Source organism: Spirosoma soli (assembly GCF_042684525.1).
GTDB classification, from domain to species: Bacteria; Bacteroidota; Bacteroidia; order Cytophagales; family Spirosomataceae; genus Spirosoma; species Spirosoma soli.
In genome coordinates, this window is sequence record NZ_JBHULN010000003.1 from 1 (window position 1) to 57,671 (window position 57,671).

The following is a 57,671-nucleotide window of genomic DNA, read 5'->3' on the forward strand; positions in this document are numbered from 1 at the left end:
AAAACAAGATGTTAGTGCTCAACGCCATTCGTAATAAGCTCATCCATCGAATTTATGCCGTAGTTCGCCGGGGCGAAAAATATGATAAATTTTATACCCCTTCGTTTGTTTAAGCCATAGAAATCGGCCCGGCAGGTGGTCTTCGCCCGTCGCGTTCTACGTTTTACCAATAAGCCATTATCCCTGAGCAGCTTAGCGAACTTATCCCGCCCTAGTTTGATCCCATACTGCTGACGAAAGTCGGTCAACTGGTGGTGCAGGATTTCTGCCCCAACCGAAGGCAAGTCCAGGCGCAACCGGCGGACTTCAGCTAACACCAGAGCACTTGTAAGATCCGCTTTCTGACATCGTTTCTGCTTTTCATACCAAGCCTGACGGCTTACCCCAAACAGCCCGCAGAGTGTTTCCATGCTCACCAGAGGGTGATGCAGGCTGAGTTGATTTACTGTTTGGGTCGGACCGCCGATGCGGCCAGGCTTTTTTCGAATAGGAATCTTAAGCTCTTTTTCGGCAATGTTGATCATAATCTCCAGGGCTTCCCGTTTGAGTTGTTCGTGCTGGAGTAATCTCTGGGTATCGGCTAACTGCTTTTTAAGCAGGGCCACTTCATCGGTCTTACTTTTCATCAGTCGAGCGCGTTTAGGACTGGGATAGTAGCGTCGGAGTCGATAGCGTTGGTAGGCTCGATTCCAGACCCGGAGTGAATTTCGGGAAATATTCAGCTCGGCCAAAATCTGTTTTTCACTAACTAGTTCGAGTCGATAGAGCTCGACTACGTGCCAGCGGAAAGCGCTGACTTTGTACTTTTTCTTGAGGTCAATAAACCCACTTACCTTCATAACTATGCACTGTTAGTGTCAAGCTATTTCGGTGTAATACAAGCTATTCCAGTGTAATACATTATGTTAAGTGAGCTATAAAACAAACTGGCATCCAAGACCAAGCCAAGCGTAGGAAACGAAATCTTTTTGGAAAGGAAACACATCAATTTGCCCAGTCAGTGCAAATCTGTCTTTGAGAGAGTAGGCTAATCCTAAACTTGTGCAAGCACTATACTGTCCGTAGTCAATAATCCAGTTACCATTCCTTCTTTGCCTTTGAAATACTAGAGGATTGTCGATGAACAGATGGTAGTACCCAAAACTGCCGTATCGTACCCGCACAAACGGAGAAAAGCGAGAAGCCAATAAAATATAGTGGATCTCAGGGGTAACTCCTATGTAAAATGCTCTTAATTTAAACACATCTGGAGCTTTAGGAGAGCTTCGAGTATGATAGCTCTGCAACCTAATACCTGCGGCAAACCGCTTACTAATGTAATAATGTAATGAGGTACCAGTCTCGATATGAACAGTAGAGGCCTCCGGAGTTGCTCTAAATGTCAACTTACTAAAAAGAATTTGGGGATTGATGGTCAGACTTCCCTTTTGAGGCTGAGCACTAACAGGCGAAGTGATTGCCATGATGCCTATTACAAACAAACTAAATAAAATACGCACTGTTGAAGGGGGTTAATGGTAGAGTATGTACGTTGTTAAGTTCAGCGAGCCTTTGTTAGGTCTTGCTCAATATGACCTTGGTAAATATTGTTAGTAAATGAACATCATAAGTCAATAATGACATAGCAACTTGTTTACTCCTCACTGTCATAAATCTGTTGTATAATCTGGGTGGCTGTTGCAAAAGTCGAAACGGCTATGGACTGGCTGATTAAAAAGCAATTTCTAGCTCCTAATTGAATCGGAATAGGTTCAAAATTTGGGCCTTTTTTGATCGATTAAGGCTTTTGCAAAAGCCACCTGGTTTATGTTAACCATGGCCGTGATTAACCATGTAGTTCAAATGATTTTTCAAGCAATATGTTGCCGGATTGTTCAATTTGAAAGACCCACTTTCCGTCGACCATCTCCCAGGCATGTTCGATTCGATAATAATCAAAATTTAGTCCATTAGCAGCACTATACTTTTCCTCTATCGTCTCTTTATAAGCCTTTCCCGTAGTGGGATTTACCAGAACAGGGTGCACGATACGACATAAAAAAGCATCATGGTTACCCGCTAATCTATAGGCAATACCAAAAACTAAGCCTCTTTTTAACTTCATTTTATCGACTTTTTCAATAAAAGCCAAAGCGTCTGCTCCGAAATAATAGCCGGTTGGACTAAGACGAGAATTGCTGATGGATTCCATAGTAGGTCTGCAAATCCCATAATTGACCAACCGAGCACTACTAGCCATAGTCTGAAAAAGCCGCTTTTTTCTGTTGTATAGTCTGACGGTATGTAAATCTAGCACCAATATATGACTAATCTTTGGTGTGTTGTACAATATGTTAAACACAACAAAGAATGGTTGTTAGAGGGGTTGACCCATCACTTTTCGTCAATACAAGTATACAAGCATTTCCTTTCACAACTATATCAGCTAATCTCGGGTCAATCCAGCATATAATCAACCCATTTCCGCCATGATGTCGCCTGGTTTTCTATTCATCGCCCTTTTTGTTGGGCTTGCCGGTAGCTTATACGGCCAATCAACACAACCGAAAGAAGCCTTCCCTACCTATCAGCAGATCAAACACCCAACCGGCGAAATCATTGATTACGACCATGCGACACCACAAGGCAATGCTGTATCGAGAGTAGTCAAGTTCAATTTATTTGACTATCCAGCCGGAGAAGTCGTTTATATGATCAACGGCAAGTCTACTACCGATGTTCAGGCGGTTAAGAAGCTTATGAACAATAAAGACGTACAGATTGAGAGTTTGTCAATTAAAGAGCCAACAAAGGATTCCAAACAGATCATCGAGATAAATTACGTAGCAAAATAAGAGTGCATAACGTGCCATGAAACTCCATTAACTTAGTCTATTACCGGGTAGTTTTTGAGAGAAAAAGACTTAGTATGACGTATTAGCGCTGATTTAATCAACGAACCGACTAACAGCGCCATTCCTGTTTCTTCAATTGAACGTTCATACTTTATCTCTCTATGATTTGGGGACCTTTATCGGCTAAGCACTGGCTTCATGTACTCGTTACAGCGGGCGCTACAATTGGCGTATGCGCTTGTTTGAGCGGCAAAAAACCAGCGGCACAAACAACTGTTTCGACGGCGGCAACACCTGCCGTTTCGGCAAAACCGCAGCGTGTGCTGGTTTTCTCAAAAACCAAAGGGTGGAAACATACCTCAATACCGTTCGGGATCGCGGCCATTCAGAAGCTGGGCCAGGAGAATAATTTTCGGGTTGACACCACCAAAAACGCGGCTTACTTCAACGACGACAGCCTACGTAACTACCAGGCGGTTGTGTTTCTAAGCACGACGGGCAACGTATTGAATCCCGTTCAGCAAGCGGCTTTCGAGCGCTACATTCAGGCAGGTGGTGGCTACATGGGCATTCACGCGGCTGCCGACACCGAATACGACTGGCCGTGGTACAATAAACTGGTGGGCGCTTATTTTGCCAGTCACCCCAACAACTCCAACGTTCGCAAGGCAACCGTCGACGTTACCGATAAAAACCACCCGTCGACTGCCCACCTCCCCGACCACTGGGAGCGGACCGACGAATGGTACAACTACCGTTCGTTCTATACCGATCTGAAGGTTCTGGCTAACCTTGACGAAAACACCTACGAAGGCGGCACCAATGGTAGCAATCACCCCATTGCCTGGTACCACGAGTTCGACGGTGGCCGCGCCTTTTACACCGGCGGTGGTCACGAAGATGCCAGCTTTAGCGAACCTTTATTCGTGAAGCACCTGCTGGGTGGCCTCAACTACGTAATGGGCAACGGCAAGCCACTGGATTATTCAAAAGCCTACGCCGTGGTAATGCCCGAGGAAAACCGGTTTACCAAATCGGTGCTGGTCAATGACCTGAACGAACCGATGGAATTGGCCATAGCGGATGACGGCCGAGTCTTCTTCACGGAGCGGAGCGGCAATTTATCGGTCTACGACACCCGGACTAACCAGCACAAGGTGATGTGTAAGTTTCCAGTCACCACGAAGCAGGGCTTTGGCGTACAGGGCGTTACGGTTGATCCGAACTTCGCGACGAACCATTTCCTGTATGTGTACTACTCACCAAACACGGAAAAAGACCCGGTTTATAATCTGTCGAGGTTCGTGGTGCAAGACGACAACACCCTTGATCTGGCTTCGGAAAAAGTAGTGCTTAAGATTCCGCACGAGTTTGAAGCCAGCGCCCACCACGGTGGTTCGTTCGCCTGGGACAAAGAAGGGAATATGTACCTCTCCACCGGCGACAACACCAACCCGTTCCCCTCTAACGGCTATTCGCCTATCGATGAGCGACCCGACCACCTAACCCTCGACGCGCAACGTTCAGCGGCTAACACTAATGACTTACGCGGCAAAGTGTTACGTATCCGTCCGCAGGCCGATGGCACCTATACGATTCCAGATGGGAACCTCTTCCCGAAAGGCACCGACCCGTCGGACCGCGCCCAAACTAAACCGGAGATCTATACGATGGGACTACGAAATCCCTATCGCATTGCGGTTAACCCCAAAACGTCGGTACTGTACTGGGGCGAAATTGGGCCCGACGCGGGTAAAGACAGTACGATTGGGCCGAGAGGCTACGATGAGTTCAACCAGGCGAAAAAGCCAGGTAACCACGGCTGGCCTCTGTTCATAGGAAATAGCCAGCCTTATCCCGACCTGGATTACGCGACCAACGTTGCCGGACCGAAGTTTGATGCTAAAGCCCCGGTAAACAGCTCCCCCAACAACACCGGACTAAAGAACCTGCCACCAGCGAATCCGGCCATGATCTGGTACCCCTATGCAGCTTCTAAAGAGTTTCCGGAACTCGGCCAGGGAGGACGTAGCGCGATGGCCGGATCGTTTTACACCTACGACAAGAACTCGTCGGCCAGGAACAAATTTCCTGAGTACTACGACGGTGCCCTGTTCATCTTCGACTGGATGCGTAACTGGGTGGTGGCCGCTCGCTTTGATCAGAATGAGAATTATGTCCGTACCGAACCCTTCATGGCTACCAACGGCGATTTTCGTCGCCCGATCGACCTGGCCTTTACTAAAGATGGCGTGATGTACATGCTCGAATACGGCTCAGTGTATGGCGCCGATAACGACGATGCGCGGCTGGTCAAGATCGAATACAACACCGGGAACCGGGCGCCCGTGGCGCGTGCTAACGTTGTTGATTCGGTAGCGGCTGCCCAGGCAAACGCCCGCTCCTTCCTGACGTCCGACAACCGCGGTGGTCCTGTTATTCATGAAGCAGTCGGACAGGCACCCCTGCGCGTGAAGTTCAGCGGCCGGGGCACCGACCTCGACCAGGACGACTTCGTTACGTATCAGTGGCTGTTCGATGGTAAAACCGTAGGAGCTACCCAGCCCAACGCTACGTACACGTACACCCAGCCTGGGGTCTACAATGCTATTCTGAAAGTGACCGATCAGACGGGGTTAGTGGACATGGATACCATTGTTGTTAAAGTGGGTAATGCCAAGCCCGAAGTGGCCATTACGACGCCGGGCAACAAATCGTTTTTCTGGGAGAACAAGCCGTTTACCTACGCTGTGAAAGTATCTGACAAGGAAGACACCAAGATTGATCCTAAACGCATCAAGGTCTTCTACGCCTACAGTGCTCAGCCCGGTGCTCCCCCCACCGCGGCTCCTCAGCAGGGGCACCAGGATCTGGCGTCCATTGGCAACGGCTCCTTAGGCAAGACATTGATCGCTAATAGTGATTGTAAGGCGTGCCATACCATTGACAAGCCATCGGTGGGGCCAACTTTCCTGGCGGTGGCGACCCGCTACAAAGGTCAGCCGGGCATCACGGAGCGGTTAGCTAAAAAGATCATTGAAGGAGGTGGCGGTAACTGGAGTAAAGATCACCTGATGAGCGCTCATCCCCAGATTCCGGCGCAGGATGCTCAGGAAATGGTAAAATATATCTTCTCGCTCACCGAAGAACAAAAGCAGAAAACGGTGCCGCTGGAGGGTACACTCACGCTGAATGAGCATAAAGCCGAAGAACCACGGGGCCAATACACCCTTGTGGCCTCGTACACCGACAACGGTGGACAGGTCGTCGGGCCAATCACCAGCACTGACATCGTTACGTTACGTAATGCGAAGGTCAGAACCATCCATGCCGATTCGTACGTTGGTTTCCCTCGGTTTGGCAACCGTCTGGGGGCAGGTAGCCATAAATCATACGTGTTGCTGAAAGGTATCGACATGACCGGTATCAAGTCGTTGACGTACGACTATTCCTCAACCAACAAAGACGGTGAAATTGAAGTACGGCTCGACTCCTATGCGGGACCGGTGGTTAACCGCGCTCCCTACAAAGCAACCGGCGACTGGAAGACGATTAACCAGGTGACGGGCACATTCGACAAGCCCATTACGGGTAAGCACGATGTGTACATTGTCGTTGTCAAGCGCGACAAGCCCAACACCGACATCATCCAGCTAAGCAGCATCCAGTTTAACGAGTAGGTGGCGTTTGGGGTAACGGTAAAAATACAAGCCGAGGGCTTATGACCAGTTGTCATGAGCCCTCGGCTTGTTTAGCGGGTCTGGTAGAAGATCAAGGCTTAGGAAACGATTGAGTGGTTTATACTCTATAAATTCATAAAAGGAAAATCTAAAAGTTACCCAAAGAGGTAAGCTTTTGCTCAATCTGCTCAATACTAAGTGTTCTTTCTAAGACAATTCCTTCTTTGTCAAGAAGCAGATAAATTGGGAAAGCTGTGATGTTGTATTGTGTATTCACTTCTCCCTTGTCGGAAGCTAACTCGGATACTTGGAGCCAGTTCAGGTCATTTGTTTTGATTGCACGTATCCACTGGGGTTTGTCCGTAGCATATTCTGCCGCGATGCCAATAATAACCAGCCTTTCGCCATATGTCTGCTGAAGCTGTTTTAGCCTGGGAAACGATTTTATACAGGGGCTGCACCAGTGGCCCCAGAAGTCTAGTAAGATATATTTACCTCGGTAGGCAGCTAAGGAAACAGTATGGCCCGCCGTATCAGCCAGCGTAAAGGCAGGAGCTGTTTTACCTACAACCGGCTGATTGCGTAGTACTACCAACCGCCTGGCTGTTTCTTTACCCTGATAAGTTGCTTGTACTTCAGACGACAACATTTTTAAAAGCCTTTCATACGTATCAACCAAAGACTCATTGCTTATAGTTTGCCAACAAAGCAGGTGAGCACTTGTTCGTGCCGAAGGATGATCTTGAATGAATGATAAAATATCTTTCCGTTCCTGCTCAACCAACAAAATCTTTATGGAGTCAGAAACAGACTGCTTTTTTTCCTCATAAGGCCACTCAATTGTCTCGCGATATTGGTTAAGCACAGTGTTTTCAGGACCACCTATAAAAATCAACTTATAAGGTTTATCAATCGAGTCCGAAACGGTTAACGTACCTGGCTCGTACCAAAATGAAGTATATCGAGATCGGCTGATGCGTAGGTGAATTTGGCCATCATCACTACGTTTAGGTTTATAACTAGATTGATCATTATTAGCCAGGACTGTATCTAACTTGTAACTACCTTTTTGTAGATAACCAAACACAACAGGCCGATTGCCCAGGCCCTTAATGTGGCCTATTAGCTTGCTAGATTGCGCATACAGTTGTACACTTATCAGACAGCCGGCAACTTTTAAAAAAAGGATTTTATAGAAGAGTAGCTGTAGTTTCATATTGAAAGATAGAAAGGAAAATACAGCATAAGACTATCTACCTATAACGTTTCTAATTTATGCATTTCACAAAGACAATTTTAAGCTTCAGCTCCGTCAGGGTGACATCTACAAATAGAATGTAGCCCTGACGGGGCTGCAACTCATGAAACGTATGTATTCACGCAATAAATCACCTTTCGGGGCCAGTTCATAAAGACTTACCTAAAGAAACCGGCTTTATTTACTGCCCGGCTTCGGGCTTAGCCGGACCAGCAGCACATCATGGCCCGGCACAGTGGCTTTCAGGGGCTGATTAGTAGCACCGGTCTCTTTCTTAGTCCATAAGTTTCTGACCACATAAGGTGTTTGGCCCGCATTAAGCGCCTTACCCGACAGATCATCCGTGACCGACTCGGTGGCCCAGTTGAATTCGACTGGCTTATCTGATTTACTGCGGTTGAGGAAACAAACGGCCCAGTCGCCACTTTTGAGCGGCTTAATCCAGGTTTCGACACTGTCTTTCACGGCGTATTTAAACGCCTGTACACCCAGCGAGTCCTGGTTAATGGCAATGACGTCTTTGTCCATCAGGATGGCTTTGGTTTGTTCCGACATCTTGCGCAGGTCGTTACCGGCAATGAGTGGAGCGGCAATCATGGCCCACATCGTGAAATGGGCGCGATCTTCGCCTTCTTTCATCCCGTTGCCCACTTCAAGCATGTCGGGGTCGTTCCAGTGGCCCGGTCCGGCGTATTTCCGTAGTCCGTCCTGCTTATCCAGAATCTGCATGACGCCCCATGATTTCCAGGAGCCGTGGTCTTTGATGCAGTCGAAGCAGTTGTAGACATCCCCCGTCGTACGCCACAAGTGACCAACATTCGGACCCCACACCCAGGGTTTGTCGTTGCCCCACTCGCAGATACTAAGCACCATCGGCCGACCCGCCTTACGAATGGCCGCCGTAATGGTTTTGTAGGCTCCTTCGGCTTTTAGGCCTTCGGTATTGCACCAGTCGTATTTGAGGTAATCGATGCCCCATTTGGCATAAGTTTGAGCATCCTGAAACTCATAGCCCCGGCTTCCGGGCCGCCCACCGCAGGTCTGCGAACCGGCGTCCGAATAAATGCCCAGTTTAAGCCCTTTCGAGTGAATGTAATCGGCCAAAGCTTTCATGCCCGATGGAAAGCGTTTCGGATCGGGATGAATAAACCCGAGGCTGTCCCGGTCGCCATGCCAGCAGTCGTCAATGTTAATGTAGGTATAGCCTGCGTCTTTCATCCCGGTTGCGACCAGCGCATCGGCGACCTCCCGAATCAGTTTCTCATCGACGTTGCAGCCAAATTTATTCCAGCTATTCCAGCCCATCGGGGGCGTCATCGCCAGGTTATCGAACTTGCGATAGTTTTGCTTGTAATTGTTGCCCTGCCCGTAAGCCGTGCTTGCCAGCAGCAAAAGCATAAATGATAGTTTTTTCATAGTAAAATTTAGGTTGGTTCGTTATGCAACTTCCCTGAGCGGGCGACCGCAACGGCGGACCGTTTGAGTCACCCACTCAGGGAAGTTGTTGTAAAACTGTAGCGCGGTCGGGCTGACTAATACAAGCCCAGATCGTCTACGTAGATTGTTTCGGGCACATTGCCGCTGAACTCCTGGAACGTGATTTCGGTCAGGTTACCCGTGACCCCCAGTTCGCTCAACGGAACCGCAAAGGTTTGCCAGGTACCCGACTTCAGCACCAGTTGCTTCCCATTGTCGTAGTTACCGTTGACAACCATTTTGATGATTTTGCCATCGGTGCCACTACCGCCGTAGAGGGCCAGTTTGATGCCCGTGTAATTGGCCAGCGCAACGGGGGCACTGATGAAGTTCTGGAAGCCCCCGAAGCCTCCCGTGTAGTCGTACTGCATGGACGCCGTACCCCGCTTAACCACCTCTTTCGAGGGTACGGTCGGTTTACCATTCCAGCCGCCCGAGGTGAAACCCGTAGTCAGGTCGTCCTCAAACAAGGCGTACTTAAAGCCAAAGGGGACGCTGTAGGCGGTTGTTCCGCCCGGCGTGGTCACGGTCAGCGTGGTCGATGTAACCCCGGTTGGTACCTTCACTTTAAGTTCGGTAGGCGTTTTAGCCGTAATCTCCGCATTGGCCGTTCCAAAATTCACCGCCGATACATTATCGAAGATGGTGCCGGTGATGGTGATAATGTCGCCCGCCTTGCCAGCCAGTTGATCGACATTGGTAATCGTGGGAAACGGCTGCTTGATGGAGAAACCAAACTCCGCCTGACCACTGGCCGTTTCTACCCGCACTTTGTTGCTGCCGCTGAAGGGTGTCGTCACCGGAATAGCCACCATAATGCTGGTGCTGGTGACAAAAGCCGGGTTGAAATACACGCTTACGTCGTTAAAATAAACGGCTTTCGTTTTCTGCAGGTTTTCGCCGATGATGGCATACAACCGGCCCGGCTGGCCCAGCGTGGTCGTTGAATCAAGGGCCACGGGTATCGTCCGGGTGGCCGTAGTCGTGGCCGTCAGGCTGGTCTGCACCGTGTACGTGTAGGCGGAGTCCCGGCTCACCGTCCGAACCCGGTTAATAACCGGGGCAGGATCAACCTCGTCGTTGGACTGACAGGCCGTAAAGACACTCACAAGCCCAATGAACCCGCATAAGGCCAGGGCATAACTCAGTATGGTTTTCATAGTTCAGTGCTTGATTAGTTGAATTTGTAGGGCACGGGGGCCTGCGTCAGCAGCGGGTTGATGGCCGTTTCGGTCGATGGATACGGGAACAGAAACTTGTCGTTGCCGGGTGTGAAGCGCTCCGAATAAATCACCGTTCTGTCAGGACCAAACGTACCCCGCTCCTGCTGGCTGATGATAGCGATGGCTTTGGGGTGGGTCGTCGCGTTGAAGCCATCGAGCCGGCCCAGATCGAACCAGTAATCGCCTTCAATGGCCAATTCCAACCGACGCTCCCGCAGGATGTCGGCCTGCGTGATGGACGTTTTGGGGGCCAGGCCCGCGCGGGTCCGAATCTGGTTAAAGGGCGTCAACGCAGCTGGATCACTCGTGCTGGCAGCGCCGGCCAGTACGGCCTCGGCTTCGATGAGCAGCACTTCGGCGTAGCGCATCAGATAGGTGTTGTTGCCGGCCGACTGAGCCGCGCCGAGCCCGCCGTTGTCGGCCCGTGTGCCCACTACATACTTCTTGATACCGGCCCGCGTGTTCTGCGCGTTCACATCCGCCGGTACCGTGAAGCCGCCCCCGGCTGCGTTCAACTCGGGATAGCGATCTCCGGCGAGCATAATCGTCGCCTGCCGACGCACGTCACCAGGTTCTTTAGCGAACTCATTCTGCAGATCAATCGTGGGCCCGATTACGCTGTAGCCGTCGCCCGTGCCGGTAATCTGCGAGCTTATAGCAAACGAAGCCTGTAACGAGTTACCGTGTCCGTAGGCACTGCCGCCCACCCACTGAAGCGCCACAATCGACTCTTCGTTGTTGTTATTGGCCGTCCGGAATAGGTCCGCGAACGTTTTGCCGGCTACCTGCGTGCCATACAGCTTGAACTCGCCACTGTTGATTACTTTTTCGGCATACTGACGCGCTTTGGCGTAATCCTGCTTGTAGAGGTACACTTTCGCCAATAGAGCCGACGCCGATCCGCTCGATACATGGCCATTGTCGATGGAACTGCCCACCCGGATTTTTTTGGTGCAGTTGGCTTCGGCAAATTCCAGATCCCGGATGATGAATGTATACACGTCCGTGACTGGGTTCGTGTTGATCTTCGGTGAATACACAAAATCGAGGGTATTCTCGATAATGGGCAGGTTACCGAACAGCCTTACCAAGTAGAAATAAGCAATCGCCCGCATGAAGTGAGCCTCGCCCAGCGCATTGTTGACAATGGCCGGATCGACCGACGACGGCACCTTGGCGGGCAGGTTGTTGATGAGGGCATTGGACTGCGCCACCACCGAAAACAGCGACCGCCAGGCGTTGGTCAGTTCGTTATTATCGGCTGTTACCGAGAAGTTGGCAAAGTTAACCACGTCGCCCGAGTACGTGCGAGCGTTTCCGCCCGACAATTCGGTGATGGCCCAGAATGCCTTGTTGTTGAAATTAAACCAGGGCGAGTTGTACAGGGCATTGGTACTGGCCCGAACCTGTTCGGCGTTCTGGTAGTAACTATCCAGGGTCAGGGCATCTTCGGGAGCGCGGTCGAAGAACGAATCCTTGCAGCTCGTCAGGCTCACGCCGACCACTGTCAGCAGTGCCAGGACATAAGTATTACGTGTATTTTTCATGTGTCTTCAGAAAATTAAAATTCAGCATTGACCCCCAGCGTAAACGTGCGGGGCAGCGGATAACGACCGTTTTCGACGTTCATCTGTAGTGAGTTCTGATTGAACGCACCGACTTCGGGGTCGTAGCCGGAGTACTTCGTGAACGTGTACAGATTTTGCACACTGGCGTACACTTTGAGCCGGTTCAGCTTGGCCCGCTGAATAAACGAAGCGGGTACGTTGTAGCTCACATTCACGTTCTGGATACGGGCGTATGAGCCGTCTTCCACAAACCGATCCGAGATGAACAGGTTCGGGTTGTCGATACCGCTGCGGGGCGCCGGAATATTGGTGTCGGTGTTGGTGGGCGTCCAGTAATCCGACGCCGACGCAAACTGGTTGGTGTACAAACTCGACAGTCCGCCCACGGTCCGCTGGGTCAGGTTGAGGATTTTAGCACCGTAGGACCCCTGCAGGAAGATGCTGACGTCGAACGCCTTGTAGGTAAACGTGTTGGTCAGACCAAACGTAAACTTGGGATTCGGGTTGCCGATAATGGTCCGGTCCTGCTCATTCACAACACCATCGTTGTTGACGTCTTCATACTGTACGTCGCCCAGCCAGGTACCAGCACCTGAGTTGGTCACGGCCCGGCCAAACTGAATAGGAGCCGAGGCCAGTTGCTCGGTCGTCTGGAACAGCCCTTTCACCTTGTAGCCGTAAAACTGGCCGATGGGCTGGCCAACCACTGTCCGTGTAACGGGCACGTTCAGGAAGCCGGTGTACACGCTGTTGATGATTTCGGTAAAGTTCTCCGATAGCTCTTTCACCGAGTTACGGTACTGCGAGAAAATCGCTGTCGTGGTCCACTTGAAATCCGATTTCACCATGTTGCGCGAGGTGACCGTTATGTCGACGCCTTTGTTCTGCATCTGGCCCAGGTTGACATAAGGCGACGAAATACCCCCTAAGTAGTTGGCATCACCGATCAGGTAGGCTGGGAGCGGCAATTGGTACAGGAAGTTCTTCGACAGCTTGTTGTACACATCGACAGTTGCATTAATGCGGTTGTTGAGCAGGCTTACATCCACCCCGGCATTGAACTGCGTGTTGCTTTCCCACTTTAGGTTCGGGTTGGCAATCCGGTCGATCAGGAAGCCGGTGCCCAGCCCCGTAGCCGACGCCGACAGCGACGAACCGTAGAGGTAATTAGAAATCTGCTGGTTCCCTACGGCTCCGTAACCCACGCGTAGTTTCACGTCTTCGAGGGCGTTCTTGATACCGGCCATAAACGGCTCTTCGGTCAGGCGCCAGGAGGCCGCAAATGAAGGGAAGTAGCCCACCTGCTGCCCCTGCGCAAACTTCGAGGAGCGGTCGGCCCGGATGGTTGCCGTCAGGCTGTATTTCTCGCCGTAGGAATAAATTCCCCGGGCGTAGGCTGATTCGAGCGTCTGACTGCCTTTATACTCGTTGTTGGTGGCCGTGGCAGCTTCGCCCAGGTTCAGCGTCTGGATATCGTTGCTGTAGAAACCCGACCGGCCCGCTTCAATCCCATTCCAGTTCGATCCCTGCACTTCGTGTCCCAGCAGGGCCGTCACGTTATGCTTCTGATTGAAGGTATGCGTGTAGGTCAGGTAGTTTTTCAGAATGTAGAATGATCCTTTCTGCCAGCGCTGGTTCAACGATGCGGTGGGGTTCACGAACCGACCCCACGAATACGTCGGGCGGAAGTAAATGTTGTCCGAGTAGTTGAGATCAACGCCAATTTCCGAACGCAGGGTTAGGTCTCTGCTGAACTTCAGGTCGTTGTACAGGTTAGCGTTCAGGTTATTACGATTCAGATTGTTGGTGATGCTCAGCGCCTGAGCCACCGGGTTAATCACGCTCGAAACGGCCGTAGGATCATTAGGCGGACCGGCGAAAGAACCATCCGTGTTGCGCACGACCAGATCAGGCGACTGCTGCAGTGACAGGTACACAATCCCACCGACGTTATCGTTGAGCGTTACCCGGTCTCTGGTGTTGCTGCCGGTCAGGGTTAGCCCTACTTTAAACCACTCTTTCACCTGCGCATCGATATTGCTGCGGAAAGTGAACCGCTTGAAACCCGATCCGATCACGGTGCCGTCCTGGTTCAGGTACCCACCCGATACGTAGTAGTTAATACCTTCCTTACCACCCGAGATCGACAGCTGATGATTCTGCATCACCGCCGACTGAAACACCTCGCGTTGCCAGTCAGTGCCGGGCCCCAGCAGGCTGGGGTCGGCAAATTCAGCCCGACGGGGTGTGCCGTAGGCATCCGCCAGATCGTTTTGCAACCGGGCATACTGCTTCAGGTCCATCACCTTAAGAAATTTAGAAGGGGATTGTACTCCCACGTAGCCGTCGTAGCCAATGCGGGCGCTGCCGTTTTTTCCCCGTTTGGTGGTGATGATGATGACCCCGTTGGCCGCCCGGTTGCCGTAGATGGCCGTTGCCGACGCATCTTTCAGTACGTCGATAGAGGCAATATCATTGGGGTTGATGGCCGATAGTGGACTCACCGAGCTTTGCCCGTTACCGTTGAAGTTCTGCACCGGCGACCGGCCACTCGTGCTCTGGTTGTTGGCATCGCCCGACACGGGTACGCCGTCGATCACGTACAGCGGTTCGCTGCTACCCGTCAGCGAGGTTATACCCCGGATGCGAACCGAGGTCGAACTACCCGGCTGACCCGAGTTCTGCGTAACGGTCAGACCAGCCGCCCGCCCCTGCAACAACTGGTCGACGCTGGTTTGCGGAATGTTGGCAATATCTTCGGCTTTCACACTCGACACGGCGCCGTTCACGTCCTGTCGGCGCTGCGTACCGTACCCAATCACAACCACATCGTTCAGGACGTTGGTCGACGCTGCCATGCGGATGTCAATGGTTTGCCGGTTGTTGATAGCGACCTCCTGGGTCACCATGCCGATGAACGATATAACCAATGTTTTGGCATTGTCGGGAACGTTGATCGAAAACCGCCCGTTCGCATCGGTGATGGAGCCAATTTGGGTGCCTTTGACCGACACTGATGCACCCGGCAGGGCCGAGCCTTTTTCATCATAGACCGTTCCGCGCACGGTCGCTTTTACATCAGACGCGGGCTCCTTCCCCAGGCCAGCGGATTTTATGTTGGACAACGCAGCAACCAGTTTGTCTGGTGCCGGTCCGCTAAGGGTTCCATCCTGAGCATAGCTACCTATGGAGCTACCTAGGACGAAAAGCCCGGAAAGCACATGTTTAATCATAGAAAAGAATGAGAAAATAGTTAATTAAATAATTGAACATAAGACTGATACTTCATTGAAGAACAACATAAGAATAGCTATTCTCTAAAAAGCGCAGCTTGAGAAAATCAGACCGGTCAATGGTCCGTAACCAGAAAAAAGTGGATTACTTTGCCAACAAAGGCGGTTATTGGGCTGTATCCCGGCAACGAGTGATCACTGTGGCATATGGATCACATCACGACATCAGCCAATGGTTCTACATGCTTAACAGGATAAGGGTTAACGTTTTCAACTTCAGCGATAACAGGAGGAGAATCTTTAACTAATCGTTGCATCGGGAGCGAGATCATGACCGAGGTACCTTTTCCAGGTTCACTCTGCCACATGACCTGCCCGCCCAGGTACGTTATGCGCGAATGAATATTGGCAATGCCATTACCTTTCGCAGGAATCTTGTCAAAGTCGGCCCCCTGTCCATCATCATCGACACTGATCAGGGCGGTTTCTTCGTTGGTTATGATCTGCACCGAAATTTTCTGGGCGTGGGCGTGTTTAAGCGCATTGTTCAGCAGTTCCTGCACCACCCGATAAATCATTACCGAGGCTTCGTCACCCAGGCATGGCAACTCGCCGTAATGTTCTAAGACGAGGTTTGTCTCGTTGACCAGGTTCAGCTTCTGCACGAGGTCTTCCAGCGCTGGCAACAGGCCAAACATAGACAGGGCGTACGGCCGCAAGTCGTTGGATATCAACCGGGTTTCCGTACAGGCTTCGTCCAGGAATTGGTTCAGAGGCTCCTTAACGGACGGCGGTAACTGCTCCTGGTGGGCTTCAACGAAAAGCTTGATCCGCGATAACTGAATGCCCAGTCCATCGTGCAGGTCGCGGGCAATCCGGCTCCGCTCTCCCTCCTGCCCCTCGATCATGGCTTGTAATGACTTCAGTTCGAGCTGCCGAATCTGCTGTTGCGCAATTACCGCCTGCTGGTGAGCAATCAATTTTTGCTGCCGTCTTAAAAAAACGAGTGCCGCGACTCCCAAAATGCTAATAATTAAAAAAGCGACCAATGCAGAGTTGAGCATGCGCTGGTGACGGCTTTGTTCTTCAACCAATTGCTTACCAATAGCCAACGTTTTAATTTGTCGATCAAGCTCCTGCAACCGGATGCTTTTCGTTTGTTCCGAGTAATAAAGCTGATTGGTAAATGTCAACGTCTTCAATAATGACTGATACGCGTTTTTGTAGTCTCCGAGGTGCGAATAACTGTCGGCAACGTGCTTTGACAATTCGCGTAACATCGGAATATTCTTCTCTGATTCAGAAATTCGATAACCCTTCTGGTAATACGCAACTGCATTCGCCGAATGATTTTTAAATTGCTCGACTAAGCCCAGGTAAAAGAAGTTTAACGCTATCAACCAGTTAACGTTTAACCGACGAGCGATGAGCAAACTCTTACTCGCAAAATACTGAGCTGAGTCGGGCTGTTTAAGCCGCAAATAACTGCTGGCCAGCAAGTTCAGCGCGTATGATTGAGATTGAGATTGATTATGTTGCACACACAGGCGTTCTGTTTCGCGTAGCTCAGTCAGCAGGCTCTTAGGTAGTGGCTCCTTCGTTTGAAGCATGTTGGCTAACGATAATCGACATTCGATGACTTTCTGCTGGTTTTCGGTTCGGGCAAAGAATTGTAAGGCCTTATTCAGATAGTTTTCCGCATAAGACTGCATCAGATAATCCTGTGAGTAGTAATCAGCGATGGTAATATGCGCGTTATAGTAGCCCAGCGAGTCACCCGCCAGGTTATAGTACTTAAGTTCGTTAGCATAGGCATCAATGGTGTACTTGTTATACCCATATTGCTGGTTGTAGAGCCCCCCTAAATGCTGATAGGCGCTTGCCACTTGTCTGCTATTCTTGTCTGCCAGTAGTTGTCTGATTTGTCTCTTTACGCTATCAATAGCTGGCGAATCCGCTTTAGCTACGGTCGGCAGGAGCCAGACAGACAACACCAGAACAAAACCAGCCCACATACACCGCCCCCGTTCCAGCAGCAGGCTACCGTACGGCTTACGTTGATCTATGAGCTCGGGCAACATCATGGTTGTTGATAAGTCAGTCAATTAGTTGTAATTCCATAGCCGTTTTGATAAGCAACGCAGTATTAGGCACCGCAAATTTCATCAGTAAGCTACTTCGGTGAAACTCAATCGCTTTAGCACTAACAAACAACTGAGTGGCCATCTGCTGTGTGGTCAATCCCTGGGCTATGAGCGTCAGCACCTCCGACTCACGAGGGGTCAGTGTAGGTTTGCCAGCTACTCCGGTGATCGACTTACGATTCTTTGGCACATCGTTCAGCAAAATATTCATGATCGTGTCATTGAAATACTGCTTCTCGTGGTGAACCGTCTGGATAGCCTGCAGCAACTCGGTTTTCGTTGTATTCTTTAGCAAATACCCTTTCGCCCCTTTCTTCACTACGCGCTTAATCAAACTGGCATCGTCGTGCATAGTCAGTGCAATAACTTTTGTTTGCGGGTAGTTGCGGGTAATATGTTCGCAAAGGCCAAGTCCATCTTCAATGTGTGGAAAAGAAATGTCAAGCAGCACTACATCAATAGCCGTTTGTATCAACTGCTGAGCAACTGCTGATGCATTATAACATCGCTCGGCCACCTGAATTTCAGCAGATCCTGAGATGAGCGACTCAATGCCTTCAACAAAGACATTATGATCATCTGCTATCAACACCTGTATCATCGGTCTTTTATTTTGAACAGGGTAAGCATAAATGAAAAATTACTAACCCCTTCTTTAGTGGTTAATGAATTAAAGACCTGATAGATTTTTTGTTTTCCCACTAAATTGAATTTTGTTTAGCAAAATTAGGACTAACCTACTTATTTATAGAATAGTGAAAACCCGATTTTACGTAAATTTAGGGTATACCCTATATAACTAGATCAGTACGACGATATGCTACTATCGAATTTAAGTAAAAGACGGACACATTGGACTTGACCATTGCCTTAATAGCACATTAAACGCCTGTTAATCATACATTTATTTATTGGCACTAAATCTACAGTATTAGTATATATTTATGAGGTCTTTGTTATATAAGTAACGATGAGAAGCCAGTAAATGTATAAGTATTTATATGTTAAAGGCGGCTCTTTTGCGTATCAAACAGAGCGCTGCACATCTTGCTGCCAGTCGACGATTGATCAAACAATACATAAAAAGGATTACCGTCGACACTAGTCGGTATCACCTAATAAAAATGATTAATGTCTTTCCGAATGAGTCAAGTTTAAGCTACCTGCTCTTTTTGATATAGCCCCACTAAGGTATTGACAGTGTAGTCGATCTCTTCAACCGTGTTGTACTTGCCGAACGAAAACCGAACGTAGCCCCGGTTCTGGTCCAGCCCTGGTAAGGCAGCCAATACGTGCGACCCAACGTTCGACCCACTCGAACAAGCCGACCCGCCCGAGGCCGAAATTTTAGCAATGTCTAGGTTAAAGAGCAGCATATCGCTTAGCTCCGAAGCGGGTAAGCTGACATTCAGCACCGTGTAGAGACTATTATCTACATCGGCCGAATCACCATTGAACTGCACGTCGGGCATGCGTTCGCGCAGTTGATCGATCATCCGACGCTTCAACGCGACAATATGCTGCTGATGGGCATCCATGTCGCGGTAAGCGATTTCTAATGCCTTCGCTAACCCAACGATACCGTACACGTTTTCGGTACCGCCCCGCATGTTACGCTCCTGCGATCCACCATAAATGAACGGGTGAATTTTGGTCCGCTCGGCGTTTACATATAAAAAGCCTACCCCTTTTGGACCGTGAAACTTATGGCCTGCACCAACAATAAAATCTACCGGTAGTTCCTGTAAATTATGACGAAAGTGGCCCATTGTCTGCACCGTATCCGAATGGAAAATAGCGTCATAGGCACGACATATCTCCCCTACCTGGGTTAAATTCAGTAGGTTTCCAATCTCGTTATTACCGTGCATCAACGATACCAGCGAACGGCCCTGACCAGCGTTTCGGCGATTACGTAGCAACTCTTCCAGGTGGCCTAAATCAACATGACCTTTCGCATCGACATTGACTAGGCTTAGCTCAATCGTCCCCTGCTTAGCCAGGTGTTCTAACGTATGCAGAACGGCATGATGTTCGAGTGGAGACGTGATGGCATGGGTCAGGCCATAGGTTTCAATGCTGCTCCGAATGGCCGTGTTATCAGCCTCTGTACCACCCGACGTGAAGAAGATTTCGGCCGGGGACGTATTCAATAGAGAAGCTACCGTTTTGCGTGCCTTTTCAATTGCTGTTCTCACCGCTCGGCCGTGGCTGTGAATAGATGAAGGGTTACCGAACTGCTCAGTCATGAGTGGTAACATAGCGTCTAATACTTCAGGATCGAGCCGAGTCGTAGCGGCATTATCGAGGTAAACGGGAGCAACAGGTGTCATTATCAATCGATTGTAGTGTCAATATTCAATTTGCAAAGGTACGCTTATCTTGGCTTACCCCAAACAGGTGGGCCGTTAGGTATTCATCGCTAAAACACTAGTCAGAGCTGCGTCGTTCTTTTTGAATCAGTAATAAATGCGTGACAGACGAATACGTATTAAAAGCTGTTTATACTTTTCGGCACTGATAATAAGACCAGTTTCTTAGGGTTAATCTGACTCTAAAACTTATCCATTTACTGTTTATCTCTTTAACCGGATTTTAGATGCCCAACCGATTTATTATTGTAGTATTTTGTTGCTTAATAGCGCTGAAAGCAGTGTCGCAGTCCTACCCACGAGTAGTCCGTAACCAGGCTGTTTTTTGGTCGGAGCTGAATCTAGTATACAAAACCGCTGGCAGATGGAGCTTTCAGCTTGATCATCAGTACCGAAGGCAGGCCGAATACAACAACGGCCGTGACCTGAACGTATTTCGTTATCCCCTCTTGCAAGTGTTTCGCCCCTGGGTAAGTTACCAGCTCTCTAAACCGGTCCGGTTATCGTTGTCGCCGATTGGATTGTGGTGGAACTGGGGACGTGTCAGCTCGTACCAACCCACCACCTTTTTTCAGGAAGTGCGCGTTATTCCGCAGCTACAAATCACAAAACCGCTAGGCGATGGTGAGCTTATTCAACGTTTCCGCACCGAGCTCCGCTGGCCTTCACGGACGGATACCCTGGCCAACACGTACGTCTTTTTGTCGGATGGGGAATCAAGGCAAGTGTTAGCCGACCGGTTTAATGTTCGACTGCGTGCAATGGCTCGCTGGATCAATCCAATATTCAAACGAAGCTCCGGTGGTGAGTCACCCTGGTACTCACACCTCAGTATCGAACCGATGATGGTGGTATCTAACTCCGGCGCCCGCTTCGACCAAAACCGAACGTATCTGGCATTGGGACGTAAACTGCGCGAAAACTTACGCGTTGAGCTAGGCTACCTGAATCAGTTCTCTCTACAGACAAACACTGCTGAGCAATTACGTATCGCCCGGTTTAACCATGCGCTTCACGTTTATGTGTATCTGGAAAACCGCCGTCCCTCGAAGTCCGATTCTGATTCAGGACCGGAGTAATCGTATTTTCTGTTCCTGAGCACTTAGGATTAATAACAGGTATTTTTGTTAATGGGTCTATCAGACGGTTCTGACGTACGTACAGCGTTGAAGATAAATTTAAACAATTATTTCTCTCTTCAACGAAACGTAGTTAGCATCAATCAATGACAAAACAGGAATTCAAACTAAACGATTGGGTAACGCTAATCAATGAGAAAGCCGCTCAGGAGCAACGAGCCGCCAACCCTGATATTGACTGACCAGTACCAGTAATTAATCAGTATGGCGAGCGAGTACATTGCTGGAACAGTAAACGGCGCGAGTTTACAATAACGTTAAGTGCTACTGAGATCAGGAAAGTAAACCCCTAAAAAGCGGGAAGGATTATAGTTTAGTCACAAAAAAGCCGCTCCCAATCGTGGCAGCGGCTTTCTAGTTAGTGGTATATTTTGGTTAGTCCTTTTTATACTGCTGAATAATCTTGTAAAGTGCCTTCTGCTTTTCTAATTCAGGAAAGAACTCAAAAAGCTGAACATGCGCATTGTAGTCGAGCGAGAGAGCCGCTTCCAGTTGGATCAACGATTCACGATAGTAACCAGCGTGGATCAGATAAACGGCCGAGCGATAGTACAAATCAGCCTCGCGCGGCATATCATCAATACCCATCTGAATGATCTCATTGGCCTTCATGAAATCTCCCTGATCGAAGGGTACCAGCGACCAGGTCAGGTATACATCGGGGTTCTCAGCATCAACTTCGGCCGCCTTTTCAAACGCTTCAACGCTCGACAATACGTTCCCAATTTTATATTCGGTTTCGGCAACGGCCAGGTAATATTCTCCATTCTGATCATTCAGCTTAACAGCTTTCTGTAGGAACGGGAGCGCTTCGTACCATTTGCCCGACTCGCTCAAACAAACTCCAATTCCATACCAGGCTTCGTCCCACATGGCATCGAGCTTAATAGCTTCGCGGTATTCCTTGATGGCTTCGGGCAGGCGATCCTGCTTCTCCAGACTAGCGCCGAGGTGACAATACGTATCGGCCGTAGCTTCTTCGTACTTAAGCGTTTCGCGATAGCAGGTTTCTGCTTTCTCGAACAACCCCAGATTCATGTAGGTATTGCCCAGATTGAAGTGTGCCGATGCAAAATCTTGTTTGATGATTACAGCATAGTCATACGCTTCAGCCGCTTCAGCATAACGCGCTAACTTGCTGTATGCGATACCAATGTTATACCAGGCGTTATAGGAATAGGGCTCCTGATCGATTAACTGCTGGTAATACGTCAGGCTGTTTTCGAGTTCACCCGTGACATCCAGACAAAACGCCAGTTCATAAAGCGCATTCTCATTATTGATGTTGAGCGCAATCGATTTTTTGTACTGCGTAATGGCTTCATCGTATTTACCCCAACTCTGGTAACTCTGACCGAGTTGAAACAGGATGTCGTCTTTATCGTCGGCGCGGTCAAGCAACTCTTCCAGCACCTGAATCGATTCCTCATACCGCCCCGCCATATTAAGCACGGAACCTTGCATAAACGGCACGTCAAGATCACCGGGATTAAACAGTGAAGCCCGTTCCAGTAACTCCAGCGACTCATCGAACCGTTGGAAATTAGCCAGAATCTGGGCTTTGTCGAGCATCAACTCCAGGGCGTAGGGGAAGTTTTCCAAACCGGACTCGGCGGCTTTAAACGCCTTGTCTAAATCGCCGTGGTTGAGGTAATGTTCAACCATCTGCTCATAGACATCCAGGTCGAAAAACTGACTTTGTTGCTGGTCCAGCATCTGCTCAAAACGCCGGATTGATTCTTTTATGTCACCTTCTCGTTCTTCGAACTCTTGCTCCATGTAAAAGTAATTTACGGGGTTCGATTTACGACTTGCGATTTATGAAGACGAGATACTCGCACAGCATAATCCTCTATCGTAAATCAGCGGATAGGGGCCGCGCCAACGGTGCGGTTTATCCTTTGGCAGTGAAATATAAACTCAAAAAAGCGAAACTCCAATACCCTAATCCGAATATTTACGTACCGTCAGGGGTGCTTTGGAAGGCATCTGCCACACGCCGAAGGGTTTCGCTTAAAGGTCGGTACTGAAACTCAAGTACCTGCTCAATTTTGTGTCCGTCGTATTCGTACGCCGAACTGGCCGATCGTGCGGTTTCTCGCGTGATGAGTGGGGCCTTGCCCGTTAACCAAGCTCGCACAGCTTCTAATGGCCACAGCAACCGGGTCAACATAGGTGCCACTTCAACCGTGGGCGGACGTTTTCCCAGCGCTGCCGCTATCTGTTCTAACAACGAACGGTAAGGAATGGTGCCCCCATTCAGGATATAGCGCTCAGCGGTTATAGTTGACTGCATCAGCCCGACGAGTGCATTGGTTACGTCGAGTACATCGACATAGTTGACGAGACCAGCCGGATAAAACGGTTTTCCGTCGTTTACGTACTTAATCAATTGCAGACTACTGCGGCTCCAGTCCCCCACACCAAGCACAACCGACGGGTTAACCATCACAGCGTTCAGCCCTTCGGCTACGCCACGCCAAACTTCGAGTTCAGCGCGGTATTTTGTTTTGGCATAAGCTGAATTATTGGGCGACTCTTCCCATTTCTGGTTTTCTCTAATTATGATCGGTTGACCAGTCTTCTCTCCTTTTGCCGACGGTCGACCCAGAGCCGCTACCGAACTAACATAGCCCAGCTTTCTGATGCCGGCCTTTAGACAAACGTTAACGACGTTGGCCGTACCTTCCACATTAATGCGCTCCATTTGATTCCGATCTTTAGGAACAAACGAAACAATGGCAGCCGCATGAATCACGTCATGGTTAGGCTGAATCGCTGATTGAAGCGACGGAATATCCAGCACATCGCCTTCGTACCAGGTAATGCGGTCGGCCACATCAGCAAGTACGCCATAGCCACTGTCAGGGCGTTTGAGCGCTGAAACGAGATACCCCATTTCGAGATAACGCCGAGCAATGTGAGAACCAACGAAGCCAGTCGCACCAGTGATGAAGACCGGATTAGGTAAAGATGAGGTCATTCAGGATACGTTCAAGTGTAAGAAAGCCAGGGGCTTGTCGTTCACGAAGATCGGTTAGGAGTTGAAGGTAATTCGAATTGGCACCGATCGATGATGTCTTTAATGCTTTGCCGAACAATTTAATATCATCCGTGAAGCCATAAACCGATACGTCTATGCTGATTTGACGCGCATTCCATAGCAGAAAGGACTCTATGGCCTTATCAATGACAATGAGGTATTTATTAGAATCAGATTTTTGCTTCAAAAGCACTTTATTCTGTTCTAAAACGGTGTTGAAAGTCAGTAGGTAAGGCGGTACACGTTTATCGTTATCAACACATCCTATTCGTAAACCAGCGTTTTCCCGAGTTGCAGCTTCTTGCATTTCTTTAGCAACGTTTGGTATTCCGAAAATATGAACAACAAGCGAATGGTTGGCGACAAAAAGTTGAATTAATGCCGTATCTGCAAAGCACTCAGGCAGGATTTGCAGACTGGGCATTGGGTACAAATCGGTCGAGATTAAAAAATACGTCGGCGCTGTACTCCTGCACGAAACCGAGTTCTTCTGAAGTCAGGGCCTTGACCTTCGTCTCGTAGTTTTCGTAGTACGTGACGAATACGTTGAGTTGATCGTCGCTTAGGTTTGAAACCAGCGTTTGAAGTAAATACGGGCTATGCGTGGAGACAAAAAACTGATTCTCTTCACTATATATCATCCGATAGGCTATGTCTTGTGTATACGGTGGAAAGGAGTGCACTTCCGGCTCCTCAAAGATGATTACTGAATCTTTGTTAGACTCGATAGCTGTGATATAGAACATGAATCGCCGGAAGGTATCGGCGACGGAGAAGAAAGGAAATTTAGTAACATAAAAGCCTTCCTTCTTTTGTAGTTCAAAATTCTGGTCAAAATTTGACAAGACTAGCTCCAACCGCTGATCGGCAAACAGCTTGGCAAATTCGTCTTTCAAAGCTTCATTGCGGCTTATAACAGAAAACAGGTTGTTGCCATCTGGAGGTATCAAAAATGGAAAAGAACTTTCAGTAAAAGTTGTTAGTCCACCAAAGTCGTATTTCCTGACAAATCCAGGTTTGTATTTTGTTATATAATTTCCCTGTCCAGCAAATTGAGAAACCTTACCTTCTTTGGTTAAACTAAAGTGACGAAAGTTATGCCGAGAATAGCCTAAGGCTGCTTTCTCAGATTCATCTTCGTTTATTTGGATGTCTTCGGAGGATGCAATTCTTTTCGCACTATCAGAATCACCTAAGTAATATTCATAGCTAAAATCAGTATTGAACTCGTTTAAAATGATTGATGGTTTCGCCAAAGCCGCTGACAAGCTTGGCTGATCGCTTTCAACATAAATACCTTTCAGGACATCCTTATCATAAAAAAAATCTGACACTGTTTCATAGCGTGCAAATCCGCCCATGAACTTTCCTGTTCCATATTCTACCCCCAGCAACCCCAACCCCTCCAGAATATTCGACTTTCCTACGTTTGGCTTGCCGATGAAGACGTTCACGCGCTTGCAGTCAAGCCGCAGGTCTTTGATTGACTTGAAGTTTTTGATTTCGACCCAGTTGAGGAAATTATTCGTATTCGGCGTGTTGTTCTCCATAGCAGCCCGGTTTACTCTTGATGTAAACATAACAACGTTCGGGTCTGAATTGCTAATTTCGCACCCAAATAAGGTCTTAGGGTACGATTTCAGCCAGCTTCCTGTTGCCTGCTGAACCGTACACCCAAAACCGAAAGCTGAAAACCGACTTTATGTCTTTAGAAAATCCCCAACGCTATACCGTTACAGCGGCCCTCATCTACGCTAACGGGCCGATTCATATCGGCCACATTGCCGGATGCTACCTGCCCGCCGACATTTACGTGCGCTACCTCCGCTCGACCGGTAAAGATGTCGCTTTCATCAGCGGCACCGATGAGCATGGTGTACCCATCACCATTAAGGCTAAGAAAGAGGGGGTTACCCCACAGGAGGTTGTCGATAAGTATTACGTCCAGATTAAGAAAGCCTTCGAAGATTTTGGCATTTCGTTCGATATCTATTCGCGGACATCTAACCAGATTCACCACGAAACCTCGCAGGAGATCTTCCTCAACCTCTATAACAGCGGCAACTTCGATGAAGAGGTTACCGAGCAGTATTATGATGAAGTAGCCGGACAGTTTCTGGCCGACCGCTACATCGTGGGTACGTGCCCCGTTTGTGGGAACCCTAACGCTTATGGTGATCAATGCGAGCGCTGCGGCACGGCTTTGAGTCCTACCGAGTTGATTGAACCCCACTCTACCCTGTCGGGTTCGAAACCGGTGATGCGCTCGACCAAAAACTGGTTTTTGCCCCTCGACCGCATGCAGCCGCGCATTGAAGAATACGTCAATAGCCACACCGAGTGGAAAACGAACGTGTTCGGCCAATGTCAGTCGTGGCTGAAAGAAGGATTGAAGCCCCGCGCCATGACCCGGGACCTTGATTGGGGCATTAAGGTACCGCTGCCCGATGCGGAAGGTAAAGTACTTTATGTCTGGTTCGACGCACCTATCGGCTATATCTCCATGACTAAGGAGTGGGCGGAGCAGCAGGGCCGCGACTGGGAATTGTACTGGCGCGACGAGCACACCAAGCTGGTACACTTCATTGGTAAGGACAACATTGTCTTCCACTGCATCATCTTCCCCGCAATGCTGATGGCCGAAGGAAGCTATATCCTGGCCGACAATGTGCCCGCCAACGAGTTCATGAACCTCGAAGGCGACAAAATCAGCACCTCCAGAAACTGGGCTGTCTGGCTGCATGAGTACCTGGAAGAGCTACCGGGAAAACAGGACGTATTACGTTACGTCTTGGCTGCTAATGCTCCGGAGACGAAGGATAGCGAGTTTACGTGGAAAGATTTCCAGACGCGCAACAACGCTGAGCTAGTCGGCATTTTCGGCAACTTCGTTAACCGGGCGGTGGTGCTGACCCATAAATTCTGCGACGGTAAGGTTCCCGTCCGGGGCGATCTCTCGGACTATGATTTGCAGGTGCTGGATGAGTTGGCGGAGTTACCCGATCGCATCGGTCAGGCCATCGGGCAATACCGATTCCGGGAAGCCCTGAGCTACGTAATGGATATGGCCCGGCTCGGTAATAAATACCTGGCCGAAACCGAACCTTGGAAAACGGTCAAAACCGACCCACTGCGCGTTAATACAATCATGAACATCGCCCTGCAAATCACGGCGAACTTAGCGATTGTGTGCGAGCCGTTCCTACCCTTCACGGCCCAAAAGCTTTGTGATCAACTAACGATAAAAGATCGGCTCGATTGGCAGAATGCAGGTCGCGCCGATTTATTGGTTGAAGGCCACGAACTGGCACAGGGCGAGCTATTATTCGCTAAAATCGAAGACGACGAAATCAACAAACAGATTCAGAAATTACTGAATGCCAAACGCATGAATGAGTTAGAAACCAAGACCGTACCAGCTTTACGTAACGAAATTACTTACGACGATTTCGCCAAGATGGATATTCGTATCGGCACGATTACCGAAGCCGAACGGGTTCCAAAAAGTGATAAATTATTAAAGTTGAAAGTAGACGATGGCCTGGGCGGTCGGCAAATTCTGAGCGGCATTGCCAAACACTTTGCCCCTGAGGAAGTCATTGGCAAACAGGTGACGTTTCTGGCCAATTTAGCGCCCCGTAAAATGATGGGGCTGGAATCGCAGGGTATGATTCTGATGGCCGAAGACCGCGATGGTAAGCTGTCGCTCATCGCGCCGGGTGATGCCGTCTGGAATGGCGGAACAGTCTCGTAAACATCAGGAGTAAGTGAACTCAAAAAGCCGGAGGCTGTTGTTTTCGGCTTTTTTTGAACCTCCCCGGCTCGGTTGCTTGTTGCTGGCTTTACAGGTACTTTTACCAAAAACAGCGGTTGTTATGGAAACGGTAAAGAAACAACTTACTTCGAAATAAGATCTTGCCTGGTTCTTGAAAAGCAATTGCAGGCGCAGTTCCAAAAAGATTGTGAATCGGGTAAAGTTGACTTAATTATCAAGAGTGGCAAAAAAGTTAAACAGTAGCTATAATTTTTACCACGAAGAGGAGTGGGTAGGTGGCCCCGTTTAGTATCACTCTGCCTTTTGTTCATCCTCCGCCCGTAAAGCTCGTTTACGACTGCCAACAATTTTGCTATCCAGCGTTTTACTGTACAATCGTACGGGTTCGTTCACGTATAGATTATTCCCTGTATTACGGAGCTCGATTACCTCATATTCTACCACATCACCGATCTGGACAACCTGATAGAACGTTTTTTTAAAGCAGCGCCAGACCTTCCCCTTTTCGTCTGAGTACCCCCAGATGTCTTTTCTAGGAATTATTCTGCGCTCACCGGTACGTAGGGTGACCTTTATGTTTTTGCCCAGTATAAAACCACCTGGTTTTATTCGGGCCACCGAATCATCCGTCGCCTGATTAATATCCGTACTGGCATATAGGATTCGATTGGGTTGGGTTGTTAATACGGCGCTTGTCTTAGGGGAGCAGCCACCCAGCGTGACCAAGAAGATATAAAGTAGCTTTTTCATATATTCATCGGTAAAGCTGGTAAACTCATCTGACTTCCTTAAAGTTATACCAATCAACTCTTTTAGTTGGGTAGGCCTACATTTTTATAGCATGGTCAGTCTTTACGTCCTGCCCCGACCAGATTTTCTTCGATGTCCAGTCTGCCGACGATGACGACCAGAACGAATCAGACGCGGGTAAACCCAGCGGCAGAAAGGCTACGGAACACAAATACAGACTCCCTGTTGAGATATACGTTTCGCCAATAGCAGGCTGGTGACCACACAAACCAATCTGTAACCAGCCATTTTTATCAAAAGTCCCCGGTGCGTCCATCGTCTTGTGAATAACCGCCGTTAAAGCCGCCCGTACCTGACCAGGCGGTAGCTCCGGCGGCAGACTGTTTTGCAAGACCATCTGCGAGAGCAACTGAAACGCCCCACATCGGTAGGCCAGCGACCGCCCGAAGGCAGCAAATGAGCCATCCGGATTAATGAGCCGCTCCTGTATCTGAGCATAGCGCTGAGCGCGGGTTAGCAGGGTTTGGTACAAACTTTTATCGGCTTTTCCGGCGTCCATCAGCGTTTTAACTACATCCAGCAACATGGGCTGAATAACGTAGCTGTTGTAATTATCCCAGTGAAAATCGGGCCCATCGCCATAAGCCCCGTCGCCTTTATACCAGTTCAGGTGTTGTTTAATGGCGTAGTCCATACGGAGTTCGTCGCCGGAGCCGGTGAATTTTAACAAGGCCGCTTCGACTATAGCACTGAACAATAACCAGTTGTTGTAGCCTGGCTTAATGACTCGAGTCGATTGCAACGCCTTTACCAAATTAGCCTGCTCGGTGGGTTGTAAGCCATTCCATAGCTTAGGAGCGCGTAACAGCCCGTGGGCCAAAAAAGCCGCGTCGACCAAGGGCTGTCCATTTTTCGTAAAATTCAGATAATCCGGCGCTTTTGGATCAACTCCATTCGCAATGGATTTCCGAGTCATGTCTAGATACCGTTGCCGTAACTTACCTTCCGGCGAGTCATCGGCGTCCAGTTCAAGCCAGGGAGCGAGTCCAGCTACCGTTCGTCCGAGGGCTTCGAGGTGGGACACAGCTTTACGTCCCTCCTCCTGCCCTGGTGCCGACTCGACGGGCATCGTCGCTCTCAGGCGGTTCTGCGATAAGGCCGTGAGCACTGGGTCGACAACTTTCAGCAACGTGTCTAACCAGTAGGTTCGATCGTTAGCGCCAAGGCTGGTAGCCGACAACTTTACGTTAGTATCGCTCAACTGGCTCTGCGTGGCCCCAAAACTGATTGGCCATGCTGCTGCCAATCGGGTAAACGTTCTCCGTTTCATATTCTTCATACAAGCGGCTATGAAGCCGGGCAAGTACGTAGTAAAGCGAATGTTGAGCTGTTTTACTGATTATCTACTGACTCAACCGTAAAGAACAGTATTGCACGCACGGACCAACCCAATAATCGTCTGAATGATGAACCCGAGTGGAAACGTTCGCCCCTAAAATGCTGTTACTCCCTAAACTCGCCATCTTTGCTTTCCTGTGAACGAAGAACAAAAAAGCGGCCGAATCTTCGATCTGGCCATCTTACGCCGACTATATACCTTTGTTAAGCCGTATCAGACACGGTTTTATTTACTTATTCTCATTATTATGTTGGCGGCTTGCCTGGCTCCGCTGGCACCTCTACTGATTCGCTACACCATTGACAATGTTATTGCTACCGGCGATTATCAACGGCTGACAATCATGCTGGCGTTAATGATTGGTGTGCTGGTTGCCCAAGCAGTTATTCAATTCCTGAATACATATTTATCGGGTTGGCTAGGGCAGTATGTCATCCGTGACATCCGGGTGCAGCTCTATCACAAGATCTTACACTTACGCCTGAAATTCTTTGATAATACACCCATTGGCCGATTGGTGACCCGGTCGATTTCCGACGTTGAAACACTGGCCGACGTGTTTAGCGAAGGCATGGCGGCCATTGCTGGCGACATTCTGCAGTTGGTGTTGATCATCGGCGTAATGTTTTACACCGATTGGCGGCTGGCGGCCATCAGTCTGTCGACGATTCCGCTGATGCTGTTCAGCACATACGTCTTCAAAGAAAAAATCAAGAAATCGTTCAACGAAGTGCGGACGGCGGTGGCTAACCTGAACTCGTTTGTGCAGGAGCACATCACCGGGATGAACATTGTTCAGATTTTTGGTAGTGAGAAAATTGAAGCGGAGAAATTCAGGGTTATTAACGATGAACACCGGCAGGCTAACATCCGATCCATCTGGTATTACTCGGTGTATTATCCAGTTGCCGATATTATTTCCGCTGTTGCCGTTGGCTTAGTCGTTTGGTACGGTGCCAAACAGATTATTAACTCTGATATTACCTTCGGGACGGTCACGGCCTTTGTAATGTTCATTAACCTGTTTTTTCGGCCCATCCGGATGCTGGCCGACCGGTTCAATACGCTTCAGATGGGTATTGTCAGCACCGACCGGATCATTAAGCTACTGGACAGCGACGAGTTTACCAGCAACAACGGTACGTATGCCCCCGCTACGCTACGTGGCGAGGTAGCATTCGACCACGTCTGGTTTGCTTACAATAACGAAGATTATGTCTTACGCGATATTTCATTCCGGGTCAACGCTGGCGAAACGATCGCCTTTGTGGGGGCCACCGGCGCCGGAAAATCGTCAATTATCAATCTGTTGAGCCGGTTCTACGACATCAATAAAGGCGAGATTATGGTAGATGGCGTTGACGTTCATGAGTACGAACTGGGCCATTTACGCCGAAACATAGGTGTTGTTCTGCAAGACGTCTTTTTATTTTCTGACACAATCGAAAACAACATTACTCTTGGCGACAAGCGCATTACTCGCGGGAAAATTGTGGAAGCGGCTAAACTTGTTGGCGTCCACGAGTTTATAGAGCGCTTGCCGGGTGGCTACGAGTACAACGTTATGGAACGAGGCTCGACACTATCGGTGGGACAACGTCAGCTGATTTCGTTCGTGCGGGCCATGGTACAAGACCCTAAAATCATTGTGCTCGATGAGGCAACCTCCTCAGTTGATACCGAAACCGAAGAGATGATTCAGAATGCGATCAGTAAACTAATGAAAGGCCGAACCGCGATCGTGATTGCGCACCGACTATCTACAATTCAGAAAGCGGATAAGATTATTGTGGTTGACAAAGGGCGCATTGTTGAACAGGGTAACCACGAAGAACTACTACAGCGCGAAGGTTTCTACGCCAACCTCTACCGCATGCAATACAAAGAAGTAGTGTAGGTCGCTAACTTCTGAGTGCTTGTTCTTCATCATCTAAGCCAGCGCCGGTAATACCCTCTGTGATGATTTTATGGCCACCAACATCTGTGGTATCGTTCGTTGGCCCAGGGCCGCTACCGTCAATAGCGTAAGCGATGGAGTCGGCCAGATTGTCGGGGGTAATTTTGCCGCCAGCCGCTGGTTCTTCAACGTCTTTAGGGTATTGTTCGCCCGCTTGCTGATTGATGATTTGCTCATCGGCGTTTGGGTCGTTATCCATCACAGACGGAACGGCGCCGACAGATTGACGGCTTAGGTTACCGCCGGTCAACTCGCTGGAATCCGGATTGAAATAGCGCATGGTCATCATTGAGTTGGTTCGTCTCAATAACTTACGCAACGGCCCTGCTGTTTTAAAAAGGGCTATTCTTCGCCTAATTTTCGTACCAGAATTTTGTCGATCCGGCTCTTATCCATGTCCACAATCTCGAAATGATACGCTTGCCAAACAAAGGTTTCTCCTGTTTCGGGTATGTTTTTCAGAATGTGTAAAGCAAAGCCGCCCAATGTGTCAAACCCGGTGAGGTCGCGCCGGTTCTGGGCCGAAATATTTATCTCAAAATGCGACAGAAAATCTTCGAATGGAAGCTGAGCATCAATAAGAAAGCTACCATCTTCACGCTCTCGAATTTCATAATCCGGATAAACATCGTCGTTAATGTCGCCAACGAGTACGTCCAGGATGTCATTCAGCGTAACAACGCCTAATACCCCTCCATACTCGTCAACAATCACACCGACGTACTGCCGACGTTCGCGAAATCGCTCTAGCACCTGGTAAGCACGATTATTTTCTGGCACAAACAACGCATCTCGCTTGATGTCGTTTAGCCGAAGCAGCTCCGTGTCGAGGTCTTTGCCCAGAAAATCCTTTGTATAAATTAAGCCTACAACGTCATCTACTCCCCCATTACATAGCGGATAAACCGAGTGTTTGTATTCCAGAATCTTGGCCTTATTCTCACTTGGCTCATCTTCGAGATCAAGGTAAACGATCTCCTGCCGGTTGGTCATAAGCGACGTAATCTTACGATCGCCCAGTTGAAATACATTCTGAACAATCTCTTGCTCAATTTCTTCAATGGCACCGCCCGATGTTCCCTCCTGGATCAGACTTTTAATTTCTTCTTCGGTTACGGCGCTTTCATTTGGCCGAATCCTCAACAATTTAAGTAACAAATCACTCGATATCGTCAGCAGCGCAATAAACGGAGAGGTCAGCCGCGACAACACAATCATGGGCCTGGCCACGGTTTTAGCTATACCTTCCGGATTCGAAAGACCAATACGCTTAGGCACAAGTTCTCCAAAAACAAGAGACATATAGGTAAGTAACAACAAGACCAACACGACTGCAATCGAATGCGCGTAAGGACGTAGTATCTCAACTTGAGCGACGGCATTCTGAAAATCAGTGGTCAATTTGTCGCCCGAGAAAATACCTAACAGAATACCAATTAGGGTAATACCAATCTGAACTGTTGACAGGAACCGGTTTGGCGAATTGAATAAATCCAGTGCGGTCTGCGCCTGACGATCTCCACTCTTAGCAGCGGCTTCTAACTTGGATTTACGGGATGAGACTAAGGCGATTTCTGACATGGAAAACACCCCGTTCAGAATCGTTAATAAAAGAATTATAAGAAGTTCCACAAAGGGAGAAAGTTGGCTCGTTGCAAAAATACTAAACTCAATCTGTATGTAATGGGTTCAAATGTGCGACAGAGCGCTGGTTTTGCTACTTTTACAACTCGAACTCCCATTGCCCCCGATGATTGTTTTTATTAACGACCGCCCTATCCGGCTCGTTGGCCCCAAAGCCGCTGTTCAATTAACCAGCACGTCAGACCCGAAGACGTTTAAAGATTACGACCAGATTGTCGATGCCCGTCTGGAAGCCTTAAAAGAAGATATGTTGCACGGGCATCTGTTTGTGTTAAACGCCACGCCCGCAACCATTGAAAAACTTCTTCTCCTGCTTCAGAAGGCGGATGCCCATCGGCTTTTGTCCGTAACCTTGGGCTGCCTCAATAAGAGTGATTGCGAAACGGCAATAAAAAAACCGTTCAAAATCGTTAAGGCAGCCGGTGGTGTCGTGTTTAAGGGCAACAAACTGTTGCTAATGTTTCGGCGGGGCGTCTGGGATTTGCCAAAAGGTAAGTTAGACGACGGTGAATCGTCCAGACAGGGTGCCGCTCGCGAAGTAGAGGAAGAAACAGGAGTGCGCGTATCAGTAGGCGAACGCATCTGTACAACCTGGCATACCTACGCGCTCAATGGCAACCGCATCCTCAAACGTACCAAATGGTACCGCATGGGTGTAGTCGACGATAGCCGTATGGCTCCACAAGAAGATGAGGATATTGAAAAGCTCGCCTGGCTCGACCGTCGCGAGACACAACTGGCACTTACCAATTCGTTTAGTTCTATACGGTACGTAATCGAAGAAGTTAACAAACTCGTAAGTAAGTAGCCAGCAATGTGCCTGGCGTTTAAATTACTTACAACGCTAGGCACTCACAGCTTATAGGGCAGAAACTCATCAACGTGCTGCCCGTAGCGATGCAGATCGCGAATTATGCTTGAGCTGATGGGTGCTAAGTGGGGGGAGGTAATCAGAAACACCGTTTCGATATCTTCGTTTACGTACCGGTTAACCTGCGAAATACCATTCTCGTATTCGAAGTCGGTCGTGTTACGCAGCCCACGGAGTAAGAACCTGGCCCCCACGTTGCGCGCAACATTAGCCGTTAGGTCGTCATAGCTGACTACCCGTACGTTAGGCTGCGTTTTGAAGGCTTCCTCAATGAGCCGCATTATCTGCTCCAGCGGAAAATAGCGTTCCTTGCGGGCGTTTCGTCCGATACCGATAACGATTTCGTCGAACAGGTTTAAACCACGTAACACAATATCTTCGTGGCCTTTGGTAAACGGATCAAACGAACCGGGGAATAGAGCGATGCGCTTCATAACGGGCAATTGGGCGAATTGGTTGGAGTGTAAAGTAACGCCGAAAACCAATCCGCTCCGTAACCAACTCGTTTATTCGCTCATTAAACCAAGTCCGTATAAGCTTAGATACCGGTGTTCCGGTAACTCATCGAACTCGTCGGCTAGTACCAATCCTTGGGGGAAGTGACCGAATGTTAAATGGGGCAGAAATCGGCTAAGTTCAGTGTAGCGCTCGGCAAAAGGCGTAATCTCTCCGTAGAGCACTACGTTAGCAGCTTCAGGCGTTACCTTTTGCTCGTCCAGTACATACAAAATATAATAGGCCAGATCTTGTACATTCTTGTACCCAAAGCGATTACAATAGCGCAATTGATGTTCCCGTCGGTAGATGACGGTTATAAATTCATCTTCAAAGTAGAGATACACATTATGGGGCGTCAGTATGTGCCGATTCAGATCGGCGGTGGCCGCAATGAGTGCCCCAGTTTGATGAACGTATGTAAGCGGTTGGAGCGGGTAAACCTCCGAGAAATAGTCGGCTAGTGGATGTTCCAGATTGAACACGGACAGAAACCCTTCGGCTTCGTGCGTATATGCCTGCGCAAACTCGTGAGGAGGTAATGCACTTCCGCGCATAAGCGCCAAGTAGCTACCAGCGTATTCTTTTCGGAAAAGCGGTTTCGGAACGAGCGTAAACGACGGTGAGTTAACGCTGACACGAATCTCCTGCCATGGCCCAGCCGACAACACAGAATGCTCACGAAATACCTCCGGCAAGACGCTAATCAATGGTCGATCCGTCAACAGAGACGGGAATGTATAATCTTCCAGGTAGCTACCCCGGCGACGGGAGTCCTGGACTAAAAATCGAAACCGATCACGGCCAACTTCCAGACATAATACGGACTTGGTAGTATCCGTTACGTCAAACGAATCAGAACGGATAGTTACAGTTGGCGCGAGGGTCACAGTGATTTGCACAGATTCAGAGCAACTAATGTTATTAAAATAAGTAGGAAGATAAACATACAAAAAAAACAGGCAATCTATGCTCCTACCCATTAAATACTGACAAAACCAGCAAAAGGTTATGGATGCAGATAACCCCGGAGCTGGAAAACGTCATCGAGCGAATTACAGTGCTGAAACAAGGTATGTACTTCTTCGGGCGGGTAACTCTTGATTTCGTCGAAGCTCATTAACTGAACGTCTTCGATAATCTGCTCATCGAGTCCCATTTCGGGATCGCTTCCCAGCCGAAGTGTTCCGCCCGTTGCCTGCACCTCGAAAAACAATTCCATAGCGTGCAAAGGGGGCTGCATAAATTCGTTTACGAACAGCAGGTCACCGATCTTGACCTCCAGGCCGGTTTCCTCCGAAAATTCACGAACCAATGCGTCGGGAGCAGTCTCGCCAAACTGGGCTCCTCCACCCGGCGGACACCAGAACGTATCGGTGATGCCGATACCCCGATGCCGAACCATGAGCAGGCGGTCTCCTTCCCGATAAAGGCCACACACGCGCAGTCGTAGCCGGTTTCCGTATAATTTTAGCACCTCCTGACGGGATGAATCAACCCCGGGCTTTTCCAATACCTGTGTCACACGCCTTTAATTTGGGACACAAAGGTACGAGATTTACGAATTATGAGAGATACTTAGCGTCTATACATCAATAAGGGCTCCCCGAAATGTAACTCTCCAGCGAATCAATTCGGGTTTTCTGATCACGTATGATAGATGTCACTACGTCGTTGATTGAGATGATACCTATCAGCTCGCCTTCGTCCATAACGGGCAAGTGACGGATGTGTCTATCTGACATGATGATCATGCATTCCTCCAGGCTTTGCTCGGGCTTGATGGTAATCACGTTTGCAGTCATAACATCAGCAACGGGTGTATCATCAGAATGTCGCCCTTTCAGCACGATTTTACGGGCGTAGTCACGCTCGGAGAAAATACCTGTCAGTTGACCATCGTCTACGACTAATACAGCTCCAATGTTTTTATCCGCCATGAGCTTGAGCGCGTCCAGAACGGTTTCATCGGAGGAGACGGTATAGAGGGCATTAATGCTTTTACCTTGTAATATCTGGCGAATTTTCATGAGGTTATAGGATTTAGTGAAGCTTGAAAGTAAGAAAAAAAGGAAGATATACTTACGTTGGCTTACAGAAAAATCAAATTATTCGACTTTAATGATTAGCTTGTTCTTCCTTTTTCTTCGGTTTGTTTTACTTGTCCCTTTGCCTGCTTTTTTGTATCTTAGAAGCATGAACGAAACCCAAACGGCCGCGCATTTATTGGCCAAACGCTTCCCTTATAAACCTACACCCGGTCAGGAGCAATTTTTCGAGCAGATCGGAGCGTTCATCACCCACGAAGATTTTGAACATTACCGCGATTGCTTTCTGCTCCGTGGCTACGCCGGTACCGGTAAAACCACATTAGTTGGAACACTTATAAAAGTATTACCTCGCTTTGGTTATAAATCGGTGTTATTGGCCCCAACCGGCCGGGCGGCTAAGGTGATGTCTAATTATGCCAAGAAACCAGCGCAGACAATCCATCGCAAAATATATCGCCAGGTAGCCGATCCGGGCTCGGGCACATTGGCGTTTCAACGGCAGAAGAACTACCACGAAGACACGCTCTTTATCGTTGATGAAGCCTCGATGATTTCGGATGAGGCTGACTTTGGCGGTAAAGGTTTGCTAACTGATCTGATTGAATACGTTTTCGAGAACGCGGGCAACAAACTTCTGCTTGTAGGCGATACGGCTCAGTTGCCCCCCGTGGGTCGGGAGCTAAGCCCGGCGCTCGATCGCGGTTTTCTGGCCAGCGCATTTGATATGAAGGTCTACGAACAGGAGCTGACCGAAGTTATGCGTCAGGACGAAGAATCGGGTATCCTTTACAATGCAACCGGCCTGCGGATGCTGCTGAACGAATCCAATCCTGGCGACGGTCCTAAAGCGGTTGGCTTCGATGCGCTGCTGAGCGATAAGCCCAGTTCTTCGCCGACCGAGGCTCCCGAAATTAAGCTAAACGTACGCTCGTTTGGTGATATTTATAAAATGCCACTCAACAAGCTCGAAGATGGCATCCAGTACGCCTACAACAAATACGGTCGTGAGAACACGGTCATTCTGTGTCGGTCGAATAAAACCGCCGTGCAGTATAACCAGTTTGTTCGGCGCATGATTGACCAGTGCGAAGAAGAACTCGACGCAGGCGATATGCTGATGATTGCCCGCAACAACTATACAACCCTGGACGAAGACTCACCGGCCGGATTCCTGGCCAATGGCGAATTTGCCGAAGTGCTCAAGATTCGCAATAAGGAAGAGATGCACGGGTTTCGGTTTGCTACGGTTACGCTACGTTTAGTAGATTATGAGGAGCAGCCCGACTTCGATGCGAAAATCATGCTCGATACGCTTCATTCGCCCGTGCCGTCGCTAACGTCGGATCAGTACAAGGCGCTGTATGAGAGCGTAATGAAGGATTACTTTTACATAAAAAGCAAGAAAGAGCGAGCTGAAGCCATCCGGCGCGATCCATACCTGAATGCGCTGCAAGTAAAGTTTGCGTATGCTTTAACGTGCCATAAAGCGCAGGGGGGCCAGTGGAGTGCCGTTTTTGTCGATCAGGGGTTTCTGCGCGAGGGTCAGGTTAATGATGAATTCGTGCGTTGGTTATACACCGCCTTAACGCGAGCCACCGACGAAGCCTTTCTGATGAATTTTAACCCGCAGTTTTTTGGATGAAGTGTTAACCAAGCTTTGTTTTAAAGACTAGCTAAAAGGACTTTAGCGAATGAAATTACAGAAATTCTATATTTCCGCGAGTTCATTCGCTAAAGTCCTTTTAGAGCCTATATAGATAGATTGGTCTCTTATTGTTGCATACCTGACTGAGGCATGTAATACATTTTGCCTTCAGCCGTAACGAAACATAAAGGCCCTATTGTAACTGGCCCGAGACCGGGACTTTGCCACACTTTTTTACTCGTGTTAACATCGTAAGCAGCAACCGCAGAATTGGCAATTGTACCAGCCTGAACGTAAATTTTTGACCCTACGACTAAAGGATACCTAGCCGGAGGGAGTTCCAGATCGATTTCCCAACGCAACCCGCCCGTAGTTGCGTCTAAAACCTGAAGTCTGGCCGAAGGGTAACCCGTTCCATTTGGTTTATCGACAACTATTGCAATTGTATTTCCGTCGGCGCTCATAGATTCTGCCCGTATAGGGCCTACTGATGGAGTATATTTCCACTTTTGGTTTCCTGTGCTTTGATCAACTGCAACAAGTGCATATGTGGTCCCCTTACCACCGTTATACAGAGGTGTGATGTTGTATATCAACCCGTTAAGCAGAGTCGGATAGTTTCCCCTTGCACTTGAACTTGTCCATAACAACTTTTTAGTCGATATCGAATAACCCTGCAGGCCACCGTCCAAGGTATAATCTGCGTTTGGCAGGCTTACAAAATTATTAACTACCAACGGATTACCAGGTGACCCTGCCACACTCAGCGGAAACGACTGGGTCTGCCGTCCTGTGGAGACGTCAACGCTAAACAGTTTATTACTAAAATCTGATGATGTTGTACAGAAATAGAGTGAATTATTATTGATGACTAAGCTATTCTGCGTAACGTTTCTCTCACCTAAAGCCCTGACATCGAGTTGCCAAAGCAGTGTTCCGGTTGTCGCATCAAGTGCTTGGATATAAGGATCTGCCTGATTGAATACGACGTTGTTAACACTCAATGGGTAGGAGTAAAATGAATTCCCACCTGAAACGTATTTCCCGCTCCACTTCTCCTTCCCATCTATTAGACTTATGGCCCTTGCCTGATAGCCGCCCACTACAAAAAGATTACCAGCTACTACACCACCTCCTGAGGTGGGTGCCCCATAGGTAGCCAGATTAGTTGTTTTCCAAGCCAATGAGCCATCATCAGCATTGATTGCATAAGCTTCTGAATCATAAAATAACAGCAGATTTTTTCCAACACCTGTCGTTTGTGTTGCCGATTGAGTCGGCGTGATACTGGCGGTATCGCCGTAAACAATAGTTGTTGCCGTTTGTGCAAAAGCACGGTAATATAACCGACTTCCGGTCAGCGCTGGGGTAACCGTAAACGTGTAGGGAAACGCGGTAATTGTTCTATCCAAAACTTCATATTGAGCAGTAGGGAGCTCACGAATATTTGAGGCACAGATGCCGTATTTCAAAATAGGCTCATCGCCTAATTCTGTGATTGCGGCAGCTATAGCGACTTGCCCGTTTGTGGCTTTTACAGCCGTGCCTGTTTGAACTTTAGGTGGTTTCAGGTTTGGGTTATCCCCAGCAGCCATCACGTAAGCTTCATAAACTACATTTTCGACAATGTCATAACTCAGCCAGATGTAGCCGTTATTAGCCCAATGTTCACTCCATGAGTTTTGTACCTTAAAGGCTTTTCGCGTATCGTCATAACCAACCAGTACCATAGCGTGCCCACCCGCTGGACTGGAGCTTGTATAGGTTTTCCAGATGAACTCACCCGTTGCGTTTTTCTCCCGTAATTGTGTAAAATTGTCATCCAACCGGGCAGCAATAATAATTGGGTAATCGAAATAGAGATACCGCCGAAATGTACTTGTCTGTATGTTGATGCGCCCCCAGGTTTTTATTTTATAAGCTGACGCTTTCTGGCGCTGGTCGGCGGTGGGTTGGGTCGAGCAGTCCTTTTCGCTATAGGGCATGTCTTTTAGCGTACATACGCCTGTATTCTGCACGAAATCAAGCACTTTGTTGAGATAAGAGCCTGATGAACAACCACCATTATTGGTCAGGTTATAAACGAAAGCCGGACTAAAAATACTTTCGGAATTTAACGTGCCATCGGTATTTTTATAAGGCGTATTTTTAGCCACTCTGTTAAAATAGCTTCGGGCGGCATAGGCCACTGCCCAAGCCGTACATGACCCCTGAATTCCCTGCATACCCACAGGCGGCATACTGGCCGACAGGTCATAACTGAGAGGCAAATTAGGGTCTTTTGAACTAGCCCCTAACCGTCCGCCTGCCACAGGGTCAGGCAAGAGAGCAATTTTTTCGTACTCCGTTTTTTCGAGCAATTGAGCCCCTAAGCCTACATTAACACCAGGCTTTATAGGTTCTTGATTAGTAGTTGGTGGAGCTGGCGTAACCGGCTCGTCCGCCTTCTTACACTGCACAAGCAATCCGCTGACAAAAAGCGGCAACAGAAAAACTCGCAAAGCGGGGCGTAATTGTTTAAACATAGGTGGGTGAGGGTAGAGAAGTTATGTACTTATAATGTTTTGAAGGATACGTTCTGAATATGACAATTACTAGGAACGTCCGAATAGGTAGCTATGCTGATGCTTTTGTAAGGAGTGAACCAACCAGATGTAAACTGCGTATTCTGACATTGGTAATACAGGTCGTTGTCTAAATATATTTGCGTTAGGATGCCCGTCGCGCTAGGTCTAACTACTGTTCGAAGCGTATGCAACCGATTATCCAATACGGATTTATCCCGTTTGTTAATTGAGGGCGTCATGGCGTAGTCCCAGAGCGCTATACCGTAGGCTGGCTGTGAGCTTAACAAACCTATGTATGTATAACCGTTGTCGCTGTTAAGCTTTAAATAAACACGCTTTTCTGTTGTGCCTGAAAATTCGAAGGAACACTCGAAGCCGCCCGTCATATCAATCTGACGACTGATGGGTACCTCCGAACCAGCTTTGGCGGGGGCAGTTAGATCGACCCCTCCATTTGCAATGGCTGCATTATTTAGTTTTCCCAGTGGTACGTTAGAATCGGCAAAGTTGCCAATGCTTATTGTAGAGGTGGAACCAACATTGGACTGTACATCAAGTGCACGAGTGGCCAATTCGGCATTTCCGGTCACGGCTACATCTGTAATGCATTCCTCCAGTATAGTTGGATCTGTAACACCTTTAGTTCGACAGGCTTGTTCCGCCTGACTTCTCTGACTGCTACTAATGGTGACATCTTTTTTGGGGAAGCTACTATCGGTGAAGGTCGCGGAGGTTTGTCCATTTAGATAAACAAAATTCGACGCCACCGGATCGATCCGCCAGCCGTTGGCGTAGGCTGGGTACAGGTTAGCATAGTCGGTAACTACGGCCGTGCCATTTGGTAGTGCTACGTCGTTTTTATTGTTACCATCGAAATTTCCCATTAAGCCGATTAGCTTACCCGACCGGGAAGCACTTGGCCGAACGTAATAATCAATGCTCGTATCGTATAGGATAATTCGTACGTTATCACCCTGCCCAGTTTTGACCGTAACTGTATTTCTACCTGTATAAGGGTCAACATAGCGGTTTAGTTGTCCACCGTTCGACAGACCCTGATCTGTTTTGGATATCCCTATTAGGGTTTTGTTTACATAAATTTGATTCGGTGGATAGATACTCACAACGTCGTTACCTGTATTAATTGCCAACCCAGTAGTGAACGATACTGACCCATCGCTGCTCAACGATTTTAGTTCTTGCTGGCGTGCCTGTACCTCAAACTTATCCGTAGTCGATTTAGTCACAGTAAACTCACCAGCACCTCTGAAAGCATAAGTAGCGTTATCATACGTAGCAAAATGGGGGTCACCTGTACTACGTCCCTGCGGCTTATCGACAACTGCATTCGGCAACTCGTTCACGCTCTGAACAGACGCGACAGGACTATAGGCAGCTCCGTTAACATTAGAGGCAAAAGCCCGCACCGAGTAGGCGGTGCCTGGGGTCAGATCGGTCAGGATAGACGATAGTGATAACGGAGCCGAACCCAAAGCAGCTCCAAGTTCACGTTTGTTATTGGCAAGAGTAGGCGTTGGGGTTTCTGCCGTTTTGCTCCAGACAAAGCCCCACTGAATAATAGGGCCACCATTATTTTCGATGATGTTGGTGCAACTAACCGAAGCCGCCCGAGTAAGTACTAATCCCACAGTTGGTGCAGTAGGTAGCAAAGGCACCGTTGCCGTTTTTATTTGCACCACTGGTCCATATGCCGTTCCGACAGAGTTAATCGCGTAAGGACGAATATAATACGTGGTATTATTTTCCAGATTTGTAAGTTGATCTGTAAGCGAAAGCGGAAAAGGACCGGTAGTCGCACCGAGTTCTGTTTTGTTATCAGACAGAGTAGGTTGAGCATTTGTTTTACTCCAAACATGCCCTCGCTGACTAATCGCGCTACCACCATTATCCTTAATAACACTAGTCACAGATACCGATGTGGCAGTAAGACTGCCACTAATTGGCAGTGTGCTTGCATCGAATACAGGCGCTGTTAATGGTGGCGTATCGTTGTCCTTTTTACACCCAAGAAGTAATATACTAATAAGAAGCGACCAAAAAAAAGGTCGTAGTTCAAAACGTAGTAGTTGACTCATACAGAAAATGGTGTGGATAGAAACTGAAAGCTTTACAGTCTGATAGTATGCTAACTTTCACAGATAAGCACACTTTTATCGTTGGGCAAATATTATATTTATGCAAATACTAGACACATTTCAGCCTTTCGTTTAATTTCCCGTTTCATTCCGTTTTTCTTTCGGTTCATTACTGTCCACTTCCCATTAGTTTCCGCTTTTTTGTCAGTATGGAAGCACATGAAAAATCACTTATCGATAATCAAATTATTTCCCTTCGTGAGGGTATCAAGGCAAAATATAGGCAGTACCATCTGACCAATCAGGACCGATATCCAGAATTTGATTACAACACCAACCGGGCTAACTACGAGCCCCTGCGGGACTCCTTCGATGAAGAGTTTTATAACGTAAGGGGCTACGACCGCGAGACTTCCACCATTAGTATTCCCAGCATAAACACGTTGGCGCTACTGTTCACTAACGACAGCTATATGCCGGGGAAAAAAATCCTGAATACTTGCCGGTCCTACGCAGAGGGACCTACGCAGTTTGTCGCCAGCCCTGAGGTACCGGTTTCCGTTCTACCTCAACAATCGGCACAGGCTAAATTCGTCAACCGGCGATTGGCAGGCAGACTTATGGGTGTACTGATTCTTGGCGTATTGCTGTACATCGGGCTGAGGGTGTTTGCGCCCGTTGCTAGTGGCTTAGTCATCATACGCCCTGCGCATTGGAGTATCGTCCCTCAGGAATTGATCATTGAAGGTAAAGTAACCGACGCCGAAATCGTGTGGATGGTGGTTCACCCAACAATAAGTCCAACGTACTATGTTCAACCACCTAGTAAAGTACAAGATAACGGTTCTTGGATAGGTGTCATCTACGTTGGAGGTCCTAACCACGGACCTGACAGCCTTATATATCAAATACAGGCGGTTGTTAATCCAACCAAAGAACTCCATTCAGGGGAGGTGCTATCTTCCTGGCCTGAAGCAGAGCTTTCTTCGCAAATTGTGGAAGTAATCAGAGGCCCCAAACGTAACTAAGCCGACATTAACCTCTTCGTTGCCCAACCTTATGGAGCCGTCAGACAAGTCCATTACCGCCACCGACATGAGTGTGGTGCGGGAGGGCATCAAACGCCGGTATACCCAATACCACACGATCAATCGGGACAAATACCCCGCTATCGAATTCAATTCAAACCGGGTAAATTACCAACCACTTAGAGACTCTTTTGAGGAAGAGTTCTTCGAGGTACGGCAAATCGACCGGGTGAACAATCGCCTGCACATTCCCAGCTTAAACACCTTTGCTCAACTTTTCACCAACGATGAGTACATACCGAGTCGGAAGATCTTTAACACCTGCCGCTCATACGCCCAGGGCTACACGCTACAACCTGATGTCAATTGGACCGAACCAACAGCAACGGTGGCCCAGTTTAAGGGTAAACCACGCCCGTGGTTTCTAATCGGCAGTGTGGCCACTTTAGTCGTCATTATGTGCGTTCTAGCTGCCTACTGGGTATTAAAACTGAAATCACAAGCTAGTGAGTTGGTTATTCTCAGTCATCATACTGGGCAGGTGGCCTCTCAAAAAATTCAGCTAGAAGGCCGCGTAAAGAATGCAGACGTAGTTTGGATTGTAGTTCATCCCTTGGGGAAAGATCAAAAGTTTTATGTACAGGATCCTGTTCCTGTGAAGGCCGATGGCACCTGGAAAGGGCTTATTTTTGTAGGTATGCCCAACCATCAGTCCGATGGCTTCCGCTTTACAATAAGAGCTTATGTACGCCCAGGTGGTTCATACAAAGCCCTTTTTGCTGAAGAACGGTATGAATTTGACTCGTGGCCTGAGGAAGCTGAACTTTCAACGGAATCAATCGTTGTTATCAGAGGTCCATATAAAACGGATAAAAAGCAATGACCATCGAATGGATTATTAGTGCTTGTGTTGGCGTCGGCCTGGCTGCTTGTTGCGGCTTCCGGATATTCGTGCCACTGCTGATTGCCAGCGCAGCTACTAAGCTGGGCCTCATCGGTCCAGTCAACAATTTCGAGTGGCTCAGTGCCTGGCCGACGCTCATTGGCCTCTCGGTGGCAACTGTCTTCGAGATCGGCGCTTACTACATCCCCTGGCTCGACAACCTACTCGATACGTTAGCCACTCCGGTGTCGGTCATTGCCGGTACCTTACTCAGTACGTCATTCCTGCATATCGATAACCCTATTTTGCACTGGGGTCTTGGCCTGATGCTGGGTGGGGGCTCAGCGGGTATTGTTCAGGCCGGAACAAGTCTGTTACGTCTCGGCTCGACAGCCACTACGGGTGGCGTGGCCAATCCCGCTGTGGCTACGGGTGAAAACATTGCGTCGCTTGGCTTATCGCTGCTGACGGTGCTGCTTCCGCTGGTAGCCGCTGTCGTAATCGCTATAGTCTTACTATTTATTATTGGTCGGCTGGTTGCCCGACGAAAAATCTGGTTTACTCGTCCCAGCAAGCAACCGCAGGCGGGTGGATCGATCAGTCAGATTCCCCGCAGCAGCAACGGCCGGTCGTGAGACACCAACTAATCAAGCTTATTTCATAAAAAAAGGGACTGCTTGCACGAGCAGTCCCTTTTTTTATGAGTTACCCGAAGGTTACAAGCTGGCTACCGTCCGACGAACGAAGGCCGTCAGATCAGAGCCAGTAAGCATGTTCTGAGCCAGTAGAGCTAGATCATACACCTGTTTTACTAACGCTTTCTGGGCCTCGCCATCTGTTTCGGCCAGGATTTTGCCGATGAGTGGGTGGTTCGCGTTCACCACTACGTTGTAACCGACCGGGAGATTACCGTAGAACGACTGCTCACCCGATAGAGCCGACATATCCTTCATCCGGCGCATAAATTCAGGTTGCGTAATGGTAACGGGCAGTTCGTCGGTGGGTTGCGCTTCTATACTAACTGTCAGCGACTTGTTATTCAGCACCTGCTCAAAGACGTCTTTAAGCTTTGTCCGCTCGTCTTCCGACAGAACGCTTTCGTTGTTCAGCCCTTTATCGATTAGCTTATCAAGTGTGTCGGCATCCACGCGTACGAAATGGACTTTCTCCATTTTGTACTCCAGGGCATTAATGAAGTGCGGGTCGATAACGTTATCCATCAAGAGCACATCATAACCACGTCGAACCGCCGATTCAATGTAAGCATCTTGTTGCTTACGATCCGTAGTATACAGCAACACCAGCGTTTCGTTTTTATCCGTCTGGTTGGCCTGGATCTTCTCGCGATACTCATCCAGCGTCGCGTAACTGCCGTCCGTATTTTTGAGCAGCACAAAGTTTTTAGCTTTTTCCCAGAACTTGTCGTCGCTCAGGATACCGTATTTAATGAACAGCCCGATGTCGTCGAACTTCTCTTCGAAGGCCTTGCGATCGGCGTTGAACAGGTCGTTGAGCTTGTCCGCGACTTTACGGGTGATATAACCATTAATTTTTTTAACGTTCGCATCGGCTTGCAGGAAGCTCCGCGATACGTTGAGCGGAATGTCGGGCGAGTCAATCACGCCATGTAGCATCATCAGGAAGTCAGGCACTACGTCCTTCACTTCATCGGTAATGAACACCTGACGACTATACAGTTGAATCTTTTCGCGCTGAAACCGCAGTTCGTTTTTGATCCGTGGGAAGTACAGAATACCCGTGAGGTTGAACGGATAATCCACGTTCAGGTGAATCCAGAACAGCGGCTCTTCACTCATGGGATACAACTCCCGGTAGAATGTCTTGTAATCTTCGTCGGTCAGGTCAGACGGCGCTTTAGTCCAGATCGGTGTTGTATTATTGACGGTCTGCCCATCAAACTCAACCGGAACGGGTAAGAAGCGGGCGTATTTGTCGAGAATGCCCCGTAACCGCCCTTTATCCAGGAACTCCTCCGAATCCTGAGCAATGTGTAGGATAACATCGGTTCCGCGCTCAGTTCGTTCGGCGGGCGTTAATTCAAATTCGGTCGACCCATCGCAAATCCAACGGGCTGACTCAGCGCCCTCCCTATACGACCTCGTAACGATTTCAACTTTCTCAGCCACCATAAACGCTGAGTAAAAGCCTAATCCAAAGTGGCCGATGATCTGGCCTTTGTCGTCAGTTTTGTCTTTATATTTTTCCAGAAAGTCGGTAGCTCCCGAGAAGGCAATCTGGTTAATATACTTCTTAATCTCATCGGCGGTCATACCGATGCCGTTGTCGCTGATGGTAATAGTTTTGGCTTCTTCGTTGAGTGCGACGGTCACTTTCAGATCACCGAGTTCACCGCCAAATTCACCAAATGACGAAAGTTGACGTAACTTTTGCGTAGCATCAACGGCATTAGAAACTAGCTCGCGCAGGAAAATTTCGTGGTCAGAATAGAGAAACTTCTTGATAATTGGGAAGATATTCTCAGTATGGATTGAAATCTGGCCTTTTTCGTTTTGTACGGCTTCCATAAGTAATAAGTGCGTAAGGGAGTAATTGCCTATAAACTGCTACCGGGCGGGCAACAAATCTTGTTCCAGCGGGGTTTTGACTGACATATTGACAGAATTTATGGTTGTAGACTTACCTTACAACCAATTGATACCAGGAAGGGTCTACGTAAAAAAAGACGATTATGAGACTATTGACATGCCTGATACTGGCAGTCCTGTTGGGTTGCCAATCAGAAAAATTCACCCAAGGTCCTGAGCAAGAAATACTCGCTGTTATTACGGGCAACAGTCTGCCCGTGGATGGGTGCGAAGAATCCGTGCGAATTGATTCGGTAAATAACGGAGCTACTTCAACTGTGCGGTATAAACCAACAGCAAGTTCTTTGCCTATTTTGCAGGGTGCCTTGAACAGTGTTCCTGCAGACCAGCGTTACGCGGCTGAGATACCGGTTCTGATTCGGTTTTACAAAACCGGTCGACAAGTAGAACTAGAATGTGGCTGGGGAAGCCGCCCGAAGGTTGATGAGATCGAAATTCTTAAAATAACGCAACGTTGACAAACAGAGTTTTGGTTGAACAGCATCTGGTGTATAGCTGTTATGTTAGTGTATGACAACGCAACCATACATCGACATTTCGCTTCCTGAACTCGAAACGAACCGAAAGCAGCCAGGCACGGTCGTCGTCGACGTTCGTGATGAATGGGAGTTCGAGGAGTTTAACCTTGGTGGACTGAACATTCCCCTACCCGACATTCGCGCCCGCAAAGCCGAATTATTGCCTTACGAATCAATTGTAGTCATGTGTACGAACGGGGTCCGTAGTCGGGTAGCCGCTAAAGATTTATTACGTCAGCCAGAGTTTCAGAATAAGATGATCTACCACCTCCACGGCGGCATAATTGAGGCAGAAGACTAATTACGTTACGATTGTAAAGCCTGGCTTAGCCGCCTGTTTCTCAACGTGGGGCAGGTAGATCTGTAGGATGTCGTGCACATTAACCCGAATTAACTGAGCCAGTTGGTTCAGGGGTAAATCATTACGCTCAAAGCCGAAAGGTTCCTCGATCTCTTCGCCAATCATTTCAAGACCTACCAGGATATAAGATGTTAGCAATACGGCTGGAATGGTCAGGTACCCGTAAACTTCGATCACCGTGAAGGGCAGCACCCCTACGTACAGCATGATGAACAGCTTGATAAACAGATTGTAGGAAAACGGGATGGGCGTACTTTTGATCCGTTCGCAAATGCCACATACGTCCATTAAGCTGCCTAAGTACCGATTAAGATTAATATGCTGTGAATCGGTTATTAAGCCTTGTCGATAGAGTGCTTCGCTACGCACCCAAAGCTGGTTTGAGACACCGGATGGCTTATGATCAAAATTACTCAGATCTCGTACCTCTCCTTCCTCGGTCGTGTCTAACTCATCCATACTTGTCAAATCACGTAGTGAATTCTTTAAGGCAAACGGAAAGTTAGAGATTGTCCTGGCGAAAAACAGCCGATTATCATCATCGCCCGTCGGCAAGATGGCGTTGTAAAAGATGGCCAGATTCCGGCAATTGTTCACTAAGGTTCCCCAGGCCTGCCGCCCTTCGTAGAACCGGTCGTAAGCGGTGTTGGTACGAAAAATCAGGAGCAAACTTAACAAAATCCCCATCGCGCTTAAAAACGAGCTTGGCGTATCTTTTAGTCGTAAGTCGTCGTAACGCAGCTCAACAATGGTAACCATAGCCACGTAAATAGCAACTACAATCAGTCGACGAAAGAGCGATATGGCCGTCGGTCCGGTATGGAAATGCCAAATAGCAGGAAGCCAATCTTTGGTTTTGTATATAATCATTCGGTTTGTGCGGGAATGGGCTGATAGCCATCGCGTTACTTAAACTAACGCGATGTTGGTTTAAATAGTTATTGTCCCGGCGAATACCCGTTTAGCGGGACCAATCAAGTGAACGTCGCTAAAGCTTCCATCGACCTGGGCCTCAAATGATACTTTCAGGTTACCACCCAAGGTCTGAATAGAGACAGGACTTGACATATTCAGCTGATGATGAGCTACTAATGCGGCTGCCGTTACGCCCGTACCACACGAGTACGTTTCATCTTCCACACCTCGTTCGTAGGTTCTGACAAACAAGGTGTCGCTGCCAATGACCTGAACAAAGTTAACGTTTGTTCCTCCCGGTTGAAATGCGTCGCTGTACCGAATGGCTTGCCCTTCGGCTACGACGTCGAGTGACTCCAGATCATCAACAAACCGGACAACGTGGGGTGATCCGGTATTCAGGAATGTCAGACCGTTACGTTCTTCGATCCCCGACACATCACTCATTCCCAACGAAATATCATTTTCGCTAACGGCCGCCTTATGTTCACCATCTACCGCCAGAAACCGGGTTTCGGCCGTAAACAGGCCCAGATCGTGTGCAAACCGAACAATACATCGTCCGCCATTGCCGCACATACTTCCTTCGGCTCCGTCGGCATTGAAGTAAATCATTTTGAAGTCATAGTCCGGATCATTCTGGAGCAGAATAAGTCCGTCGGCACCGATGCCAAACCGGCGATGGCATAATTTTTCAACAAATGGCTGATCGGCAACAGGAAACGCAGCAGCCCGGTCAGGCGTGTCCCGATCGTCGATCAGAATAAAGTCATTGCCGGTACCCTGGTATTTCACGAAGTTCATTTCGGAGAGGTTGTAAAGTTGAGGACTTATGAAGTTGTAAAGTTGCTGACGCATTCAGTCCAGCTGGAGGAACTTTATAACACTATAACTTTTCAATAGACCGCTGATTTTTACGATCCGTATGATTTTCATGATTCAATACAATTAATCAGGTGTCTTATCCTTCAAAAATTATAATTAATCGTAATAATCATAAAAATCAGCGGTCTGTAAACGTTTCATAACTCATAAAAAAAGCCGTCCTTACAGACAGCTTTTTGATACAGGTTGTATGTTGTAGAGCAATTAAGCTGCGACAGCTGCCTTTGGCTTACGCTCTTTAACACGAGCCGCTTTACCCTGACGACCACGCAGGTAAAACAACCGTGCCCGACGCACTTTACCCATGCGTACAATTTCTATTTTATCAATGTTCGGCGACAGGACTGGAAAAATCCGCTCGACGCCAACGCCGTTCGATACTTTACGAACGGTGAATGTTTCGCCACCGCTGCTTGGGTTCCGGCGTTGAATAACCGTGCCCGTAAAGATCTGAATACGTTCCTTATTTCCTTCGCGGATTTTGACGTGTACGTTCACCGTATCGCCCGCCCGGAATGTGGGCAAATCGGCGCGACGCTGCGCGTTGTCTGCCTCCACTAATTTGATTAACTCGCTCATGACCGTGTATAATTCGCCAGATAACTATTTGCGAAATGAGCCGCAAAGATAGTAAACTTCTCGGTGGTAGAAAATACTTTTGCAAAATTACGCTGCCTAACTGACGCCAAATCCATGAAAATACTGAATGTTGACCAAATTCGTGCCCTTGACCAGTACACAATCCAGAAAGAACCCATCGCTCCACTCAATCTGATGGAGCGAGCGGCCCTCGCTTTTGTCGATTGGTTTGTCGATCATTTCCCCAATACTATTCCTACTAAAATCTTCTGTGGACTTGGTAACAATGGTGGTGACGGATTAGCGATTGCCCGGCTGCTGCTCGAACGCGAGTATCCAATTGAGGTCTATGTTGTCCGGTACGCCCCTCGGGAGTCGGACGACTTCATGCACAATCATCGTCGGTTGAAGCTGGTGACAGAGCAGATTAGTTACGTTGAGTATTCTCGTGATATTCCCGCGATCCGACACAACGAAGTCGTGATTGACGCCATTCTTGGGTCAGGCCTCTCTCGTCCGGCCGAAGGAATCGTCAAAAGCACAATCGAAACCATCAACCGGGCACCAGCAACGGTCGTTTCAGTAGACATTGCCAGCGGCTTGAACGCCGACAAGCCGAATGACGCAAATGATGTTATCATTGAACCTGACTATACGGTTACGTTTCAACTACCAAAACTGGCGTTTGTCTTGCCTAAAAACGGGCGTTACGTTGGCGAATGGCACGTAGTTGACATCAATCTGCATAAACGCTACATCGACCAGGCCAACACGCCTTATTTTTTCACTCAGCCCCATGAGGCCCGGCTGCTGCTCCATAAACGAGACCGTTTTGCGCACAAAGGCACATTTGGCCACGCCCTGTTACTGGTGGGTAGCTACGGCAAAATAGGCGCAGCTGTTCTGTCGGCGAAAGCTTGCCTCCGATCAGGGGTGGGGCTACTAACGGTGCAGGTACCGCGGTGTGGTTATGCTGTGCTTCAGACAGCCGTCCCCGAAGCGATGTGCCGCCCCGATGGGCACCAAAACGTGTTGACTGGCGTGCCTGATCACGGCGCCGGCGAAGCACATAGTCCATCCCCGGCTGATTATTCGGCCATTGGGATTGGCCCCGGCATCGGTAAAGCTTCTGAAACGCTGGCTATGTTACGGGATATTATTCCGCTGGTTACCAAGCCAATGGTTATTGATGCCGACGCCCTTAACCTGTTATCCGAAAATCAGGATTTGTTAGAAAAGCTTCCACCGAACAGCATCTTAACGCCCCACCCAAAAGAGTTTGAGCGACTCACTCAAAAGTGGGATAATGATTACCAAAAACTTGACATTTTACGAGAGTTTGCCAAAAAGCATCGCGTCATTGTTGTACTCAAAGGCGCTTACTCAGCCGTGGCTACCCCTGGCGGAGAAGTCCACTTTAATTCAACGGGTAATCCTGGTTTAAGTACGGGAGGCACCGGCGATGTACTCACCGGTGTGTTAACGGCTCTTTTGGCACAAGGGTATGACCCGGTTGAGGCTGCTGTTCTGGGCGTGTTTGCGCATGGACTTGCCGGAGATCGGGTAGCGGAGCAACGAGGTCCCATTGGCATGACAGCCTCCGATGTAATTGATGCGTTGCGTTGGGATTAAACTGTAGAAGTCAAGTAACACTGCTGTAGAAACCCCTCCACACTATCTTTTTAGTAGGTCGGTTTGATGGGGAGCTTACCTACCGCTTAGTAAACATGAACGGATGTTAACATTCATCGTAATTGGGTAATACTACGTATACAGTAAATTCCGGGTTTCTGCGCTGTTTTTCTGTACAATACGGCCCCAAATTTGCCTTAGTTAAGTAGCCTTATACCGACACGATTATGAAACACACAGCACAGCGCGACTGGCGGGTTAGTCGCCCCTCTCGCAGGGCGCGGGTAGCCTTCGATCAAACCACCGCATTAGGTGGGTTGACAGTAGCTCTTTTCACGTACATTATCTACCATTTTATCTACCCATTGATTTCTAAAGGCTTGCTCTGGTAGTATCCCTTATTCAATAAAAAGCCCACGACGGAAGCAGTCCGTCGTGGGCTTTTCTTTTAAGCTACTATTCTGGTTCTTTATTTCATGATTTGGTAAGTTGCGAAAGCAGCTACGTAAGCTAATATCATCATATACCCTAACTGCACAGCTGGCCACTTCCAGCTTTTGGTTTCACGTTGCGTAGCGGCTAGCGTACTCATACACATCATGGCAAATACGTAGAAGACCAGCAAAGAGAAGGCAAGGGCGGGCGTATACATCGGCTGTCCTGTGTCTGGATTACGCTCTTGCTTAAGCCGCTCCCGAATGGTCGTGCCTGCCCCATCGTCGGCGTTACCAATGCTATAAATAGTCGACATTGTTCCCACAAACACCTCGCGGGCGTAAAACGAGCTTAGCAGTGCAATACCAATTTTCCAGTCGTAGCCAAGCGGCCTGATGACGGGTTCAATGAAGTGGCCAAAGTGGCCCGCGTAAGAGGCTTCAAGCCGTTCTGACGCAATCCGGTTATCGAGTTGGTCGCCGGTCAGCGTTGGGTTTTGTTGCCGAACGCGCTGTTCTACTTTTTCCAACGAGTCGCCAGGGCCATAGCTTGCCAATACCCACAGGATGATTGAGATAGCCAGAATGATCCGGCCCGCTTCCCACACAAACGACCGAACACTTTCCCAGACGGTTAGCCCCACATGGTTCCAGCGCGGTAATTTAAACGTGGGTAGTTCCATGATGAAAAACCCTCGCTCTTTCGTTTTTAAGACCAGCTTCAGGACATAAGCGGCCAGCAACGCGCTGACTAGCCCCAGTAAGTACAGCCCCATCAAAGCCAGCCCCTGGAGGTTGAACACGCCTAACACGTATTTTTCGGGGACGACTAGGGCAATTAGAATTGTGTAGATCGGTAAACGGGCCGAACAACTCATTAAGGGCGTTACCAAGATTGTGATGAGCCGGTCGCGTCGGGTGCCAATGCTGCGAGTTGCCATAATAGCCGGAACGGCGCAGGCTACGCCCGAGATAAGCGGGACAACACTCCGGCCGTTTAGTCCGAATTTGCGCATGATTCGGTCCATAATGACCATCACCCGCGACATGTACCCCGACTCTTCCAGCAATGCAATCAAAAAGAACAGAAAGGCGATTTGAGGTATAAATACTAACACGCCCCCTACCCCGGCTAAGATTCCGTCGGTAAGCAGGTCCGTGAGCGGTCCAGCCGGTAAACGCTCTTTCAGTTGACCATTAAGCCAGGCCACTCCAGTGTCGATGGCGTCCATAAAAGGCTGAGCCCAGGCGAAGATGGCCTGAAAAATTAAGAGCAGAATGAAGCCGAAGATGGCATAACCCCAAATCGGATGGAGCAACACTTTATCGAGTTTCTGACTCCAGGTTGGCTGACCCACGGGCCGCTGGTCTGTCACAGCCTCCGATATGACCGAGGCAATGCGTTTATAGCGAGTAATGGTTTCGCTGGCCTGAAAGGTAGGTTCATTGAATTGGTGTTTGTCAATGATGGTGTCCAGACCAAGCTGTTGCGGACGGTTCAGGAACGTGAAACCGTCATGCTGGATCACGTACTGAAGCGCCAGGTAGTTGTTGTTAAGGTGATACTGCTCTTTGGTATCTGTGATCAACTCGCCTGCTTCTTCGGCCGGATCAAAAAATAGCTTACCGGGTAACATGGGCGTCTGCATCTGACCCAACACCGCCCTTTTTAGCTGCTCCAAGCCTTCTCCGGTACGGGCATTTATACGGACAACCGGCACACCTAATCGCATAGCCAACCGAACAGCATTGACCTCTTTAGCCTGCTTGCGGGCTACGTCAAGCATATTCAGGGCTAATATCGTTGGCACACCGAGGTCGGCGACTTGCGTAAAAAGTAATAAGTTTCGGTGCAGATTTGAGGCATCGACCACTACAATAGCCACATCTGGATAATCGGGGTGAGCCGGGTTGGCCAAAATATCAGTAACGAGCTGCTCGTCTAACGACTTCGGATAAATGGAATAAACGCCCGGTAGATCGACGACCGTAGCATTGGTACGGGCATCGATTGACCATGTGCCGAACTTTTTGTCAACGGTGACACCAGGGAAGTTGCCAGTTTTTTGGCGTAGCCCGGTTAATTGGTTAAACAATGACGATTTACCAGCATTCGGGTTACCAACAAGCGCTATTACGGGGGAAGATTTCAAGGCAGTTTACGGTTTACGATACTCGGTTCATACCGGACCCGTCCGCGCCAATCGACGGCGTACCGGTCGCTACAGCTGGGGTGCCACTTAACACTTGGCGGGGAACCGCGTAAACTAAATACCGTTAATTTTCTATCAGAATCGTAGCTGCTTCAGACTTGCGCATGGACAAACAATAGCCTGATACGCTCAGACAGATTGGGTCGCCCAACGGAGCTTTGCACTGCAAACATACCTCAGCACCCGGCAAACAGCCCATTTCAAGCAGTTTAAGCGACATCAATTGATCGTTGAACGATTGAATAATGGCTCGTTCCCCAATTTTCAGGTCGGCTACACTACGCTTGCTCATGGTCTTGTGTACCGTGGTGAGACGGTTGTTTTTATTTAGATTCAGTTTAATTAACGCAAGATTACAACGGAAAGTTTGTTGATGCAAGGACCATCTTAAAAAAGGAAGGCGACAAATTTAACGGCTTGAATCGTCAGTAGGTTGTGTACAGATCCCACCCGAACCGCAGAATGGTGGCTGCGATGACGAGCAGAAAAAACACCCGGATAAAGTGATTCCCTTTTAGGATGGCTAACCGGGCTCCTAGAAAAGCGCCGGATAAATTGGCTACGGCCATCGGTAAAGCAACGTGATACAACAACCCGCCTTTGTTAATAAAAAATAGCACACTGGCCAGATTCGTAGCCGCGTTGACTAACTTGGCGTGAGCACTAGCTTTCAGGAAGTCGAAGCCAATAAGCGCAATAAATCCTAGCACTAAAAAACTGCCCGTTCCTGGTCCAAAGAAGCCATCATAAAAACCAATCACCGCTCCCATGACCCACATACGCCACCGCTGCCGTCGGGCACTTATAACGTGATGCGCCAGTTGCCCAAAGTCTTTTCTGGTAAGCGTGTATATAAATACGCTTACCAGAATGACTAGTGCCAGCGGCTTCATGAAATTGTTGGGTACCCTCGAAAGTGTCCATGACCCAAGCCACGACGCCCCAAATGCAATGGCCATCATTGGTCCAATAAATCGTCCGGCCACGGCCACCCGCCTACTGTATTGAAACGCGCCCATCAGGCTCCCGGCCAAAGAAGGAATTTTTGTGGTGCCAATCAGCGTCGGCACAGGATATTGCGGTAAGGTAAACAACATAGCGGGTGTTTGAATCAGGCCACCTCCGCCAATAATCGCATCGATAAATCCCGCAACAAAAGAGAATCCGCAAAGTGTAAGAATAGTACTGTAATCCATGAACCCACAAAAGTAGCGTAAAGTGGCCGAGCTGAACACTGCGGTCTACTATTCCGTATTTTCTTTCCTCCTTTCCCGGTCCTGATGTAAATTTGCAAAATTGTAAGACAAAGCATGGTTGAATCGGTACGCCAGTTGAATGCACTAATTCGGAAGGAGTTTCTTCTGGAGTGGCGGCAACGCTACGCGCTCAATGGTATGTTGCTGTACATCGTTGGGGCCGTGTTTGTTTGTTACTTAAGCTTCAACGCTCGGCGTGGTCAGTTAACCCCCATTGTTTGGAATACCTTGTTTTGGATTATTCTGTTATTTACGGCGATCAACGCCATTGCCAAAAGCTTTGTGCAGGAGCGGGCCGGACGGCAATTGTACTATTACACCCTGGCGAGTCCTGAACAAATTATTTTATCAAAAATCCTTTACAATACGGCACTCATGCTAGTGCTCGCGTTGTTAGGTTTTAGTGTGTATGCATTCGTTCTAGGCAACCCGGTTCAGGATGTGCTGCTGTATCTGGTGGCCTTGCTGTTAGGGGCCATAGGGTTTGCTGCTTCACTAACGCTGGTATCGGGCATTGCCAGCAAAGCTGAAAACCCAGCCACGCTAATGGCCGTGCTGAGTTTTCCGATTATTCTACCGCTATTGTTAATGCTGTTGAAGATTTCGAAAAATGCGCTGGATGGCCTCGATCGTAGCACAAGTTGGAATGAGGTTGGCATCGTGCTGGCTATTGATGCCATCGTCTTGACACTGTCTTGGTTGTTATTTCCGTTTTTATGGCGGAGTTGAATCGTAGCCTGGACGGCCACGTCCGGGTGTAAGCCGACAATACAGTAATACGCCCGGACGTGGCCGTCCAGGCTACAATCAGCTATGAAAAACACTTGGTGGAAAGCCCTCGCGGTTTTAATCCTTACCTATGTAGTGCTACAGGGCCTGCTTGGCGTGGTGCCACGTCAGCCCATTCTGAACGAGAGCATCCGGAATGTGTATTTCCACGTTCCACTCTGGTTTGGTATGATCACCCTGTTACTGACATCCGCCGTTTATTCAGTTCGATACTTGCGAGACGGCCGTTTTGACAATGATTTGGTAGCCGTTGAATTTGCTAACACTGGCATTTTGTTCGGCCTCCTGGGCTGTGCTACCGGGTCCCTCTGGGCTAATTTCACCTGGGGCG

47 protein-coding genes and 1 pseudogene (1 of these 48 running past the window's edge) are annotated in these 57,671 nt (G+C 48.7%); 17 read left to right on the forward strand and 31 right to left on the reverse strand.

What is annotated here, in order from left to right; translation table 11 throughout:
- Positions 1-113: pseudogene (locus tag ACFSUS_RS29160) on the forward strand (IS110 family transposase); the annotation flags it as partial.
- 801 nt (positions 114-914) lie between these two features.
- Here ACFSUS_RS29160 and ACFSUS_RS06100 read toward each other — a convergent pair.
- Both ACFSUS_RS06100 and ACFSUS_RS06105 read right to left on the reverse strand, forming a co-directional pair.
- A complete protein-coding gene (locus ACFSUS_RS06100) occupies positions 915-1,499 on the reverse strand; it encodes a hypothetical protein (protein WP_381520553.1) in 585 nt (194 codons plus the stop codon).
- 326 nt (positions 1,500-1,825) lie between these two features.
- Positions 1,826-2,191 carry a DUF3859 domain-containing protein gene (locus ACFSUS_RS06105; protein ID WP_381520555.1) on the reverse strand — a complete coding sequence of 122 codons (366 nt, stop codon included), beginning with the start codon at positions 2,189-2,191 and terminating at the stop codon, positions 1,826-1,828.
- 277 nt (positions 2,192-2,468) lie between these two features.
- On the opposite strand from ACFSUS_RS06105, the gene ACFSUS_RS06110 reads away from it, so the two are divergent.
- Both ACFSUS_RS06110 and ACFSUS_RS06115 read left to right on the forward strand, forming a co-directional pair.
- The gene (locus tag ACFSUS_RS06110) at positions 2,469-2,834 is read left to right on the forward strand and encodes a hypothetical protein (protein WP_381520558.1); all 366 of its coding nucleotides are present in this window, start codon (positions 2,469-2,471) and stop codon (positions 2,832-2,834) included.
- Between the two features lie 161 nt (positions 2,835-2,995).
- A complete protein-coding gene (locus ACFSUS_RS06115) occupies positions 2,996-6,514 on the forward strand; it encodes a ThuA domain-containing protein (protein ID WP_381520560.1) in 3,519 nt (1,172 codons plus the stop codon).
- 148 nt (positions 6,515-6,662) lie between these two features.
- On the opposite strand, the gene ACFSUS_RS06120 is transcribed toward ACFSUS_RS06115, so the two are convergent.
- From ACFSUS_RS06120 to ACFSUS_RS06155, 8 genes are all read right to left on the reverse strand, one after another.
- Positions 6,663-7,730 (reverse strand): TlpA family protein disulfide reductase, encoded by a 1,068-nt coding sequence (locus ACFSUS_RS06120; protein WP_381520563.1) that lies wholly within the window; start codon positions 7,728-7,730, stop codon positions 6,663-6,665.
- Between the two features lie 219 nt (positions 7,731-7,949).
- A complete protein-coding gene (locus ACFSUS_RS06125; protein ID WP_381520566.1) occupies positions 7,950-9,188 on the reverse strand; it encodes a glycoside hydrolase family 27 protein in 1,239 nt (412 codons plus the stop codon).
- Positions 9,189-9,304: 116 nt separating this feature from the next.
- Positions 9,305-10,408: an IPT/TIG domain-containing protein gene (locus ACFSUS_RS06130; RefSeq protein ID WP_381520569.1), complete on the reverse strand. Its 1,104-nt coding sequence runs from the start codon at positions 10,406-10,408 to the stop codon at positions 9,305-9,307.
- A 14-nt stretch (positions 10,409-10,422) separates the two neighbouring features.
- The gene (locus ACFSUS_RS06135) at positions 10,423-12,018 is read right to left on the reverse strand and encodes a RagB/SusD family nutrient uptake outer membrane protein (protein WP_381520572.1); all 1,596 of its coding nucleotides are present in this window, start codon (positions 12,016-12,018) and stop codon (positions 10,423-10,425) included.
- 14 nt (positions 12,019-12,032) lie between these two features.
- On the reverse strand, positions 12,033-15,272 hold the full coding sequence (locus ACFSUS_RS06140; protein WP_381520575.1) for a SusC/RagA family TonB-linked outer membrane protein: 3,240 nt from the start codon (positions 15,270-15,272) through the stop codon (positions 12,033-12,035).
- 212 nt (positions 15,273-15,484) lie between these two features.
- A complete protein-coding gene (locus ACFSUS_RS06145) occupies positions 15,485-17,356 on the reverse strand; it encodes an ATP-binding protein (RefSeq protein ID WP_381520578.1) in 1,872 nt (623 codons plus the stop codon).
- A gap of 13 nt (positions 17,357-17,369) precedes the next feature.
- Positions 17,370-18,017 carry a response regulator gene (locus ACFSUS_RS06150; protein ID WP_381520581.1) on the reverse strand — a complete coding sequence of 216 codons (648 nt, stop codon included), beginning with the start codon at positions 18,015-18,017 and terminating at the stop codon, positions 17,370-17,372.
- Between the two features lie 553 nt (positions 18,018-18,570).
- On the reverse strand, positions 18,571-19,749 hold the full coding sequence (locus tag ACFSUS_RS06155; RefSeq protein ID WP_381520584.1) for a cysteine desulfurase family protein: 1,179 nt from the start codon (positions 19,747-19,749) through the stop codon (positions 18,571-18,573).
- 266 nt (positions 19,750-20,015) lie between these two features.
- Here ACFSUS_RS06155 and ACFSUS_RS06160 point away from each other — a divergent pair, with 266 nt between their 5' ends.
- Positions 20,016-20,867: a DUF2490 domain-containing protein gene (locus ACFSUS_RS06160; RefSeq protein WP_381520587.1), complete on the forward strand. Its 852-nt coding sequence runs from the start codon at positions 20,016-20,018 to the stop codon at positions 20,865-20,867.
- A gap of 435 nt (positions 20,868-21,302) precedes the next feature.
- On the opposite strand, the gene ACFSUS_RS06165 is transcribed toward ACFSUS_RS06160, so the two are convergent.
- The 4 genes from ACFSUS_RS06165 to ACFSUS_RS06180 form a co-directional block, all read right to left on the reverse strand.
- Positions 21,303-22,706, reverse strand: coding sequence for a tetratricopeptide repeat protein (locus ACFSUS_RS06165; protein WP_381520590.1), 1,404 nt, complete (start codon positions 22,704-22,706; stop codon positions 21,303-21,305).
- A 178-nt stretch (positions 22,707-22,884) separates the two neighbouring features.
- Positions 22,885-23,910: an NAD-dependent epimerase/dehydratase family protein gene (locus ACFSUS_RS06170; RefSeq protein WP_381520593.1), complete on the reverse strand. Its 1,026-nt coding sequence runs from the start codon at positions 23,908-23,910 to the stop codon at positions 22,885-22,887.
- On the reverse strand, positions 23,891-24,394 hold the full coding sequence (locus ACFSUS_RS06175) for a hypothetical protein (RefSeq protein WP_381520596.1): 504 nt from the start codon (positions 24,392-24,394) through the stop codon (positions 23,891-23,893). Before ACFSUS_RS06175 ends, ACFSUS_RS06170 begins: the two co-directional genes overlap by 20 nt.
- On the reverse strand, positions 24,369-25,520 hold the full coding sequence (locus ACFSUS_RS06180; RefSeq protein WP_381520599.1) for an AAA family ATPase: 1,152 nt from the start codon (positions 25,518-25,520) through the stop codon (positions 24,369-24,371). Before ACFSUS_RS06180 ends, ACFSUS_RS06175 begins: the two co-directional genes overlap by 26 nt.
- Positions 25,521-25,672: 152 nt before the next feature.
- Here ACFSUS_RS06180 and metG point away from each other — a divergent pair, with 152 nt between their 5' ends.
- Entirely contained in the window at positions 25,673-27,724 is a 2,052-nt protein-coding gene (metG, locus tag ACFSUS_RS06185) for a methionine--tRNA ligase (protein WP_381520601.1), read from the forward strand.
- A 312-nt stretch (positions 27,725-28,036) separates the two neighbouring features.
- On the opposite strand, the gene ACFSUS_RS06190 is transcribed toward metG, so the two are convergent.
- Entirely contained in the window at positions 28,037-28,495 is a 459-nt protein-coding gene (locus ACFSUS_RS06190) for a hypothetical protein (RefSeq protein WP_381520604.1), read from the reverse strand.
- A 76-nt stretch (positions 28,496-28,571) separates the two neighbouring features.
- Positions 28,572-29,825 carry a DUF2264 domain-containing protein gene (locus tag ACFSUS_RS06195; RefSeq protein WP_381521290.1) on the reverse strand — a complete coding sequence of 418 codons (1,254 nt, stop codon included), beginning with the start codon at positions 29,823-29,825 and terminating at the stop codon, positions 28,572-28,574.
- A 205-nt stretch (positions 29,826-30,030) separates the two neighbouring features.
- Between ACFSUS_RS06195 and ACFSUS_RS06200 the strand changes: the two genes are divergently transcribed.
- Positions 30,031-31,791 (forward strand): ABC transporter ATP-binding protein, encoded by a 1,761-nt coding sequence (locus tag ACFSUS_RS06200; RefSeq protein WP_381520607.1) that lies wholly within the window; start codon positions 30,031-30,033, stop codon positions 31,789-31,791.
- A gap of 4 nt (positions 31,792-31,795) precedes the next feature.
- On the opposite strand, the gene ACFSUS_RS06205 is transcribed toward ACFSUS_RS06200, so the two are convergent.
- A complete protein-coding gene (locus tag ACFSUS_RS06205; protein WP_381520610.1) occupies positions 31,796-32,140 on the reverse strand; it encodes a hypothetical protein in 345 nt (114 codons plus the stop codon).
- A 53-nt stretch (positions 32,141-32,193) separates the two neighbouring features.
- The gene (locus ACFSUS_RS06210; RefSeq protein ID WP_381520613.1) at positions 32,194-33,483 is read right to left on the reverse strand and encodes a hemolysin family protein; all 1,290 of its coding nucleotides are present in this window, start codon (positions 33,481-33,483) and stop codon (positions 32,194-32,196) included.
- A gap of 118 nt (positions 33,484-33,601) precedes the next feature.
- Here ACFSUS_RS06210 and ACFSUS_RS06215 point away from each other — a divergent pair, with 118 nt between their 5' ends.
- Positions 33,602-34,303: an NUDIX hydrolase gene (locus ACFSUS_RS06215; protein WP_381520615.1), complete on the forward strand. Its 702-nt coding sequence runs from the start codon at positions 33,602-33,604 to the stop codon at positions 34,301-34,303.
- A gap of 44 nt (positions 34,304-34,347) precedes the next feature.
- On the opposite strand, the gene coaD is transcribed toward ACFSUS_RS06215, so the two are convergent.
- The 4 genes from coaD to ACFSUS_RS06235 form a co-directional block, all read right to left on the reverse strand.
- On the reverse strand, positions 34,348-34,800 hold the full coding sequence (gene coaD / locus ACFSUS_RS06220) for a pantetheine-phosphate adenylyltransferase (protein ID WP_381520618.1): 453 nt from the start codon (positions 34,798-34,800) through the stop codon (positions 34,348-34,350).
- A gap of 72 nt (positions 34,801-34,872) precedes the next feature.
- Positions 34,873-35,763, reverse strand: coding sequence for a DUF3822 family protein (locus ACFSUS_RS06225; RefSeq protein WP_381520620.1), 891 nt, complete (start codon positions 35,761-35,763; stop codon positions 34,873-34,875).
- A gap of 107 nt (positions 35,764-35,870) precedes the next feature.
- Positions 35,871-36,386: an NUDIX domain-containing protein gene (locus ACFSUS_RS06230; RefSeq protein ID WP_381520624.1), complete on the reverse strand. Its 516-nt coding sequence runs from the start codon at positions 36,384-36,386 to the stop codon at positions 35,871-35,873.
- Positions 36,387-36,453: 67 nt separating this feature from the next.
- Positions 36,454-36,891 (reverse strand): CBS domain-containing protein, encoded by a 438-nt coding sequence (locus tag ACFSUS_RS06235; RefSeq protein ID WP_381520626.1) that lies wholly within the window; start codon positions 36,889-36,891, stop codon positions 36,454-36,456.
- 166 nt (positions 36,892-37,057) lie between these two features.
- Here ACFSUS_RS06235 and ACFSUS_RS06240 point away from each other — a divergent pair, with 166 nt between their 5' ends.
- The gene (locus ACFSUS_RS06240) at positions 37,058-38,554 is read left to right on the forward strand and encodes an ATP-dependent DNA helicase (RefSeq protein WP_381520630.1); all 1,497 of its coding nucleotides are present in this window, start codon (positions 37,058-37,060) and stop codon (positions 38,552-38,554) included.
- A gap of 128 nt (positions 38,555-38,682) precedes the next feature.
- Here the strand turns inward: ACFSUS_RS06240 and ACFSUS_RS06245 are convergent, their stop codons facing one another.
- Positions 38,683-41,082, reverse strand: coding sequence for an outer membrane protein assembly factor BamB family protein (locus ACFSUS_RS06245; protein WP_381520633.1), 2,400 nt, complete (start codon positions 41,080-41,082; stop codon positions 38,683-38,685).
- Between the two features lie 29 nt (positions 41,083-41,111).
- Entirely contained in the window at positions 41,112-43,052 is a 1,941-nt protein-coding gene (locus ACFSUS_RS06250) for a VWD domain-containing protein (RefSeq protein WP_381520635.1), read from the reverse strand.
- A gap of 377 nt (positions 43,053-43,429) precedes the next feature.
- On the opposite strand from ACFSUS_RS06250, the gene ACFSUS_RS06255 reads away from it, so the two are divergent.
- The 3 genes from ACFSUS_RS06255 to ACFSUS_RS06265 are packed head-to-tail and all read left to right on the forward strand — an operon-like array spanning position 43,430 to position 45,766.
- The gene (locus ACFSUS_RS06255) at positions 43,430-44,248 is read left to right on the forward strand and encodes a hypothetical protein (protein ID WP_381520638.1); all 819 of its coding nucleotides are present in this window, start codon (positions 43,430-43,432) and stop codon (positions 44,246-44,248) included.
- Between the two features lie 31 nt (positions 44,249-44,279).
- Entirely contained in the window at positions 44,280-45,131 is an 852-nt protein-coding gene (locus ACFSUS_RS06260) for a hypothetical protein (RefSeq protein WP_381520640.1), read from the forward strand.
- On the forward strand, positions 45,128-45,766 hold the full coding sequence (locus tag ACFSUS_RS06265) for a DUF4126 domain-containing protein (RefSeq protein WP_381520642.1): 639 nt from the start codon (positions 45,128-45,130) through the stop codon (positions 45,764-45,766). Before ACFSUS_RS06260 ends, ACFSUS_RS06265 begins: the two co-directional genes overlap by 4 nt.
- Before the next feature lie 81 nt (positions 45,767-45,847).
- Here ACFSUS_RS06265 and htpG read toward each other — a convergent pair whose 3' ends face one another.
- On the reverse strand, positions 45,848-47,677 hold the full coding sequence (htpG, locus tag ACFSUS_RS06270) for a molecular chaperone HtpG (protein WP_381520645.1): 1,830 nt from the start codon (positions 47,675-47,677) through the stop codon (positions 45,848-45,850).
- Between the two features lie 164 nt (positions 47,678-47,841).
- Here htpG and ACFSUS_RS06275 point away from each other — a divergent pair, with 164 nt between their 5' ends.
- Entirely contained in the window at positions 47,842-48,216 is a 375-nt protein-coding gene (locus ACFSUS_RS06275) for a hypothetical protein (RefSeq protein ID WP_381520648.1), read from the forward strand.
- Positions 48,217-48,268: 52 nt separating this feature from the next.
- Entirely contained in the window at positions 48,269-48,577 is a 309-nt protein-coding gene (locus tag ACFSUS_RS06280; protein WP_381520651.1) for a rhodanese-like domain-containing protein, read from the forward strand.
- Here the strand turns inward: ACFSUS_RS06280 and ACFSUS_RS06285 are convergent, their stop codons facing one another.
- From ACFSUS_RS06285 to rplS, 3 genes are all read right to left on the reverse strand, one after another.
- On the reverse strand, positions 48,578-49,507 hold the full coding sequence (locus ACFSUS_RS06285) for a bestrophin family protein (protein ID WP_381520654.1): 930 nt from the start codon (positions 49,505-49,507) through the stop codon (positions 48,578-48,580). It abuts the gene before it with no gap.
- A gap of 60 nt (positions 49,508-49,567) precedes the next feature.
- The gene (gene dapF / locus ACFSUS_RS06290) at positions 49,568-50,356 is read right to left on the reverse strand and encodes a diaminopimelate epimerase (protein ID WP_381521292.1); all 789 of its coding nucleotides are present in this window, start codon (positions 50,354-50,356) and stop codon (positions 49,568-49,570) included.
- A gap of 285 nt (positions 50,357-50,641) precedes the next feature.
- Positions 50,642-51,016: a 50S ribosomal protein L19 gene (gene rplS / locus ACFSUS_RS06295; protein ID WP_381520656.1), complete on the reverse strand. Its 375-nt coding sequence runs from the start codon at positions 51,014-51,016 to the stop codon at positions 50,642-50,644.
- A gap of 114 nt (positions 51,017-51,130) precedes the next feature.
- Here rplS and ACFSUS_RS06300 point away from each other — a divergent pair, with 114 nt between their 5' ends.
- A complete protein-coding gene (locus tag ACFSUS_RS06300; protein WP_381520658.1) occupies positions 51,131-52,648 on the forward strand; it encodes an NAD(P)H-hydrate dehydratase in 1,518 nt (505 codons plus the stop codon).
- Between the two features lie 227 nt (positions 52,649-52,875).
- Positions 52,876-53,040 (forward strand): hypothetical protein, encoded by a 165-nt coding sequence (locus tag ACFSUS_RS06305; protein ID WP_381520661.1) that lies wholly within the window; start codon positions 52,876-52,878, stop codon positions 53,038-53,040.
- A 77-nt stretch (positions 53,041-53,117) separates the two neighbouring features.
- On the opposite strand, the gene feoB is transcribed toward ACFSUS_RS06305, so the two are convergent.
- The 3 genes from feoB to ACFSUS_RS06320 all read right to left on the reverse strand — a co-directional run bounded on the left by feoB (position 53,118) and on the right by ACFSUS_RS06320 (position 56,491).
- On the reverse strand, positions 53,118-55,235 hold the full coding sequence (feoB, locus tag ACFSUS_RS06310; protein WP_381520664.1) for a ferrous iron transport protein B: 2,118 nt from the start codon (positions 55,233-55,235) through the stop codon (positions 53,118-53,120).
- Between the two features lie 124 nt (positions 55,236-55,359).
- Positions 55,360-55,587 (reverse strand): FeoA family protein, encoded by a 228-nt coding sequence (locus ACFSUS_RS06315; RefSeq protein ID WP_381520666.1) that lies wholly within the window; start codon positions 55,585-55,587, stop codon positions 55,360-55,362.
- Positions 55,588-55,720: 133 nt separating this feature from the next.
- Positions 55,721-56,491 carry a sulfite exporter TauE/SafE family protein gene (locus ACFSUS_RS06320; protein WP_381520669.1) on the reverse strand — a complete coding sequence of 257 codons (771 nt, stop codon included), beginning with the start codon at positions 56,489-56,491 and terminating at the stop codon, positions 55,721-55,723.
- 114 nt (positions 56,492-56,605) lie between these two features.
- Between ACFSUS_RS06320 and ACFSUS_RS06325 the strand changes: the two genes are divergently transcribed.
- Both ACFSUS_RS06325 and ccsA read left to right on the forward strand, forming a co-directional pair.
- Positions 56,606-57,280, forward strand: coding sequence for a heme exporter protein CcmB (locus ACFSUS_RS06325; RefSeq protein WP_381520672.1), 675 nt, complete (start codon positions 56,606-56,608; stop codon positions 57,278-57,280).
- A gap of 84 nt (positions 57,281-57,364) precedes the next feature.
- Positions 57,365-57,671, forward strand: partial view of a cytochrome c biogenesis protein CcsA gene (ccsA, locus tag ACFSUS_RS06330; protein ID WP_381520675.1) — the start only. It continues 353 nt past the right edge of the window; the window shows 307 of its 660 coding nt (coding positions 1-307); it begins with the start codon at positions 57,365-57,367; its stop codon lies off the right edge, out of view.

Bases quoted from the DNA above. Each gene is read 5' to 3' on its own strand.
- ACFSUS_RS06260 (WP_381520640.1), top strand. From the start codon at position 44,280: ATGGAGCCGTCAGACAAGTCCATTACCGCCACCGACATGAGTGTGGTG.
- ACFSUS_RS06285 (WP_381520654.1), bottom strand. From the start codon at position 49,507: ATGATTATATACAAAACCAAAGATTGGCTTCCTGCTATTTGGCATTTC.
- metG (WP_381520601.1), top strand. From the start codon at position 25,673: ATGTCTTTAGAAAATCCCCAACGCTATACCGTTACAGCGGCCCTCATC.
- ACFSUS_RS06105 (WP_381520555.1), bottom strand. From the start codon at position 2,191: ATGGAATCCATCAGCAATTCTCGTCTTAGTCCAACCGGCTATTATTTC.
- ACFSUS_RS06280 (WP_381520651.1), top strand. From the start codon at position 48,269: ATGACAACGCAACCATACATCGACATTTCGCTTCCTGAACTCGAAACG.
- ACFSUS_RS06125 (WP_381520566.1), bottom strand. From the start codon at position 9,188: ATGAAAAAACTATCATTTATGCTTTTGCTGCTGGCAAGCACGGCTTAC.
- ACFSUS_RS06255 (WP_381520638.1), top strand. From the start codon at position 43,430: ATGGAAGCACATGAAAAATCACTTATCGATAATCAAATTATTTCCCTT.
- ACFSUS_RS06265 (WP_381520642.1), top strand. From the start codon at position 45,128: ATGACCATCGAATGGATTATTAGTGCTTGTGTTGGCGTCGGCCTGGCT.
- ACFSUS_RS06115 (WP_381520560.1), top strand. From the start codon at position 2,996: ATGATTTGGGGACCTTTATCGGCTAAGCACTGGCTTCATGTACTCGTT.
- ACFSUS_RS06135 (WP_381520572.1), bottom strand. From the start codon at position 12,018: ATGAAAAATACACGTAATACTTATGTCCTGGCACTGCTGACAGTGGTC.
- ACFSUS_RS06160 (WP_381520587.1), top strand. From the start codon at position 20,016: ATGCCCAACCGATTTATTATTGTAGTATTTTGTTGCTTAATAGCGCTG.
- ACFSUS_RS06320 (WP_381520669.1), bottom strand. From the start codon at position 56,491: ATGGATTACAGTACTATTCTTACACTTTGCGGATTCTCTTTTGTTGCG.
- ACFSUS_RS06305 (WP_381520661.1), top strand. From the start codon at position 52,876: ATGAAACACACAGCACAGCGCGACTGGCGGGTTAGTCGCCCCTCTCGC.
- ACFSUS_RS06300 (WP_381520658.1), top strand. From the start codon at position 51,131: ATGAAAATACTGAATGTTGACCAAATTCGTGCCCTTGACCAGTACACA.
- ACFSUS_RS06215 (WP_381520615.1), top strand. From the start codon at position 33,602: ATGATTGTTTTTATTAACGACCGCCCTATCCGGCTCGTTGGCCCCAAA.
- ACFSUS_RS06155 (WP_381520584.1), bottom strand. From the start codon at position 19,749: ATGACACCTGTTGCTCCCGTTTACCTCGATAATGCCGCTACGACTCGG.
- ACFSUS_RS06165 (WP_381520590.1), bottom strand. From the start codon at position 22,706: ATGGAGCAAGAGTTCGAAGAACGAGAAGGTGACATAAAAGAATCAATC.
- ACFSUS_RS06245 (WP_381520633.1), bottom strand. From the start codon at position 41,082: ATGTTTAAACAATTACGCCCCGCTTTGCGAGTTTTTCTGTTGCCGCTT.
- ACFSUS_RS06205 (WP_381520610.1), bottom strand. From the start codon at position 32,140: ATGATGACCATGCGCTATTTCAATCCGGATTCCAGCGAGTTGACCGGC.
- ACFSUS_RS06325 (WP_381520672.1), top strand. From the start codon at position 56,606: ATGGTTGAATCGGTACGCCAGTTGAATGCACTAATTCGGAAGGAGTTT.
- dapF (WP_381521292.1), bottom strand. From the start codon at position 50,356: ATGAACTTCGTGAAATACCAGGGTACCGGCAATGACTTTATTCTGATC.
- ACFSUS_RS06275 (WP_381520648.1), top strand. From the start codon at position 47,842: ATGAGACTATTGACATGCCTGATACTGGCAGTCCTGTTGGGTTGCCAA.
- ACFSUS_RS06315 (WP_381520666.1), bottom strand. From the start codon at position 55,587: ATGAGCAAGCGTAGTGTAGCCGACCTGAAAATTGGGGAACGAGCCATT.
- ACFSUS_RS06235 (WP_381520626.1), bottom strand. From the start codon at position 36,891: ATGAAAATTCGCCAGATATTACAAGGTAAAAGCATTAATGCCCTCTAT.
- ACFSUS_RS06130 (WP_381520569.1), bottom strand. From the start codon at position 10,408: ATGAAAACCATACTGAGTTATGCCCTGGCCTTATGCGGGTTCATTGGG.
- ACFSUS_RS06240 (WP_381520630.1), top strand. From the start codon at position 37,058: ATGAACGAAACCCAAACGGCCGCGCATTTATTGGCCAAACGCTTCCCT.
- ACFSUS_RS06145 (WP_381520578.1), bottom strand. From the start codon at position 17,356: ATGATGTTGCCCGAGCTCATAGATCAACGTAAGCCGTACGGTAGCCTG.
- ACFSUS_RS06110 (WP_381520558.1), top strand. From the start codon at position 2,469: ATGATGTCGCCTGGTTTTCTATTCATCGCCCTTTTTGTTGGGCTTGCC.
- ACFSUS_RS06175 (WP_381520596.1), bottom strand. From the start codon at position 24,394: ATGCCCAGTCTGCAAATCCTGCCTGAGTGCTTTGCAGATACGGCATTA.
- ACFSUS_RS06120 (WP_381520563.1), bottom strand. From the start codon at position 7,730: ATGAAACTACAGCTACTCTTCTATAAAATCCTTTTTTTAAAAGTTGCC.
- ACFSUS_RS06190 (WP_381520604.1), bottom strand. From the start codon at position 28,495: ATGAAAAAGCTACTTTATATCTTCTTGGTCACGCTGGGTGGCTGCTCC.
- coaD (WP_381520618.1), bottom strand. From the start codon at position 34,800: ATGAAGCGCATCGCTCTATTCCCCGGTTCGTTTGATCCGTTTACCAAA.
- rplS (WP_381520656.1), bottom strand. From the start codon at position 51,016: ATGAGCGAGTTAATCAAATTAGTGGAGGCAGACAACGCGCAGCGTCGC.
- ACFSUS_RS06195 (WP_381521290.1), bottom strand. From the start codon at position 29,825: ATGAAACGGAGAACGTTTACCCGATTGGCAGCAGCATGGCCAATCAGT.
- ACFSUS_RS06170 (WP_381520593.1), bottom strand. From the start codon at position 23,910: ATGACCTCATCTTTACCTAATCCGGTCTTCATCACTGGTGCGACTGGC.
- htpG (WP_381520645.1), bottom strand. From the start codon at position 47,677: ATGGAAGCCGTACAAAACGAAAAAGGCCAGATTTCAATCCATACTGAG.
- ACFSUS_RS06140 (WP_381520575.1), bottom strand. From the start codon at position 15,272: ATGATTAAACATGTGCTTTCCGGGCTTTTCGTCCTAGGTAGCTCCATA.
- ACFSUS_RS06180 (WP_381520599.1), bottom strand. From the start codon at position 25,520: ATGGAGAACAACACGCCGAATACGAATAATTTCCTCAACTGGGTCGAA.
- ACFSUS_RS06150 (WP_381520581.1), bottom strand. From the start codon at position 18,017: ATGATACAGGTGTTGATAGCAGATGATCATAATGTCTTTGTTGAAGGC.